We start from the raw sequence: 56,899 nt of genomic DNA, 5'->3' as shown, positions 1-56,899 counted from the left end.
GCCGCCCATCGCGACATCGATCTGCCACCGCAGGCCCCTGTCACCGAACGCGAAATCGTTTATCTGGCCGACAAGTTCGTCCACGGCAGCCGGCTGGTGTCCGTGCCCGAGCGGTTCGGCCAAAAACTGGCGCTTTTTGCCCATGATCCCGAGGCAGTGGCCGCCATCACCCGGCGCCGCAGCAACGCCCTGGCCATCCTGGCCCGGGTGGAACGGGCGCTCCCCCGCCCCCTGGCCGACATCCTGGCCACAACCGGCCTCACACCCGCGAGACAGCCATGAGCACGCTTTTTTTGCTGCGCCACGGGGCGATCTTCCAACATGCCCCGCGCCGGTTTATCGGCCAGACCGATCATCCCCTCACCGACGACGGCCGTCGGCAGGCCGCCTTGTGGTGCGATGTTTTGGCCGACATTCCCTTTACCGCCGTCGTGGCCTCGGATCTGACCCGCTGCCAGGAGACCGCCGCCCTTGTCCTGGGCGGGCGCGATGTGCCCATCCGCCTGGAACCGCGCCTGCGGGAAATCGCCCTGGGCGCGTTTGAGGGCCTCACCGTCGAGGAAGTCCGTCACCGCTTCCCCGGGGCCTACGAACGCCGGGGCTGCGACATTGCCGGATTCTGTCCCCAGGGCGGCGAGAGCTTTAGCGAGGTCCAGGACCGGGCCGTGGCTACCGTGGCCGAATTGGCCGAGCTGCCCGGCAACGTGTTGGCCGTGGCCCACGGCGGGGTCAACCGCACCATCCTGTGCCATGCCCTCGGCATCGATCTGGCCTGCCTGTTCCGCCTGGGCCAGGACTACTGCCGCCTCAATATCCTGGAGCTTGGCCCGGACTGCTGGCGGGTGGATGCCATCAATCTGGCCCCTGTTGTGCCCTGGCGCTTTCCCGGTCCCTGACGCGGCATTTCCTATTGCCAGACTGTGAAATGCGCCGGAAAACGGGCCAGGCAGCGCAAAAAAACGACGCACACCACATTGACAAGCCCGGCCTGGGATGAAATTGCATGGATCATGCGATACTTTCTTATGCCGTTGTGTCTTGTCCTGGTCTGTCTGGCCGGTTGTTCCGAAGAAAAACCGCCCGCATCCCCGGCGTCACGCGCCTCACGGACCGTTTCCGTGCCGGTGCGCCCGGTGGGGCGCAGCGAAGTGGTGGAATGCCGCTCCTTCCCGGCCCAGGTGGAGTCCGAGCAAAGCGTGGTCCTGGCCAGCAAGCTCTCGGGCACGGTGGAGGCGGTCATGGCCCGGGAAGGCGACCGGCTGGCAGCCGGCGCGCCGATTCTGCGCATCGACGACAAGGATCTGATCAGCCAGGAACGGGGCCTTATTGCCGACCGCGAACAGGTCGTGCGGGAAAAGCAGGGTCTGGCCGCCCGGGCCGGTCTGGCCCGGACCACCATGGACCGCATGTCCCGGCTGCTGGTCCAACGGGCCGTCAGCCAGGAGGATTTCGACAGGGCCAAGGCCGAGTTTGACGCCGCCTCGCGCCAGATCGACGCGTTAACGGCCAAGGAACAGGCCGTCACCGCCAAACTGGGCGAACTGGCCGCCCTTCGGGCCTACACCCGCATCACCGCCCCCTTCGACGGCATCCTGGCCCGACGCTATGTGGACCAGGGCGCTTTTGTCGCGGCTGGTGCCCAACTGGCGCTCATTGACGCCGCTTCCGGCGGCTTTGAAATAACCGCCCAGGTGGACGAATCGCTGTTGGCCGATCTGCGCCTGGGCCAGACCATCATCGCCGCCGTGCCGTCCCTGGCCGCCGCTCCCTTTGCCGTGACCGTCTCGGCCATCGTTGGCCGGGTCGATCCCCAAAATCGCACCTTCAAGCTCAAATGCGCCCTGCCGGCCACGGTGCCCGAAGCGGTGGGGCCGCCCCGGGCCGGCATGTTCGGCCGGGTGTTCGTCCCGGCCCGCACCGTCAATAAACTCCTTGTCCCGACCAACTGCCTGGCCCTTCGCGGCGATCTGCCCACGGCCTTTACCGTTGACGCGACCGGGACGCTCCATCTGCGCCTGGTCAAGACCGGCGGCACCTTTTTGGCTGTGGCCTTTGGCGGGGCCACGTATTTAACCGACTCCGAAGCCTTTGACCCGGCTGGCCGGGAACGCTTTGTCGAAGTCCTCAGTGGGTTAAACGACGGCGAAAAACTGGCCTGCGACACCGGGGCCACCCTGCGTGACGGGGATAGCCTCGCCGGAGCGCCAAAGTGACCGGCCCCGAGGCCCCCCATGGCCGCCACGGCGACTGGCTGACCCGCATAACGGCCCTTTTCGTCGATTCCAAGCTGGCCCCGCTGCTGGTCCTGGCGGCCCTTCTCACCGGCGTCATGGCCGTTTTGGCCACGCCCAGCGAAGAAGAGCCGCAGATTATCGTGCCCATGATCGATGTCCACGTCTCCATGCCCGGGGCCACGCCCAAGGAGATGGAAAACCGCGTGGTCACGCCCATGGAGCGCATCCTGTGGGAAATCCCGGGGGTGGAATACGTCTATTCCACGGCCGGCGACGGCGAGGCCCTGACCGTGGTGCGCTTTGCCGTGGGGGCCGATGTCGAGCGCAGCGTGGTGGCCGCCTATGCCAAGCTCTACCAGCACCTGGACTGGATTCCGCCCGGGTGCAGCCAGCCGATCCTCAAACCGCGCTCCATCGACGACGTGCCGGTCCTGGCCGTGACCCTGTGGGGCGGTCCCTATGACGCGCGCCAACTGCGCACCATGGCAGCAGCCATTAACGAAAACGTGCGCCGCATCCCGGGCGTGGGGGAAACCACCATCACCGGCGGGCGCAAGCGGGCGGTCATGGTGGACCTTGACGCCGACAGGCTGCGCTCCCGGGGCCTGGACGCCGTGGATGTCATAACGGCCCTTGGCGAGCAAAATGCCGCCCGTTCCGTGGGCGAGACATACGAACTCGGTGCGGCCCTGGCCGTGCGGCTGGATAATTTTTTCCGCAGCCAAAAAGAACTGTCCCGGGCGGTCCTGGCCGTGCGCGATGGCCGGCCGGTCTATTTAACCGACGTGGCCACGGTGCGCGACGCTTTTGACGACCCCCTCGACTATGTCCTTTTTGTGCCCGGCCCGGCCATGGCCGCGCCCGAGGTGCGGCCGGGCGAGGCCCATCCGGCCGTCACCCTGGCCGTGGCCAAACGGGCTGGCGAAAATGCCGCCCGCATAGCGGATGCGGCCCTGGTAAGCATTGAGGCCCTTCGCGGCACGGTCCTGCCGGGCGATGTCAGCCTCACGGTCACGCGCAACCACGGCGAGACGGCCAAGCACAAGGTGGACGAGCTGCTTATGCACCTTATCCTGGCGGCCGTGACCGTGGGTGGCGTGGTGGCTCTCTTTCTCGGGTTGCGGGCCTCCCTGGTGGTCATGGTGGCCGTGCCCGTCACCCTGGCCGTGACCTTGGCCACGTATTGGCTCATGGGCTATACGCTCAACCGCGTCACCCTGTTTGCGCTTATCTTTTGCATCGGCATCCTGGTCGATGATCCTATCGTTGACGTGGAAAACATCGTGCGCCACCTGGGTCTGCCGGGCGCGCGGCAAAAATCCCTGTCCACCGTCATCGTCGAAGCGGTTGGCGAAGTGCGTGCGCCCCTGGTCCTGGCCACCTTCACGGTCATCGCCGCCATAGCCCCCATGGCCTATGTCGGCGGGCTTATGGGACCGTACATGCGGCCCATGCCCATTGGCGCGTCGGTCGCCATGCTGCTGTCCATGCTGGTGGCCTTTTTAATCACGCCCTGGACGGCCAAGCGCACCCTGCGTCCGTCCACCACGGACCACGCCGCCATCCCCAACGACCTGGGCACGCGCCTGTATTTAAAGCTCATGGACCGGCTGCTCAAACGCCCGGTCTGGCGCTGGGGTTTTCTGGGTCTGGTGGGGATGCTTTTTCTTGGGGCCTGCGCCCTTTTTCCGGCCAAGGCCGTGCTGGTCAAGATGCTGCCCTTTGACAACAAAAGCGAATTCGCCGTCATCGTGGACATGCCGCGTGGCACGACCCTGGAAACGACCACGGCCGTGGCCCGGGAACTGGCCGACGCGGCGCTTACCCGCCCTGAGACCGTCAATGCCGTCATCTACGCCGGCACGGCCGCGCCCATGACCTTTAACGGGCTTATCCGGCATTACTATCTGCGCACCGCCCAAAACGAGGCGGAAATCGCCGTCAATCTGCGTCCCAAGGGCGAGCGCAGCCTGCAAAGCCACGCCATTGCCAAGGCCGTGCGCGAGCGGCTGGTCCCCATCGCGCAGCGCCATGGAGCCAGGATCAAGGTGGTGGAAGCCCCGCCCGGACCGCCGGTGCTGCAAACGCTGGTGGCCGAAATCTACGGCCCCACCGACGCCGGCCGCCAAAGCGTGGCCGAACAGGTCAAAGCGGTCATGACCGCCACCCCGGACGTGGTGGATGTGGACTGGTATGTGGACGATCCCCGGCCCGAGCGGGTCATCCGCATCGAGCGCGACAAGGCCTTAACGGCCGGCATCGACCCGGACCGGGCCTTGCGCGACGTGGCCGCTTCGTTTTCCGGCACCGTGGCCGGCCTGCTCCACGACGAGGCGGCCCGGGAAGACGCGCCCATTGTGGTGCGCCTGCCCAAGCGTTCCCGGCCCGATGCGGCCAGCCTGGAATCGGTGACCGTGGCCGGCACCGACGGCAAACTCGTGTCCCTGGCCCAGATCGCGGGCATCACCGCAACCGAGCAGCCCGGGCGCATCTATCACAAAAATCTTTTGCCCGTGGTCTATGTGACCGGCGATGTGGCCGGACGCGAGGAAAGCCCCATCTACGCCATCGGCAAGGTCAACGACACCCTGGCCGCCTTGGCCGCACGCGGCGAGGGGGCCTGGCAGACGGCCTCCAAAGCGCCTCTCCCCATCCTGTGGAGCGGCACGCCGGCCGATACGCTGGGCTATAGTCTCAAGTGGGACGGCGAATGGCAGATCACCTACGAAGTCTTTCGCGACATGGGCTTGGCCTTTGCCGTGGTCATGGTGCTTATCTACGTGCTGGTGGTCAGCTGGTTTGGCTCCTACACCATCCCGTTGGCGATTATGGCTCCCATTCCTCTCTCGCTCATTGGCATCATCCCGGCCCATGCCGCAGCCGGGGCGTTTTTCACGGCCACGTCCATGATCGGCTTTATCGCCGGGGCCGGCATCGTGGTGCGCAATTCCATCATCCTGGTGGATTTTATCGAGCTGCGCCGGAGCGAGGGCATCCCCCTGGCCCAGGCCGTGGAAGAGGCCGGCGCGGTGCGCTTTCGGCCCATGCTGCTCACAGCAGTCAGCGTGGTGGCCGGGGCCTTTGTGATTCTCTTTGACCCCATCTTTCAAGGCTTGGCCATCTCGCTTATGGCCGGAGAAGTGGCAGCCACCATTTTTTCGCGCATGGTGGTGCCGGTTCTGTATTTTCTCGACGCAAGACGCCACGACCCGGCGACAACGCCTGGGTAAAGGCCAGCCTGAGCTGGAAGGTGATTGAAGACAGAAGAGTGCCTCCGGCGGCCAAAGGGCTGAGCCCTTTGGAATCCCACCTGAAGGCAAGGGGTTAAGGGGAACGGGACATTCGTCGGGGCCGCCTCGCCAGCCCCAATAACCCCTTGAAAAACTTCTCCTATCAAGGGGGTCCGGGGGGGATTATCCCCCCCGGCCGCCGGAGGCATTCTTAATTCTATCAGTCGAGTTCGTATTCGCCGCGCCAGTCGCCGGTTTCGGGGTACGCGGGCTGGCCGTCTTTACAGAAGAGGCAGTCGCCGATGACAAGGTAGTCCATTTCCGTGCGCATAAAGCAGCGGTAGGCGTCCTCGGGGGTGCATACGATAGGCTCGCCGCGCACGTTAAAGCTCGTGTTGACCACCATGGGGCAGCCGTGGCGCGCGCCGAAGGTGGTGATGAGCTGGTGGTAGCGCGGGTTGGTATCGGCGTGGACGGTCTGGATGCGGGCGGAGAAGTCCACGTGGGTGATGGCCGGGAGGGTGGAGCGGTTGACATATAGCCGCTCGAACATGGGCATCTGCCAGTAGCCCTGGGGCAGGGGATGGCGCAGGGCGTCGGCCACCGGGGCCACCAGCAGCATGTAGGGCGAGGGGCGGTCCTGGATGAAATAGTCGGACACCGCCTCGGCTGCAACCGACGGGGCAAAGGGCCGAAAGCCTTCGCGGTATTTGATTTTGAGATTGAGCTTTTTCTGCATCTCCGGGTTTCGCGGATCACCCAGGATGGAGCGGCCGCCAAGGGCGCGCGGGCCGTATTCCATGCGGCCCTGGAACCAGCCAACGACCTTGCCGTCGGCCAGCAGATCGGCCACAGCGTCGCACAACGCGCCGAAATCTTCATAAAGCGTATACGGCGCATCCCGGCGGGCGGCCAGACGCAGGGCGTCGGCCCGGGTGAACTGCGGTCCGAGGTAGGAACCGGCCATGCGGTCCAGCGCCCCGGCCGGCAAGGGCGTGCGGTCGTTTTCGCCCCAGATATGCCAGGCGGCCAGGGCGGCCCCGAGGGCACCGCCGGCATCGCCGGCCGCCGGCTGAATCCACACGTCATCGAAAATGCCGGCGCGCAGCAGTTTGCCGTTGGCCACGCAGTTTAAAGCCACGCCGCCGGCCATGACGAGGTTCTTGCAACCCGTCAGTTCCCGGGCCGTTTTGGCCAGCCGCAGCACCACCTCTTCGGTGATCTGCTGGATGGCCAAGGCGAGGTCCATGTGCTCCTGGCCGAGTTCGGACTCGGCGGCCCGGCGGGGCAGGCCGAAAAGGGCCTCCCACTTGGCGTCGCGGCACATGGTCAGGCCGGTGGCGAAGTTGAAATAGGCCATGTTGAGCAGCAGCGAGCCGTCCGGGCGCAGATCCACCAGGGTTTCGAGGATCTTGGCCTTAAATTCCTCCACCCGCGCCGAGCCGTCGATGCCGTAGGGAGCCAGGCCCATGAGCTTGTATTCGCCGGAATTGACTTTAAAACCGCAGTAGTAGGTGAAGGCGGAATAGAGCAGGCCCACGGAATGGGGGAAATCCAGCTCGCGCAGGAAGGTGATATCCTTGCCGCGCCCAAGGCCGATGGTGGTGGTGGACCATTCGCCCACGCCGTCGATGGTGAGGATGGCGGCCTCGTCAAAGGGCGAGGGATAAAAGGCCGAGGCGGCGTGGGAAAGGTGGTGTTCGGGAAAAAGGATGCGCGGCCTGCCCGGGCCGAGTTCGGCCAGCTCCTCGCGCAGCATCTTTTTCATGAACAGCTTTTCCTTGATCCAGACCGGAATGGCCGACAGGAAGCTGCGAAGGCCGCGTGGGGCAAAGCCGTGGTAGGTTTCGAGCAACCGCTCGAACTTGAGATAGGGCTTGTCGTAAAAAACGACGGCCGCCAGTTCCGCCAGTTCAATGCCGGCCTCGGCCAGCACATAGGCCGCAGCCTTGCGGGGAAACCCGGCGTCGTGCTTGACGCGGGTGAAACGTTCCTCGTGGGCGGCGGCCACGACCACGCCGTCGCGCAAAAGCGCAGCGGCGGAGTCGTGGTAATAGGCGGAGATCCCCAGGATGTATTCGGGCATGGGCGGGACCGGCTAAAACAGCGTATAGATGAAGGGGGCCACGGCCGAGCCGCTGGTCAGGACAACCAGCACGCCGAACAGCAGCAGCACCAGGATGATGGGCAGCAGCCAGAATTTTTTCCGTGCGCGCAAAAAGCCCCAAAGTTCGCTTATAAATTCCATTATGCCTCCAGATGCCGTCCAGTCCGGTGGTTGCGGGCGCGGACGGCGGAAATGTCGGATATCCCGGGCGTTGCCTTAAAAGGGCTGTTCGATGTCGGCCGGGCCAAAGGCGTGGTCGCGCACCCGGAAAACCGAGTCCGTCCCCTGTTTGAACTGCCGCACGCGCATGGGGTCTTTGCCAAGCAGGCCCCGCAGCAGGCCCATGGGCGTGAGCACAACAAAAAAGACCAGGGCCAGGATCACCTTGGACATCACCGTGCCCAGAACATGGGACAGGCCAAACCAGACCTTGGCCGCCGGTTTGAACAGGGCCGGGGCGATCATGTCCAGGAGCAAAAGTCCTGTGGCAATGGTCACGTAGCGGATTTCGCGGGTGATGAAAAAGACGATGAGGCTGACCAGCACCAGGGCCATGCCGGTGTCGCGGGCCTGATCGCGGCTGGCGGAGAGCCAGAACGCGCTTTTCTGCCGTTTGTGTTCCAGTGAGGACATGTGTTGGGTGCTCCGGATCGGGCGTTGCCGTCGTACCGGCCCGAGGCCGGAAACTGGGTTCACCTAGCCCGGGGCGGTGGAGGGCGTCAAGGCGTGCCCCATTCTACGAGCGGTCTTGTGCGTCAGTGCCGGCTGCGGTGTTACGCCCTCGGGTCAATCGTCCGTGCTGACGCTGCGCTGGCGTTTGCGCGCGCCCTGGCGCTTCTTGTCATCCACCCGGCGGCGTTTGGCAGCCAGGGAGACGCGGGTTTTCTTGCGAGGGGCGACCGGGGTCAGGGCGGCGCGCAGCAAGGCGGCAAACCGCTCCAGGGCGAGTTCCTTGTTGGCGAACTGGCTGCGGGTGGACTGGGACACCACGCGCAGCACCCCGTCCTTGCCGATGCGACCTTCGAGAGCCTGGCCGATGCGGGCCTTGTCGTATTCGGTCAGGCTCGGCGAGGCCTGCACATCAAAAAGCAGCGTCACCTTGGTGCTGGTGGTGTTGACGTGCTGGCCGCCGGGACCGCCGCTGCGGGCCGCAATAAACGAAATTTCGGCCAAGGGAATGGCCACCCGGGCGGTGATGGTCAGCGTGTCCATGTCGTCCCCTTTATTGAATTGAAGAGTGCCTCCGGCGGCCAAAGGGGTGGCCCCTTTGGAATCCCTCCTGGAAGGCAAGGGGTTATAGGGGGACGGCGTTGCCGCGAGGCGGGAGGGGGGAGTCCCTCCCGGCCCCTCCCTGCCAGGGACAAAGGGGCCTGTTGCGACGAGCACAACCCCCTTAAAAACTTTTCCCGATGGGGGTCCGGGGGGATCATCCCCCCGGCCGCCGGAGGCCTCTTCTGCCTTCCCCCTCCTACACTCTCGCGGTGATGGTCAGGCGCGGGGCGGCGGTTTGGAGTCGGGCTATGAGATCGGGCGGAAAGACGGTTGGTCCGGCGGCCGAGAGGGTGGTGTCGGTGCAGCCATCGGGACGAAAGCCCTGGATGACCCAGCGTCCGGCGTCGGCTGCGGCCAGTTCGCCGGCCAGTTCCGCCAGTTCGGCTTCGGTCAAAAGGCCCGGGTGCCAGGTGGTGCGCGTTTCGCAGGGCACGCCGCTTTGCAGGAGCAGGGTGAGGCTGGCAAACGCCGCCTCGCCGCTGCGGGCCACGCCGGTGATGCGATCGTAGGCGGCGCGGGGGGCTTTGACGTCGAGGCCCACCCAGTCGCACAGCGGCAGGATTGCGGCCAGGGCGTCGGGGTACATGCCGGTGGTATGCAGGCCGACTTTGAAGCCCAGGGCGCGCACGGCGTCGAGCATGGGGCCAAGCCCGTCCTGGAGGGTGGGTTCGCCGCCGGAGAAAACGACCGCGTCCAGGAGTCCCCGTCGGCCTTTGAGCCAGGTGAGCACCGAGGCTCCGTCGCGCTCGGCCTGGTCGGTTATTTCGCGCAAGGGTTCGTTGTGGCAGTAGGGGCAGCCCCAGGGGCAGCCCTGGCAATAGACGACAGCGGCCAGGGCGTCGGGGAAATCGAGGGTGGAAAGGGGCGTTACGCCGCCGATAATCAGTCCGTTCATGGGGCGTCCCTTAGCGTTCCCGGCGACCGGGGGCAAGTGGGCGGCAGACCGCCGTCCCGATAAAGAAAAGGCCGGTATGGCACGACCCCGTGTCGTCGCCATGCCGGCCTATGCGTAAAACCCTTGAAAAGCTTCTCTCGATGGGGGGTCCGGGGGCCTCAGGCCCCCGGCCGCCGGAGGCCTCTTCGCCTTCCGTTCTTCTTACATCGCAACTGGTTCGCTAAAGCACACCCGGTCGTCGTATTCGCCCTGTTTGCCGACGTTAAAGGCCGATTTGGGCCGGTAGTAGCCCATGACGCGGGTCCAGATTTCGCAGGCCTGTTCGCGCCCTTCGGCGGCGCAGGTCGGGCAGGTGATGTGTTCACCGTCGAGGTAGCCGTGAACGTCGCAGATGGAAAACGTCGGCGTCACGGTGACGTAGGGCAGGGCAAAGCCGGACAGGGAGCGCTGGACCAGCTTTTTGCAGGCTTCGGCGCTGGTGACGCGTTCGCCCATGTAGAGGTGGAGCACCGTGCCGCCGGTGTATTTGCGCTGGAGTTCCTCCTGGCGGGAAAGGGCCTCGAAGGGGTCGTCGGTAAAACCCACCGGCAGTTGGGAGGAGTTCGTATAATACGGCTTTTCCGGCGTACCGGCCTGGAGGATGGCCGGGAAGCGTTTTTTGTCTTCGCGGGCGAAGCGGTAGGTGGTGCCTTCGGCCGGCGTTGCTTCGAGGTTATAGAGGTGGCCGGTCTCTTCCTGGAACTCGGTCATGCGTTCGCGCACGTGGTCGAGCAGCCGTACGGCCATGGCGTGGCCGTTTGCCGAAGTGATATCTTCGGTGCCGCCGGTGAAGTTGCGGATCATTTCGTTGATGCCGTTGACACCGATGGTCGAGAAGTGGTTGCGCAGCGACCCCAGATAGCGCTTGGTGTAGGGGAACAGCCCGGCGTCCATGCGGCGGGTGATCTCCTTGCGTTTGATCTCCAGGCTGGTGCGGGCGATGTCGAGCAGGGTGTCGAGCCGGGCGAGCAGACCGGCCTCGTCGCCGCGATGGGTGAAGCCCAGGCGGGCGCAGTTGATGGTGACCACGCCCACGGACCCGGTCTGTTCGGCGCTGCCGAAAAGGCCGTTGCCGCGCTTGAGCAGTTCGCGCAAATCGAGCTGCAAACGGCAGCACATGGACCGCACCATGTTGGGGGTGAGGTCGGAATTGAGGAAATTCTGGAAGTAGGGCAGCCCATATTTGGCCGTCATTTCAAACAGGATGTCCACATTGGGCGACTGCCAGGGGAAATCCTTGGTGATATTGTAGGTCGGAATGGGGAAGGTGAAAACGCGCCCCTTGGCGTCGCCGGCGGTCATAACTTCGATGTAGGCCCGGTTGATCATGTCCATTTCGACTTGCAGTTCGCCGTAGGTGAACGGCATCTCTACGCCGCCGATGAGGGGATGATCCTTGGCCAGATCCTCAGGGCAGGTCCAGTCGAAGGTCAGGTTGGTAAAGGGCGTCTGGGTGCCCCAGCGCGACGGCACATTCAGGTTGTAGATCAGTTCCTGGATGCACTGGCGCACTTCGTCATAGCCCAGATTGTCCTTGCGGATAAACGGGGCCATGTAGGTGTCAAAGGAGGAAAAGGCCTGGGCACCGGCCCATTCGTTTTGCAGCGTGCCGAGAAAATTGACGATCTGGCCCACGGCGCTGGAGAGGTGTTTGGGCGGTTTGGCTTCGACCTTGCCGGGCACGCCGTTTAAGCCTTCGGTCAACAGCATGCGCAACGACCAGCCGGCGCAGTAGCCGCACAGCATGTCGAGGTCGTGGATATGGACATCGCCGTCGCGGTGGGCAGCGCCGACTTCGGGCGGATAGACGTGGGAAAGCCAGTAGTTGGCCACCACTTTGCCCGAGACGTTCAGGATCAGGCCGCCGAGTGAATAGCCCTGGTTGGCGTTGGCCGAGACGCGCCAATCCTGGCGGTCGAGGTATTCGTTGATGGAGGCGGCCACGTCCACCACGGTTTTTTTGTCTTCGCGAAGCCGGGCGCGCTGTTCGCGGTAGACGGAATAGGCGCGCATGGTGCGGAAGTGGTTGGCCGAGACGAGCACTTGCTCCACGATGTCCTGGATGCGCTCGATATCCGGGATCTGGCCCACAAAGCGGTGGGAGAGGACTTTGACGGCCTGGGCGGTTAACAGCCAGGCTTCGTCGTCGCCGAATTCGCCGGTGACTGCACCGGCGCGGCGCATGGCGGAGAGGATTTTGTCGGCGTCGAAGGCGACGATTTCCCCGTGGCGTTTGCGGATGCGCGACGGCACGGCGGCAACGGCGGGCTGCTCGGCCGGAGTGGCGGCGGCGGCCTTGGCGGTGGGGTCGGAATCGGGATAAAGGGCCAAATTGCCGTGTTCCATCGGCTCGGACATGCGAGTTCTCCCTGGCGAGACCATTAGCGATAGTGGGAAGGGCAACGGCAGCCAAAAAACGCGCGCGGCGTCCTGGCTGGACCGGGCAACCCTCCCTCGAGGCTCCCTGGACTGACGTCGGATTGGTCCCGACGGGCGTTGGCAGGTCTTCGGACTGGCGAACATTTCGGCCGTATGCGGGCCGCGTATCTACTACCCGTCGCTTCCCGGACGCCGCGCGTCCAGTGCTTTGTTGCGGGGTTCGTTTTCGCTCACCGCTGCGGGGCAGTTCCGGACTCGCACCGGTATTCCCTCTTTCGGTTCCGCCGCCCGACGGGCTGTCGGGGGCGGACACCAACGCTTCGTGTTATATGGGAGCATGCGCGTCTTGTGTCAACTGCGGCAAAAAGAAGTGGGATCAAGGTGGTTTGGAGGAATTAGGAACGGTTTGAGGAGAATCCCGGCTGACGCATTTACGGGCAACGTGCTGGTTTTATGGGGATTTTTAATGTGTCTGGAAGTGTGCCGGGAGTGTAAGAAATTACAGCCGCAACTGTTCCGGTTCGATGCCAAAGGCGGCGGCCAGACAACTCAAAAAAGGGAGCCATGCTTCCATGGCTCCCAGGCAATCAAGGCAGTGGTTGGCGCGCTGCGCCGGCCAACTAGTCGTCGAGGCAGTTGTGGCCGTGGGCCATGCACAGTTCGTCGCGGTCGGCCAGATTGCCGGCCAGATAGGCCGCAGCAGCCTCATGGACCGGGCCGGCGGCACCGCGAATGACCGTCATGCCGGCCTGGCGCAGCTTGTTGGCCGCGCCCTGGCCCATGTTGCCGGCAATGAGCGTGGTCACGCCCATGCCGAGCAGATCGTTGACCAGATTGGACTTGCAGCCGCATTCCGCCGGCGGGGCAAAGGTCTCTTCGGCCGTCACGGTCTTGTCCGGGCCAATGGTCAGCACGGTAAAATAGCCGCAATGGCCGAAGTGTTCGTCCACCTGGCCGTCGCGGGAGGGAATGGCGATCTTGGTCATGCACCGACTCCTTGGAGAGGCCGTAGGCTCTCCGTTTGATTTACCCCCGCACCGTACCGGAAAGAGGCCGGCCTTGGAACCCCCGCCCCGATATCCCGCCGGCCGCCATGTCGCCCTGGCTCCACCGCCCCCGGCGCGCCGCCCCGACTCCTCACCCCGATACCCGGCCCCGGCGCGTCGCCCCGCAGGCTCAGCCGAGGCCGCCCGGGCAGGAGGCGGCAAAGCCGCCGTGGGCCATAAGTTCCCTGGCCGTGGTGGCCGCGTCGCGGTGGACCACGCCCCGGATGCCCAGGGTGGCTGCCACGTCCACGAACATGGCCCGGTCATCAATATAGGCGGCGTCGGCCGGATCGGTCTGGGCGATGTCCAGGGCCACCCGGAAGATATCGGCGTCGGGTTTGCGCATGTGGACAAAGCAGGAAGAGACAAAGGCGTCCACGAAACAGCCCAGGCCAAAGGCCTTGATGCGGTATTGGTTGAGTTCGCGGCCCTCGTTGTTGACGATGACGATCTTTATGCCGTGGCGGGCTTTTAAATCGCGCACATAGCCAAACATCTCGGGCAGGGGTTTGGAGCGCGACAGCATGAAGTCGCGGAAGGCGTCTTTGGTAAAGGAGCGCGGCACGTAAAAGACCGTGCGGTCGAGATAATCGTCCAGAGAGAGCTTGCCTTCCTCGTAAGCGTCGAAGGTCAGGTGGTGGCGTTCGTCGGTTTCGGCGGCGTCCAGATGAAAGACGCGGGCGGCCTCGGCCCGGGCTTGACGGTCCCAGCCGTTGGTCAAAAGGACGCCGCCGACATCGCAAAAAAGCGTGGAGATGGGACGGGTCACGGCTTAATTCCCCTTGCTAGAGGTCGTGGCCGCCTGGGGGCGAGCCTGCCTTGGGTAGACCCGTTTTGCCCCGGGCCGTCAAGACGTGGACGGACGGGCGGCGGCGGCGAAACAGGCCCGTGTCGCGCACCGGGGCCGTGCGCCAGTTGCGCGTGATGGCGAGAACGCGCAGGCAAAATGTGAAAAGGATGGTGCCAAGGGCGGCCGACAGCGGGGGAAGTCCCAGGCTTTGGCGTAAAAAGGGGTAGGTCAGGCAGCCGAGCAGGGCGGCCAGACCGTAAAACTGCCCCGGCCGAAAGACCATGGGCTCCTCACGCATGAGCACGTCGCGCAGGATGCCGCCGCCGCAGGCGTTGACCGTGCCGACCAGCACGGCTGCCGCGAAATCCAGGCCGAAAGCCAGGGACTTTTCCATGCCGACCACGGCATAGGCCCCAAGTGCTGCGGCATCGACCAGGGCCACCAGCCGTTCGGAGAGCAGCGCCCGGCGGCCGAAAACCAGGCAGGCCAGGGCCGCGCCGGCCACGGCGTACAGGTACTGCGGGTTTCGCACCACAGCCGGAACGCCGGATTGCAGGAAGATGCCGTCGCGAATGAGCGCCCCGCCCAGGCCGGTGGCCAGGGACAGGCCAAGGAGGCCCACGAGGTCGAATTTCCGGCGGATGGCCTCAATGGCCCCGGTGGCGGCCATCAAAAAGACGGCGAAGAGATCCAGGTAAAGGGGGAGTTCAAAACCCTGGTCCATGGCGGCGGACCTCCTTGGCGGCAGGCGATCCGCCCCGGGGTGATTTCCCGGGGCGGGGGCGGTTTGTAGGGCCGGGGCTCCCTGGCGTCAAGAGGCGGCGCGGCGGTGCGGGCGGATAAGGGCCACGAGTTGCGGCCCGATGCGCGGCAGCATGATGATGAAAAGGCCGACGTAGAGGAAGCTGAAAAAGAAATGGACCTGGCTGCCGGAGAGATGGCCCGGCAACAGCGCCCACACACTTTCCGGTACGGCCGGGGCCAGGAACTGGCCGAGAAACAGGCCGAACAGCAGCAACGCGCCGCGAATATCCAGGCGCAGGCCGGCCAGCAGGCCGACAGCCAAAAGCGACTGGGCGGCGGTGAGCATGATTTCGTGCATCTGCACGCCGTCCAAGGGAATGGGCACGCTGAAGCTGCCCGAAGACACGCCGTAGACGGCCGGGATCATGCCGACAAGCAGCGTCCACTGGTTGAGCTTGGAGGAGATGAGGCTGCCAAGAGCCATGCCGCCCATGCCGCGCAGGGCAAACATGACGGCCACGATGACTTCCGGGGCTTCCGAGGCGATGGGGGCCAGCCACTGCACCAGCAGGAATTCATTGACCCCGAAAATCCGGCCCGTGGCGACCAGCCCTTCGCTAAAGGCCTCGGCATTGGCCACGATGACGGCGGCGGCAAAGAGAAACAGACCCAACGTGGACAGGCGGCGCAGCCCCTTGGGCAGGGTACCGATGACGCAGGCCACGCCTTCCAGTTCCGGCTCTTCACACTCGCGCCGGGCGGCGATGACGATATAGACGACGTAGAGGCTCATAAGCACCACGCCGTCCACCCAGGTCAGCGACCCGGACAGCGGGATGGAGATGGCGTAGGCCGTGGCCAGACCGAGGAAGAGCACCTCGGTGCGGCGTTCGCCCTCCAGGATGACGGGTTTGCGGGTGCGCCACCAGACCAGGAAGGCGACCAGGGTCCAGGCCACGCCGATGAGCAGGCGATTGGCCCCGGTCATGTTGGCGATGGCGTAGTGGGCGTAGTTGGAGTCAGGCTGCTGGCCGGCCATCCAGGTGAAATACATGTCCACGGCGTATTCCGGCAAAACGGCGATAAGCGCCACCACGGCCAGGGCCAGGGCTTGCGGGATGTCGGTCTGGGCCACATCGCAGGCCCACAGGAGCAAAAAGGAGGCTCCGAGAATGGCCAGACCGGCCAGGGCGGCGGTGGCAGGTGGCGAGGGATGGACGGAGAAGAGAAAGCAAGCCAGGCCGGGCAGGGTGGCGGCCAGGGCCAGATACAGGGGAAGCAGTTTTTTCATGAGGTCTCCTGGGGGTTGTCGCGGCCAAAAAAAAAGACCTTGGCACGCGCAGAAGCATGCCAAAGGTCTCGCTGGCCGGTTCCAAGGAACCGACGACAGGGCCAGGCGGCAGACGCGCCGCAGTGATGTTGACCCTGATCCGAAACAGCTACTCCCCTTTGGGAGAGATAAAGGTAGTCGCTGGGGCGGGGGCTGTCAACTGTCGCGCTCGCTGCTGATCACTCCGTCTCCCCTGTCAGTTGCAGCTGGATCTTGTCCGAAAAGAGATAGAGTGCGTCGATGACAAAGGCGTATTCCGGCGCTTCCTCGCGCCACAAAGCCATAAGCTCTTTGATTTGTTCCCGGGCCGCAACCAGTTCGGCCAGGGTCTCGGCGTTGTTGATCGCCGCCAATGCTTCCAGATATTCGTCGCTCAAATAGGCCGTGACCATGGCCTTGGCCACGCGTTCCTTGTCGATGCCGTCCCAAACGCCCGCTGCCATAGTATTTCTCCCTATGAAATAGGATGCCTCCGGCGGCCGGGAGGGGGTAACCCCCTCCCGGACCCTCCCTGACGGGGCAAGTGGAGCTGGCGCGCCGTCCACTCGTCCCCTTATTGCCGGCCGACGCCAGGGGTGCCTTGAAAAAAACCCTCCCTTCAAGGGGGTCTGGGGGGGATTATCCCCCCCAGCCGCCGGAGGCACTCTTTATGCTTCTCTTCTTCGCATCTTCTTTTCTTCGCTGCGCCGTCTACATCCGGTTGAGCGGCACGTTGGCGTAGGCTTCGTCGAAATCCTCATCGAGTTCGGCCACGAAGCGGGCCGGATCGAAGCTGGCACCGCAGCCCTGGCAGGTGAGCATCACGGCCAGGCAGGTGCGGTCGTAGGTGAGCGGTCCGTTGCAGGTCGGGCAGACCAGCTTTTTGGCCGTGGTCGGCTCGAACCGCAGGCGCGAAAAAAAGGCCATTGCAAACTCCTTATACCATTTTGGCGTCGCTTAAAATGAGCACCAGCCGCTTGTAGGCGTCGAGATCGAAATGGTGGGTCATCTCCTCGCGCATGAGCCGCAGGGCCTGAAACGCCGGCATGGCCGGCGCGTAGGGGCGCGCGCTGGTCAGGGCGTCGTAGACGTCGGCCACGCACAGGGCGCGCACATGATCCGGGATCAGCGCCCCGGACAGGCCGCCCGGATAGCCCGAGCCGTCCATGCGCTCATGGTGCATGAGGATGCACTGGCTGGCTGTGGGCGTCAGTTCGACGTCCTGGCACAGGGCCATGCCCTTGGCCGGATGGGTGTTTATAACACACCGTTCCTCCGGGGTCAGCGGGCCGGGTTTGGACAGAATCGCGGTGGGGATGCGGGCCTTGCCGATATCGTGCAGCAGGGCACCGATGCCGGCCTGGACCTGGACGTACTCGTCGGCCTTGGCGGCTTGCAGGATGGCGGCGGTGTAGACGAACACCTGCATGCTGTGGGTTTGCACGGAGTAATCGTGGGAGGCCAAAGCGGCCAGACACCGCAACGACTCGTTGGAGGCCAAAAACTGTAAAGATTTTTCCACCAGGGTGGTTATGCGGGTATACTCGCGTTTGCCGATGCCCCGGGGGAGCTTGGTCTCAAAGACGTCGCGCACCACGGCTTCGGCCGCAATGTAGAGCACTTTGGCCCGTTGCGGTGCCGGGATGGCCGTGTCGATGAGGATTTCCGGCAAGTTCTTTTCGATGTAGCGGTCGAAATCGGGCCGTTGCTCGCCCCGGATATAGACCTCGGTCACCCCGGCGTCATGGAGCTTTTGCCGATGGCGCGGCGTGAACTGCTCGTTTTCGGCGGCATAGAGCACAAACCGTCCGGCCTGACGGATGTAGACCCGAAAGCGCCCGAAGGCTTTGGGAAAAATCATCAACGGCGAAATGGCGAAATACTGGTCTTCCTGAATCGGGGCCGTGCCCTTGCTTAACATGCCGTCCGCTCCTTGATAGCTGTCCGGTCGCGGCCCGCCTCTGGGCCGCATGAAACGCTCTCGTCTGGTCCCGGTCAGGCTGGGGACGATACAGCCGCCTGGGGCGAAGGTGTTGGGGCATCGTGCCGCAGGAGGGTCAGGCGCCCCTTGGGGTCGCGGGTGGCCTCCAAAAAGAAATCAAAGGCGTCAAGGGTCAGGCAGAGTCCGAAATCGGCCTGCGGGACAATGGCGGTGTCCCCGAAAAAGATCTCGGCGCTGGCCGTTTTTCGCAAAAACTCCGGGATGACTTGAAAGGCGTTGGGCACATCCTGGAGCAGATTGGCCAGAAACATGGCGCACATACGGTCTTCCGGGGCGGAATGCAGCCCGGCCTTGCCCATGGCTACAATGGAAATTTCGGCCGGCGCGGCGGCCGCAAGGGCGGCGGCCGTGGCCGACATGTTGGCAAAGGAACAGGTCAGCACCCGCTCGGCGCTGCCCATGGCGGCCACCAGGCCCCGGGTGCCGGCGCTGGTGGTATGGACCAGGGTGCGGCCGGCCAGATCGGCGGCCGCCACTTCGCTTGGCGAGTTGCCGAAATCAAAGCCTTCGGGTTTGAGACACTGGCGTTCCCCGGCCAGCAGATACTCGGGATGCGCGGCTTTCAGGGCCAGCGCCTCTTCAACGCTGTCCACGGGCAAAATGCGCGCCACCCCGCCGGCAAAGGCGTAGCAGGCCACAGAGCAGGCCCGAAACACGTCAATGACCACAGCCGTGCCGGTCGCCTGGGCTGCGCCGGAAAGCAGTTCCAACATCTTGATGCGCACGACATATCCTCCGCTGCCTGTGTCAGTACCAGCGCCGGGCCGGTTTGAAAAGCCGCCCTCCCCGCCGGATCGCGGTGTAGCGGCGGCAGCTCTGCCCCACCCGGCCATGCTCCCGGTCTGCGCGACGCTGGCGACACCCGCCTTGCCGCCGGGGAGGCGAGGTTGTATTCTCTTGGGACATACAAACCCGTATCGGTCGGGAGTCGTCCCATGGCCAACGCGCCCGAACAGTCGCCGCCGCTTTTGCCGGTCATCCCCGAGTACAAGCCCTGGCTTGACCGGGTGATCAAGGAAACGGCAGCCGACGCAACGGTTGCCGATGCCGGCTTTGCCGTTCGCCATGGGGCGCTGAGCGGTCCAGACGGCATTGTGGCCAGGGTTGCCGTCAGTCCTGCGGCCAGCCCGGCGGAGCACCCGCGCGGGGCCATAGCCGACGAGACCGCCTGACCGGATTCTCGCAATAAAACGCCGCAAGGCGAGGAGGAGGGCCGATGGCCCAGTGCGACTGGCGCGAAAAACGTCAGCAAGTCATGTCCCAGGCCCGCCGGGTGGTCGTCAAGGTCGGCAGCGCCGTGCTGGCCGGACCGGACGGCATCAACCCGGCCGTCATCGCCTCCCTGGCCCGCCAGATTTCCGAATTGGCCGCAGCCGGCTATCAGGTGCTGCTGGTCTCCAGCGGGGCCGTGGCCGCCGGCCGGGCCGTTTTGGGCGAACGCTACGATCCGACCTTTCTGCCCCATCGGCAGGCCGCTTCGGCCATCGGGCAAAGCCGCATCATGCACGCCTACGATCAGGAGTTCGCCCGCCACGGCCGCATTGCCGCCCAGGTGCTTTTAACCCGGGACGACCTGGACAACCGCGAGCGCTATCTCAATCTGCGCAACGCCCTGGCCACGCTTTTCGATCTCGGGGCCGTGCCGGTGGTCAACGAAAACGACTGCGTGGCCATTGCCGAACTGGTCTACGGCGATAACGACTGTCTGGCCGGCCTGCTGGTCGGCACAATCGGCGCGGAACTCTTCGTCAATCTGACCTCGGCCCGGGGCGTTTTCGCCGGGAACCCCGACGACAACCCGGCCGCCGCGCCCATGGAGTGCATCGACAACATCGGCGAGCTCGACCTGGACGCCCTGTGCGGGGCCAAGACCACCCTTGGCACCGGCGGCATGTATTCCAAGCTGCTCTCGGCCCGGCGGGTGGCCCAGCTGGGTGTGCCGACGCTGATTCTCGCCGGGCGCGAAGAAGGGGCGCTCACCCGCGCCCTGGCCGGCGAAGCCCTGGGCACCTTTGTGCTGTCGGGCTGCAAGCCCATCCCCCGGCGCAAGTTCTGGCTGGCCTACCACCACGACCCCCAAGGCACGCTGACCATAGACGACGGGGCGGTGCGGGCGCTGCGCGACGGCGGCAAAAGCCTGCTGCCGGCCGGCATCGTGGATGTTGCCGGCGATTTTCCGGTGGCGGCCATGGTCCGGGTGGCGACGGTTGCCGGCGAGGTCATTGGCGTTGGGCTTTCCAACTACGCCGCCGCCGATGTGCGCAAAATCATGGGGCTTAAAAGCTCCCGCATCGCCCAGGTGCTCGGCGAAGCCGCCTACGCCGAAGCCGTGCACCGCGACAACCTGCTGCTCGATCCGGCGATTTAGCGTCGCGTCGGGAGCGGGAGAAGCGGAGAAGAGAAGGCAGAAGATGCCTCCGGCGGCCGGGAGGGGGTAACCCCCTCCCGGACCCTCCCTGACTGGGGAAAGTTTTTTAAGGGGTATCGGTGCTGGCTGGTACTGTGGTCGGTTGTGGACCGGACAGCCCCTGTAAGCCCTTGCCTTCCAGGAGGGATTCCAAAGGGGCCACCCCTTTGGCCGCCGGAGGCAAAAAAATAAGGTCGGCCCGGGCGCGGCCAGGAGGGACGGACGTGGAAGCCGAGGCCAAATGCCGGGAATGGGATGTGTTCGAGACCGACGGCCAGTGTGCGGTGTGCGGCAAAAAGGCCGTCTTTGCGCCGATCAAGCCGGGATTCAGCCTGCGCGAAACGCGCTGTTCCGCGTGCCAGGCCAGTCGGCGCACCCGCGACGTGGCCCGGGTGCTGGCCCAGATGGCAGTTGGAACCGGCGTGCGGCATCTGCCCGAGGCGCTGGTGCCCATGGCCGGCTGGCGGGTGTTCGAGGCCCAGGCCGCCGGACCGCTGCATGACAAATTGCGCTGCCTGCCGGGCTATGTGAGTTCGGAATACGTGCCTGAACTGGCCCAACCGGGAACCTGCTCCCAGGCCGGGCTTCGCTGTGAGGATTTGGAAAGCTTGAGCTTTGCCGACGCCGCCTTCGATCTGATCGTCACCCAGGACATTTTGGAGCATGTGGCCGACCCCTGGCAGGCCTTTGACGAGGTGTGGCGCGTGCTGGCCCCGGGCGGCCGCCATATCTTTACCGTGCCCATGCACGAAGGGCACGCCACCACCGTGCGGGTCCGCTACGACAAGGGAGGCCGGCGCGACGTGCTGCCGCCGGTGCACCACGGCGATCCGGTGCGCCAGGGCGGCTCCCTGGTGGTGACGGATTTCGGCGACGATCTGCCCAAATTGCTCACCCACCGGGGGCAACCGACCATTGTGGCCAGCCACGTGGCCTTTTACAAGCCGTCCGAGATGCCGGGCATCATCGAGGGCGATCTGCACGAGCTTTATGTCAAAGCCTGGCAAGCCGGCGAAAAGGCGGGGTTTTTGCGCTACAATTCCGTGGTGTTCGTGACGGAGAAGCCGGCCTGAGAGGGCGGCAAAGCGGTGGAGGCGGGCTGGAGTGAAGCGATTAAGAGCGCTAATCGCTTCAGGATGTGAAGCGATTAGCGCCGCCTTTCATGATGCCGGTCCGGATTTCCGGCGGCGGTTTGCGGTCTGCCCGGCCAGCTCTCGGCTGGCCCTTTAAAACAGGCTCAGTCCCATCTCGCCGCCCCGGCTGGCGCACTCTTCGGCGTGGGCGGTCAAAAAGGCCTCTTCCCAGCGAAAGACGTGTTCCACCACGTTGCCGAGGATTTTGGGCAGGATGTCCGGGAAGCGCTGGGCCGTCTTGAGGAATTTTTCCTTGCCAAGGGTCAGGCACTGGGTTGGCGTCACGGCGCGCACGGTATAAAGCGCCTTGGCTGCGGCGAGTAGGCCCAGGCCGCCGAAGAAATAGCCACTCCCGCGCGTCAGCATGATGTTGGCGCACTCCCCGGCGTGGCGCACGATCTCCACGTCGCCGCACAGCACGTACACGCAGCGCTCCAGGGGGTCGCCCTGTTCGCAAAGCGCCTCGCCGGCGGCAAATGACTCCACCGAGGACAGATAGGCCAACACCTTGACCACATCCAGCGGGACGCCGTTAAAGATCGGCAGTTCGCGCAGGATCTCCAGGTGGTCGTTAAACCCGCACGCCTTGCCGCTAAGCCCTTCCCGCAGTCCCGTAGACGAGCTCATAGAGCATCCCCTTTTTTTCCATGAGGGCGGTATACGAACCGACCTCGACGATGCGGCCGGCCTTCATGACCGCCACCTTGTCGTAATTTTTGATGGTGTCCAGGCGATGCACCACGGCAATGACCGTGGAACGGCCCCGCCATTTGTTCTCCAGCAGATTCTGGATGCGGGTCTGGGACGCGTTGTCCAGGGCCGCCGTGGCCTCATCGAGAATAAGGACCGGCGGTTCCTTGAGAAACGCCCGGGCCAGGGCCACCTTTTGCCGCTGGCCGCCCGAGAGGCGGTCACCCATGGACCCGACCTGGAAGTCCAGGCCGATTTCCAAGACCCGCTCCAGCATGTCCTCTTCGATGAGCAGGCTGACAATGGTCTTTTGAATCTGGTCGATGAATTTCGGGCTGGTGGTTTTGAGCCGCCCAAAGAGAATGTTGTCCATGACGGTCATGGAATAGAGATAGTCGTCACGCCTGAAAAACGTCACGGCTCCGGGCATGTCGGCGGTCACGCGCTCGGCAAACATGGCCCGACCCTGGAGGAGCAGGCCTTCCAGGATGTGGGACAGGCCGACGATGGTGTGCCGGCCCGGGGTAAAGCGCAGGGCCAGGGTCAGCAGCAGGCGTTCGTCCTCCGGGGAGAGCTTGTGCAGCCGCACCCGGCCAAGGCGACCGGCCAGTTCCCGGTAGGTGTCGAATTCGTCCATGGTGATGGGCGTTTGCTCAAAAAAGGTGGAATCAGGGGAGGGCACGTCTTTTAAGATGTCCACGGTGCGGGCGGTCAGTTCCGCGCCGGTCTGGACCAGCAGCATTTTCAAGCCCGCGTCGTGGAGGAAGCTGACGAAGAACGGATTGGCCGGCAGGTTTTCCGGGGTCAGATCGTCGCGGCCCGGGGTGCCGAAGATGATGTTTTCCGCCACGGTGCTGTAGTAGAGGTATTGGGTGGGGTCGAAAAATTCGACCCAGTCGGCCAGGGATTCGGCGTGTCCGGCGTGGTAGGCCTCGCGCACCCGCACCACTTTTTTAACCAGATTCTCCTTGCGCCCTTCCTTAAAGACCGAATTGAGCGCAAAGCGCAGGATATCGGCGAAAAGGCCCACCTGCTGCACCACGGCGATGATCTCGTCCAAACTTGGCAACTGGTCGTCGCCGGTGAGATTGTGGGCCGCACGTCGGGCGTTTATGGAATAGAGCAGATTGTCCTTGATGGAACCTTCGAAAATAAACGGATGCTGGGAAACGATGCCCATGTTGTCGGCAATGTCGGATTTGGGCAGGGCGTCGATATCATTGCCGTCAAAGGTGGCCTTGCCGGCGTTGTATTTGAGAATCTGGCACAGACAAAGGGCCAGGGTGGACTTGCCTGAGCCGGAAAAGCCGACCAGGGCCACCAGTTCGCCGGGTGCGATGTCCAAGGACACACCTTTGAGGAGCTGGATGCCGCCCGGCACCTCCAGCACCAGATCCTTGGCCGCAAGCGCGCCGGTCAGGGCCAGGGCCGGCCGGGGATCGGCCGGCTCGGCCGTAAATTCGGGATCGCCTTGGAAGTATTCCATAATCCGTTCGTAGCTGACCGAAGCATCCTGGTAGGTCTGATAAAAATCCATCAGTTCCTTCCAGGGGTCGTAGAGCTTTTCGTTGGCCGAGAGAAAGGCCACCAGGGCACCAAGGTCGAAACGGCCGTTGATGGCCAGATAGCCGCCCACGAGAAAGAGCACGAAGGGGCCGAGATTTTGAAAGAAGTTGTTGGAAACCTTGATGGCGAACTTGTACAGGTTCCAGATCACCCGGACTTTGAAAAGCTTGTCGGCCATGACGCCGAAACGGTCGTTTTCCAGGCGGAAGCTGGCGTTGCCATGGATTTCGTGGATGCCGGAAATGGTTTCGCCGATCAGGGTCGAGAGTTTGCGCCCGGTGTCCACGCGCTGCTTGTTGGCGGCGTTGGCCCGCTTTTGCAGGGCCGGGATGACGATGATGGCAATGGGATAGAGCGCCATGCTGATCACGGCCATCAGCGGATTGAGATAGAAGAGATAGGCGGCAAAGGCGAGCAGTGTGAGCAGATTGGTGACCGGCACGGCAATGGCCTGGCCCACAAATTCGCCGGTGTTGGCCACCTCGGTCACCAGCGAGGTCACCACCATGCCGGGCGAGGCCTGGCGGAAAAACGACATGGGGAGCTTTAGGATGTGGGCGTAAAGCTGCTTGCGCAGATCGGTCAGGGACTCCTGGCCGATGTAGTTTTGCAGGGCGTTGATGGCCAGTTTTAAGCCCGAGGCCGACACCACGCAGGCCAGATAATAGCCGCAGTAGGTGAGCAGCAGATCGACGCGTTTAAGGGCGATGGCCTCGTTGATGATTTTTTTCTGCATCTCCAGCGGCAGGACGCGCACGGCCACGGTGACCACAATGATGATGAGCAGGATGCCCTGGAGTTTTAAATTGCTGGTCCAGACCCAGGAAAACAGGGACCGTTTGTAGAGGGCGTCGGGGATGTCGGGACGAAGCTTCATGCGGCGGTCCGCCTTTTCAATGAATTGGGGGCATGTTGCCGCGAACTGTCGGCAAAGGCAATCAGTCGGCCGGGCCTCGGCGTTTTTCGATAAGTTCCATGGCCATGCGGGCCAGATCGCCGAACTGGGGTTTGGAAATCTGGGCGTCGGCTCCGACGGATTGGCCCTTGTGGCGCAGTTCGTCGGTAATCAGCGACGAGAACAGCACCACCGGCAGATTGGCCAGGGCCGGGGTCTCGCGGATGCGCCGGGTCAGGGTATAGCCGTCCAGGAGTGGCATCTCAATGTCGGAAATGACGATGTCGGGCTGCTTTTGCCCGGACGCAAGCAGGGCATCCAGGGCCTGCTGGCCGTTGCCGGCCAGGGACACCTCGAAATTGGCGGCCTCCAGGCGTTCACGGATCATGTGGCGCATGACGCCGGAATCCTCCACCACCAGGGCGCTTAAGCGTCTGGTTGAGGGCGGCGGCGTATCCCCGTCCAGGGGGGTGTCGAGTTCGAAGATGATTTTTTCCAGATCCAGCAGCAAAATAAAGCGGCCTTCCTGGCGCACGAGGCCGGTGATGGAGTTGCTGGGCAGACTGGTGATGGAGCGGTGGGGCGGTTCCACGTCGCGCCAGTGGAAGCGATGGATGTTGGTGACGCCTGAGGCCAGAAAGCCGGTGGTGCGGCTGTTAAACCGCGTCACCAGGATGATCTCGTGGGGGCGGCGCACCCGGGGCAGCCCCAGCCAGACGGCCAGATCCAGCACCGGCAGCACCAATTCGCGCAAGGGGATCGTGCCCATGAAACACGGATGCGGGGCACCCGGGATGGGAACCAGCCCCGGGGACTCGATGACTTCGAGGACCTTGGCCACATTGACGCCGTAGGAGGTCAGCCCCCGCTCAGGGCCTTCGTCGATGAAAAATTCGATGATCTCGAGCTCGTTGGTCCCGGCTTCGAGCAGGATTTCCGACTGGGCCATAGGGGCTCCCGGGGCTTTACGGCAGAGGGTTTACAGAAAAGAACTGTGTGACAGTAAACGAGTCGCGGGGTGGTGTAAATGCGTTCACGTCTTTGACGGGTCAGGCGCGGACAGTTGACAGGGGCGTTTGGCATCTTATAGCCAAGGCAAGGGCTGGCAGACCTGCCGGTCCAGCCGACGAACGCCCGGACCCCCCATGCTTGAACGCGAACTCGAAATATTCGTCCACGGTCCAGGTGGCATCCGACGGCTTTTCGTCTATCGCCGCTGGATGTTCCTGTTGCCGCTGGGGGTGCTGGCTGTTCTGGCTTCCGGCGGGGCGTGGCTGTGGCGTTTTCAGTCCGGCTACGAGGAACTGGCCTTGCGGCGTCAGGCGGCGTTGGGGGAATTGGCCGGGCAGAAGGCGGCGGCCCTGCGCCTGCGCGACCGGGTGCGGCTTTTAACCGAAGAAACCGGCCGCATCACCTCATTTAATACCAAGCTCGGCGTCATGCTCGACAGCCCGGCCGCGACGGACGTTCCGGGTGGGGCAACCGCTCCCCGCCTGCCGGCAACGGCGTTGGACGGCGACCTGGGGCGGCGGCTGTTTGATTTTCTCGACGGCCTTGGCCGCAGGCTGGCTGTTGCGGAAGTGGCCCAGCAGGATCTGGCCCGCAGCCTGTTTGCGCGCAAACTGGAATTTCTGGCCAAGCCCAGCCTGTGGCCGGTGCGGGGATTTATCACCTCCGGGTTTGGTGCCCGGCCGTCGCCTTTTGGCCGGGGCGGCGATTTCCACAACGGCGTGGATATAAAGGCCCCCATCGGCAGTCCGGTCTTTGCCGCCGGGGCCGGCCGGGTCATCGAGGCCGACACGATGAGCGGGTATGGCCTGCGCGTGGTTATCAGCCACGATTATGGCCTGGAAACCGTCTACGCCCACCTCAAAAAGGCCGAGGTCAAGCCCGGCCAGCAGGTCAAACGCGGCCAGATCATCGCCCAGTCCGGCAATTCCGGGCGCACCACCGGAGCCCATCTGCACTACGAGGTGCATGCCGGCGACACGCCGGTCAATCCCCGGCAGTATATGCTTGATTAGGCCGCGTCCGTGCCCAGCCGCAGGCGCACGGCGGTCCAGGCCGTTTCCAAAGTCGTCCAGGCGGTATCCAGGTCGCGCGCGGCCGCGACTTCCATTTCGTCCCGGGAAAAAAGTCCGTCGAGTTTGGTCCTGGCCCCGAGGAGCTGGCCCACGGCGGCCTGGCTGCGGGCTTGTCCCGGGCCGGCGTGCTGGTGATGGGCCACGGCCAGGGTGCCGGCATAGACGGCCCGGCGACCGCCGATAAAATTGCTTAAATCCCGGGCCAGATCGTCGAACTGGCTGGGCGAAAAGCGGATATCAAACGGCGCGCCGCCAGTCAGCGCCCGGCTGCGCAAAAGATGGCAGCAGCCCGACACCGAGGGGCACGGCCGGTGGCTGGCCAAAAGACCCAGATCCGGCCCCGGACCGTAATTGACCAGTGGACGCACGGTATGCGCCGCGTCAGGGGGCAGCAGGCGCACATCGGCGGCCTGGACCACCCGGGCGGCTCCAGAAGCAGCGGCCAGGATGCGCGCCCCGGCCACATCGGCGTCGGCGTCGGCCAAAAGGGCTGCGGCCAGCGTTTCCAGCCAGTGCGGCGGCAGGGTCACGTCGTCGTCCACGTAGGCGGCCAGATCGTTGGGACCGAGGCCGGCGGTGCGGGCCAGCCAGTTGCGGGCGGCCGGCGCGCCCACGTTGACCGGCAGGCGGATGCTGCGCAGCCGGTCCGGGCCAAACCGCCCGGCCATGGCCTGGCACACGGCAGCGGTGTCGTCGCTGCTCCCGTTGTCCAGCACCGTGACCCGGGCCGGCCCCAAGCGGCTTGCGGCCAGACTGCGCAAGGTTTTTTGGAGCAACCCCGAACGGTTCCAGGTGTAGAGAAAGACGTGGAGCCGGCCGGGCAGCCTGTCCAGGTCCACGGCCGGCGGCGGGCAGAGCAGGGCGTGCAGGCGCTGGGTCAGGTCGGGATGCCAGTTTTCGGTGCGCCACAGTGTTGCGAGCAGGCGCAGGGCGTCGTCGGTCTGGCCGAGTTGCCCGAGGAGTTGGGCCGTAGCCAGCGCGCCAAAGCGGGGAAAACAGGCCGCGTCCACCTGGGCCAGGGCGGCCAGGGCCTCGTGGGGTCCGTCCCAGGCCAGGGCGGCCTCGGCCGCCAGACGCGCCCCGGCAGGGGCCAAAAGTGGATCGCGCCCCAGGCGCCCGACGACTTCCCGGGCCAGATCGGCCAGTCCCCGGGCCAGGGCAAAGGCAAAGGCCCGGCCGCACCAGTAAAGACCCTCCCCGGGATCGTCCATGGCCCGGCGCAGGAAGGCCGTGGCCGGGGAGGCGTCCGGGGTCTCGGCCAGGGCGGCGAAGGCTTCGGGCTGGTTGGGGCGGCGCAGGCGGCGGCCGAGTTCGCGCAGCATGGCCCGGCGGGCCGGGGCGTCGGCCAGCACGCGCCCGGCGGTGCGGGCGTCGGCGGCAAAGACCGGATCAAGGGGGACGCGCTCGAAATTCCAGGCAGCCAGCCGGGCGGCAATACCCGAAAACTTCGGCCGGGCCACGGCCAGGGCAGCCAGCCGGGTGGCCAGATGGCGGCACAGCCAGGGGCCTTCCAGGCCAAACGCCCACAACGGTAATATTTCCCGCAGGCTGGCCGGACCGGGATGGAGTGTCAGGGGTGTTTGTCGGGTCATGTCTCCAACCTGCGGTCTGACGGTCTGGACGTTTCGTAATTTGACGGGAGCCGCGTTACAGGGCATGTAACGACCACTTCCCAGCACAATATCATGCCGCGCCGCAGCGAAAAGGTGGCGTGGCCTATGAGGATTCCCATGTTCCGAGGAAAATCCGGGCTTCTCCTGGCCGTCCTGCTGATCGGGCTGGCTGTGGCGCTCGCTCCAGGGTGCAGCAAGTACGACCAGCAGGAGCGCAATGTGCAATACGTCTCCAACGATCTGGTACGCAAGGACGCCGAAATCACCTGGCGGCAGGTGAACGAGGCACACGCCGCCTGGATCAAAGCCGGGGCCAGCCACGACAAGGCCGACCCGGCCTTTATCGTGTACCAGGACGCCTACGCCCGCTACGCCGTCAGTTACAACGAACTCTGGGATCGTCAGGACAAGCCCAGTTACGCTGGGCGCCTGCGTGCCGCCACCGACGCCCTGCCGCCGCCCCCCCCGGGCATGGCCGTGCCGCTTGCCGCGCCCAAGGCCGAGCCGGCCACGCCGACGACACCCGGCGGCGATCTGCCCGGACCGGCCGGCCGCACGTTGACCGACCCGGCCAAGTCGGCCAAGCCGGCACCGGAGGCAGAACAGGCCGCCCCGGCCGGCCGCCCGGCCAAGTCAGCCAAATCGGGGGCTGTCGTTGCCGCCGGGCCCGGCAGCTACCTCGTCCAACCCGGCGACACCCTGGCGTCCATTGCCAAGCTGCATGGCCTCAGTGAAAAGCGTCTCATGGACGCCAACGGCATCACCGATCCGCGCAAACTCGCCGCCGGAAAGTCCCTGACCATCCCGGCCCCCTGACCGGGGCGTGCCACCACGTCTTTTGCCAAGGCCTTCGGCTACCCGCCGAAGGCCTTTTGCATGGCCGACAGCAGTTCGGCCAGTCGCCGCACATAGGTATGCTCGGCCAGGATGCGCTGGCGGGCTGCCTGGCTCAGGCGCGTTCGCTCGGCCGGGTGGGCCAGATAGTGGCGCACCATGTCCCCGATTTCGCCGGGATGGCTGTAAACGGCCGTCTCGCGCCCCAGATCGAAAAGCCGGCCGAGTTGCTCCCGGGCGTCGGTGAGGACAAAGCCGCCGCAGGCCGGCACGTCAAAGACCCGCTGGTTGACCGCCCCCTTCATCTGCTGGCTGGTGGTGTTGAGGCTGATATCGCTTTGCCGGTAGAAGTGGGGCAGTTCGTCGTAATAGGCCAGGGGGGGGATGCGCCGCCAGTCGCGCCCGACGCCGGGAAATACGCCATCCCAGGCCGCGTCCCCGGCAATGATCGGGGCAAACGGCAACAGCCCGGCCACACAGGCCTGACGGCTGCGCCGGGTGGCCTCCCAGGTCAGGGCCAGCTCGGCCGCGAGTTTTTCTTCCGGGGAAGCCAGGGCGGCATAGGCCGGGCCGCAGACAGCGTGGGCCAGCAGGAAGCGCCGGGCGCTTTTTTCCGGCGCGGCGGCAAAGCCGGCCGCTGCCTCGGGCAAAGCTGCCGCCAGGGCCGGGCTATGGGCCAGTCTGGCCAGGGCCTCGGCCGCCTGGGACGCCATGGACGCGCCCACAAAGGACGCCTCGGTGCGCCAGCGGTGGCCGGCAACCGGCGGGCCGGGCGTAAACCGGTCCGGGTCCGTGGCCAGGGGCAGCCAGGACACCTGGGAAAAGCCCAGTTCCTGCATCTCGGCCACGGTGTCGGCGTCGTAGGAAAAAAGCATCAGCCCCGGGGAGGCCAAACCGGCGTAATCGTGGAGCACCAGCCGCGGGCTGTCCACAAACCAGGAGGCCAGCGGCAGGCCGAGTTCGGCCAAAAGGCCGGTCAGACGGCCGTCGCGGTCCAGGCCCAGGTGGTTGACGGTCAGGGCAAAATCCGGGCGAAAGGCGGCCACGGCGGCCAGCAGCGCTTCAATCGTCGCGGTTTGGCCGCGCTGGCCCTGCCCCATGTCCAGGCGCAAAAAGGGCACCTCCAGCCGGGTCAGCGCCGCTTCAATTTCCGCATAGAGAAAGTACGGCCGCCACAGGAGCAGCACGCGGGGCTTGGCGGTGGTGAAGCGGCGGTAGCCGATGCTGCGGCGTAGGGTTTCGTAGCGGGTAAGCCCGGCCGTGGCCGGCCCGTACCAGCCCGGGTCCAGGCGCGGGTAGGCCGGGTGGGCGATGACGCACAGTTTGGCAAAGCCGGCTGCCCGGGCGGCGTCGGCCACCACGGCGGCAGCGGCCAGCGGGTCGGGAGCGTCGCAAAAGCGCACGTCCGGGTCGTTGGCAAAGCGCGCCCGCACGTTTGTCGCCGCCTCAAGGGCCGTTTCCCGGTCCAGGACGAAAACCGGGGCGAAGCCGGCCTGGCGCACGGCCTCGATGCCGGCACCAAGGCCCGCCCCCACAAAGACCGGCAGGCACGGCTGGCCTGCGCCAGTCCCCTCGGCCCGGGGAGCCGGGTGCGGACTGGCGACGCCAGTGCCCCCCGCGTCTTTCCTGTCGGCGTGGCCAGCCCTCCCGGCGAAACCGGTCCTGTCGGCCACCCCGGCCTCGGTCGCCACGCCCTCACAGGCCGCCACGGCGGCCAGGGCCTTGCCGGCCTCGGCCGCCGCCCCGCCCCGGCCGGCCAGATGGCGGACCTTGCCGGCAACCTCCAGGCGCACGTCGGCCACGGACCCATCCGGGGCCAGGATGGCCGTGGCGGCGTACTCAGGGCAGGGCGGCGTTGGCATGAAGCAGGGCCTCATCGTGTGCTGGAAAGTTTCAGTGCAGTTTTCAAAGCAACATCGAGAAAACCACTTTTTTTCTCAATAAGCCTGTTTCAATTGGTCGCCGCAGCAACGGTGACTCGCATTAAACGCCTCCTCCGGCTGCCTCAGTCTTGAGCCGACCGCAGCACCAACCCGCGCCGCAACCCCCTTAATAAACTTCTCCAGTTGGGGGGTCCGGGGGGATCATCCCCCCGGCCGCCGGAGGCCTCTTCTGTCTTCTGCCTTCTGTCTTCTCTCTTCGCCCACTCCCCTTACTGCAACGGCAGTTGCAGAATGCGGGTGACGGCTTTGCCGGGGATGCTGACGATGCCTTGGAGCACCCGATAGAGCATATCGCCGATGATGCGGCTGCGATCGATAGTGAGTTTGGGGCCGTCGAGGGGACCGATGATGGTGGCCGGCACTTGCCCACCGCCAGTGAGGGAGGCCGTCAGCGACAGGTTTATCGTCTCCTCGCGCAGATCCACCTGTCCTTTGCCGGCCACCAGCATGCGCGGGCTTTCGATGCGAAAGTCGTCGCTGTGGGCCACGCCGCCCCGGGCCGTCCAGGTGGATGAGAAAATATCGAAAGGGATGCGTTCCTCGCTGGGTTGCCCCCCGGTTTTGTGGTCGTTGTCGCGAACTTTGAGTTCGCCCCGGGTGACTTGCAGGCTGCCGTTGCCGGCCAGATTGCCGCGCAGTTCTTCTTCATTGGCCCCGCTGGTGCGCGCGGCCACGACGAAGGTGCCGGTTCCCGAGGCCAGGGTGTCGCCCTCGGCCCAGTCCTTGAGGAACCGGGCGATCTCGATGCCTTCGAGTTTGAGTTCGATGACGGTCTTGAGTGCCGTGTCCCGGACGTCGCCGCGCACTTCGGTGAAGAGACGGCCGCTGTAAAAGTGCGACGATTCCTGGCGGAAGGTAAAAAGGCCGTTTTTGGCCAGAAATGTGGCGTTGCTGGCGTCAAAGGTCACGTTGCCTTTTTTGAGCCAGCCAAAATGGATTTTGGCCTCCAGGGCCATCTCGCGAAGCGTCTTGAAATCAAGCGGTTTGCGGCGCTCGGCGGCGGCGACGGCAGGTGGTGCGGCGGCCGGTTTTTGCGGGGCATAGGCGTCGAGGTCCAGGCTGTCCACGGACAGTTCCCATTTGCCGCGCGTGGGGTCGTAGCGGTCCATGACGCCATGGCCGGTGACATGGGTGTCGTCCAGGCTGGCGGCCAGCTTTTGGATGGCGATGGCCTTGTCATCGACGGTTCCCGAGGCGGTGAGCGAAGCCTTGGCCAGCTTGTCGGCCGGCGTGTCGGCCGGCAGGGCCACGCCCCAGGCCGGCAGCACCTGGCGGGGCTGGAGGTTGGCGCAATCCAGGCTGAACTGGGTCGGCGCGGTGTCGCCGGCCTTGCGCCAGATTTTGGCCGTGGCCAGCGCGCCGCCGAGATTGCAGGCCAGATCCCCGACTGAAAAGCCGCCGGCCGGGTCGGCGCTGACCGGCCCGGACAGGCTGAGGCGGATATCCCGGGTGGTGCCCGAGGGCCGGAGCAGGGCTGTGGCGTCGAGCTTGCCTTGCAGGGCGTCTTTGAGCCGGCCGGCAAGGTCCAGCGAAACCGGCGCGGCCAGATTGAGCCGGATATCGCGCAGGCCAAAGGTTCCCACGCCGCCGTCGGCCCCGGCTGTGGCCAGGGTCAGGACGGCGTCGCCGTCAAAGCCGTCGGCGTTGTCCAGGCCTTTGACGGTCAGGATGGCCTTGGGCGCAGCCACGGGCAACCGCTTCCCGTTTCGGGTCAGGAAAAGCTGGGAGGATTCGGCCTCCAGGCTGGCGGCCACGTTCCCGAGCCGGCCCGTAGCCGCGCCGCCGGCCTCCAGGCTCGCCTTGGCCGTGACCGGGCCGGCCAGGGGCAGGCCGGTTTTGGCAAAGAGCTTGCTCGCCTCGGCCCCGGCCAGTTGCAGGGCGGCCGTCAGCCGGCCGGCGTTCTGGCGTTCCACCGTGCCGGTCAGTTTGCCGCCGAAAAGCTCGGCAGCGTCGATGACGGCGGCCATGTTTCCGTGGCCAAGGGTCAATTCCAGGACAGCGTTTCGGACCTCCAGGCCGCGCCCGGCGATCTGGTCCAGGCGCAGCCGGCCGCGAGCCTGGGGCGTTCCAGCGCTTGCGGTTTGCGGCTCGGGGGCTGGCGGCGTTGGCGGGAAGCGGTCGAAGTCCAGGCTGTCGGCGCTCAGATCAAAGGACAGGCCGGCCGGCTGGAGCGTGTTGTAGCCGAGCTGGCCGCGAAGGACGGTCTCGGCGACCTTGGCCTCAAGGCCAGTCACGGCCCATTTGCCGGGGGGGCCGGGCAGCCAGGTGACCTGCCCCTTGGCCTGGGTCGCCAACCCCGGGGGCAGGCCGGGCAGCCCCAGCGCCTTGGCGGCCGCGCCAGGGTCGGGACTGGCCAGGGACACGGTGCCGGCGGCTCCGGTGGCGTCCAGGCGGCCGGAAAAACGCAGCGTGGCCCCGGCCGGCTCCACCGCAGCAGTGATGTCGCAGTCCGGGCCGCCGTCCTGGCCGCCTGGGGCGGTCAGCCGGGCGTCCAGGCTGGCCACACTCCCGCCGGGCAGGGTGGCCGTAGCGGGATAGAGCCGCACCAACCCGCCCGCACCGCGCAGGCTGGCGGCGGCTTCGGCGATGACGAGCCCGCCCAGGCTGCACCGGTGCAGGACGGCCTGCACGTCGAGCGTTGGCTTAAAAAGCCACGCTCCGGGCGCGGCCCAGCCGCCGTTCCCCACCGGTCGCGGCAGGCGGGCAAAGGGGATGTCTGCGGCGGTGACAGCGGCAACGATGGTCGGCGCGTCGCCAAAGGTCGCCCGGCCCGTGGCCTGCACGGTTCCTTCGGGCAGCCGCAGATCCAGGCGCTCAAGGGTGCAGCCGGCGGCGTCGGCCGTGACCGTTACGGCGGCCGTGGCCTGTCCCGGTTCCGGCGGGGCCGGGCGCAGGCTGGCCGAGGCCGGGAGGCTGGATGGGCGCGGGTTTCCGGCATCGGGCGGGGCCACGAGGCTTTCCGGCGTATCCGGGCGCACAAGGCCCAGCATATCCAGCCAGTTGCCGGCCATGTCGGCGGACAGGGCCAATTCGGACTGGAGCTTCGGTGCATCGGGCAGATCGGCCACCGTGGCCCGGCCGGTCAGGCGCAGGCCCGGTGCCCGGGAGTCGATGTCGGTGAGCGTCAGCACGGCTCCGGCCGGGTCGTAGTCGAGGAAAAACCGCGACACCAGCCGGGCCGGGGTTGCGCCGCCGGGCCGCAGCGGGGTGTTCGTCACCAGCCCGGATTCGACCGTGGTCCGGTGCAGCCCCAGGCGTCCGGTTGCGGCGTCGAAGGAGGCCTGGCCTTGGAGATGGCACTCCAGGGAGGTGTCCGGCAGCACCCCGGCGGCGGTAAAGCTGGCGGAAAAAGCAAACGGCTGACCAAGGCCGGTGCGCAGGCGCGCGCCAGTGACGGCCAGGGTCCGGCCGGTGGTCGCGTCGGTGAGGCGTGCGGCAATGTTTTCCAGACGGATGTCCCGGGGTTGCGGGGCCACGGTCCAGCCCGAGCCGGTGGTCGAATCCTGGAGGGCAGTGAGATCGCCCCAGTTGGTGCGTCCGTCGGCGGTCCGGACCAGCTGCACGACCAGATCGTTGACCCGCACCGAACCCGGCGAAACCACCTTGGCCAAGAGCGGCAGCATCCGAATGGTCATTTCCAGCCGGCCGGCGGTCAGCATGGGCTCGTCGTCAAAACCCGGGGCATTGGCCACGCTCACCGGTCCCATGGCCAGCCCGAGCCAGGGAGTCAGCGTGATGGATACGCCGCCGGAAACCGTCACCTGCCGGCCCAGGGCGTCAGTGAGGGCCTGTTCGGTGAGGGCCTTGAGCCGGGTCGGGCCGATGATCTGCCGGGCGGCCAGGGGCAGGGCCACGGCCAGGATGATGACCAGCCCGAGCAGGAGGGCGGCCAGTCGCGGCAGGCGGGACCGGCGTGGGGCCGGGGCGGCGTCGGGTGGTGGCGTCGGCATAGGTGTAGGGATAGGGGCGAGCTAGAGGCTGACGTTTAAGCCCGTGCGTCCGGGCAGGCCGCGCTGGGCTTCGATAATGGCCCGGCGGCCGTTTTTGACGACCAGCAGATAGGAGGCGGCGTCGGTGACGTCGTTGACTTCGATTGTCCAGCCCCGGGCGACCATGTCCTTGGCGTAAAAGGCGCTGACCTCGGCCGGGCTGGCCCCGGTCTCAAACAGCACAGCCGTGGCCTTGGGAAAACGGATCACGCGCTTGAACTCGGCTCCGGGAAACACCCCGGCCTCGTTGCCTAAAACGGCCCGGTAGTCGTCCTGGGACAAGGCCGGGGCGGCAACCAGCAGGCAGCACAGAGCCAAAAGCAACACGCGCGCCACAACGGTCGTCGGCACGGCAGACCTCCTTTGGAATCGGGGGTTGTTGTGCTACGAGAGCGGCCCGAAGTCAAAGGCGGCCAGGGTTGCCGTTTTCGGCAATCCGTGGAAGAAACGGGGAAAAACAACTCCCATGGAGCGCGCATGCGAAGCTCGATCTTCTTGTCCCTGGTCCTGGCTCTTCTTTTGGCTAGCGTTGCCGGCTGTACCCGGGAAACCGGCGGCGGTGAAGCCAAGTATCTGCATCTGTTCAACACGGCCTGGGCCGCATGTCCCAACCGGGGGCTGTACGAGGTCCGGGTGGAGTCTGTTGCGCCCCGGCCCGATGGCCTGAAAACAGTGACCGTGCGCTACCTCTATAACAACGGCATGGTGCCGGACCAGGGCCGGGCGGCCATGCTCGTCACCCCGGAAAACCGGCTGGCCGACAGCTGTGTGGTGGATCTTGCCATCAACCGCTGCCTGTGTGGCGACGCGGCCCCGGGCTGGCGCGTCGGGCCGTAATCCCGCGACCGGAGGCAGCCTCCCCCTTGTAACGGCGGCCGTTCCCCGGTATGCCGCTTGACCGAACCGACACAGCCAACCACCCAAAGGCGAATCCATGTCCAAAGTGTATCTCATCGGGGCCGGTCCCGGCGATCCGGGGCTTTTAACCCTTCGCGGCAAGGAGCTCCTGTCGCGCGCCGACGTCGTGGTCTACGACTATCTGGCCAACAAGGCTTTTCTCGATTTCTGCCGCAAAGACGCGCAAATATACTATGTCGGCAAAAAGGGCGGCGACCACACCCTGCCCCAGGACAAGATCAACGATCTGCTGGTGGACATGGCCAAGTCCGGCAAGATGGTGGCCCGCTTAAAGGGCGGCGATCCGTTCGTCTTCGGGCGCGGCGGCGAGGAAGCCGAAGAGCTCATTGCCGCGGGCTGCGATTTCGAGGTTGTCCCCGGCGTGACCTCGGCCGTGGCCGCGCCGGCCTATGCCGGCATCCCCATCACCCATCGCTCGTTTACCTCGTCGGTGTCGTTTATCACCGGCCACGAAGACCCGACCAAGGCCGAAAGCTCGCTCAACTGGGCCGCCTTTGCCCAGTCCGGCTCCACCTTGGTCTTTTTCATGGGGGTCAAAAACCTCCCGCACATCACCGAAAATCTCATGAAGGCCGGCATGTCCGGCGACACCCCGGCCGCCCTGGTGCGCTGGGGCACCACCTGCCGCCATAAAAGCCTCATTGCCACCGTGGCCACCATGCCCGAGGAAGCCCAAAAGCACGGCTTTGCCCCGCCGTCGCTCTTTGTGGTCGGCGGCGTGGTCGGACTGCACGAAACCCTTTCCTGGTATGAAAAGCGCCCGCTGCTCGGCAAGGGCGTGGTTGTCACCCGCAGCCGCGAGCAGGCCAGCGACTTAACGCGCCTGCTGGCGGAAGAAGGGGCCTGCTGCTTCGAATTCCCGGCCATCGAAATCGCCCCCCTGGCCGATACCGCCCCGGTGCGCGCCGCCATCGAGACGCTTTATGAAAATGACTGGGTGATTTTCACCTCGGCCAACGGCGTGGACTGCTTTTTTGAGCAGTTGGACGCCGTCAATCTCGACGCCCGGGCCTTTGCCGGCATCCAGGTGGCGGCCATCGGACCGGCCACGGCCCAGAAACTGGCCGAGCGCGGGCTGCGGGCCGATTTCCTGCCCGAACGTTTTGTGGCCGAATCCGTGGTCGAGGGCCTTTTAGCCCGCGATGTGCAAGGCAAAAAAGTGCTCATCCCCCGCGCCCGGGAAGCCCGGGACGTGCTGCCGGAAAAGCTCGCCGCCGCCGGTTGCGCCGTGACCGTGCTGCCTGTCTACGACACCCGGCCCGTGGACCAGGACCCCGAGGAACTGATCGAGGCCATCAAAGCCGGCGACATCCACTACGTGACCTTTACGAGTTCCTCCACGGTCAAAAACTTCTTCGCCCAGATTCCGGCGGAGGTGCTCAAGGCTTCCCAGGTCAAAACCGCCTGCATCGGCCCCATCACCGCCGCCACCCTGGCCGAATACGGCTTTACCCCGGACGTCAACGCCGCCACCTACACCGTGCCGGCCCTGGCCGAAGCCGTCATCGCCGACGCGAGAACGACGTCATGACCCTGCCCATCGCCGTGCTCGTCTCCGGGACAGGTTCCAACCTGCAAGCCCTCATCGATCACATCGAAGACGGCACCCTCCCGGCCCGCATCACGGCGGTGGTGGCCAACAAACCCGAGGCCTATGGCCTGACCCGCGCCCGAAAGCACGGTCTGGCCGCCGTGGGCCTGCCCCACGCCGCCTTCCCGGACCGGGCCGCCTACGACGCGGCCCTGCTGGCCGCCGTGCGCGACTCCGGGGCCGAAGCCGTGGTGCTGGCCGGTTTCATGCGTCTGCTTGGTCCCGAGTTCGTGGCCGCCTACCGGGGGCGCATCCTCAATATCCACCCGGCCCTGCTGCCCAGCTTTCCGGGCCTGCACGGCCAGGGCGCGGCTGCCGACTATGGCGTGACCATCGCCGGGGCCACGGTCCATTTCGTGGACGAAATAATGGACAACGGCCCCATCGTTATCCAGGCCGCCGTGCCGGCCCGACCCGATGACGACGCGAAAAGCCTGGGCGAGCGCATCATGACCCTTGAACACCGCATCTACCCCCAGGCCGTCAACTGGCTGGCCACCGGCCGCCTCACCATCCATGGGCGCAAAACCCGCCTCGCCCCGGCCGATACACCCCTTGCCGACATTGGCGACGTCATGCCCTGTCTGGTCAATCCGCCCCTTGAGGCCGGTTTTTGACGCAGTACGGCGAAGGTGCCCGGCCTACTCGTCGCGCAGCACGCTGAGCACCTCCACGTTGGCCGCCTGCCAGGCCGGATAGGCGCCGGCCAGGATGCCGAGTGCCGTCGAGCCGATCAGCGCGCCGCCGATCAACACCGGGCTGAAAACGTTTGGGAACTGGGCGATGCGATAGACCAAAGCCAGCACCAGCAGGGACACAAGCGTTCCGGCCGCGCCGCCGACCGTGGCCATGAGGCCCGATTCGATCAGAAACTGGCGGATGATGTCGCCGCGCCTGGCCCCGACCGCCCGGCGGATGCCGATTTCCAGGCGTCTGGCCCGCACCAGCAAAATCATGATCGACAGGATGCCCAGCCCGCCGATGCCAAACGACAGCGATGAGCTGATAAATCCCAGCGTTTGCACCAGATCCAGCGCCTGCTGTTTGACGTCCATGGTGTCCTTGGCGGTGAGCACCTTGAAGTCGTCGGCCTGCCCGGCCTCGGTCTTTATTTCGTGGCGACGGCGCAGAATCTGGACCGCCGCCTCCCGGGAGGCGTCAAAATCCGCGCCGTCGGCCAGACGCACGTACACGCCGTGGATGTAGTTTTTGTTCGACATGCGCCGCATGTAGGTGGAAAGCGGCACGAACACCTGTTCGTCCTGGTTGGCACCAGAAATGTCCGAGCCTTTTTCCTCCATGACGCCAACCACTTGCAGCCGCGCCCGAAAGATAAAGACCGACTGGCCCAGGGCGGCCTCGGCCGAGCCGAACAGCCGGGTGGCGATGGCCGGTCCCAGGGCGCACACCAGCGCTTTGTCGTCCTCCTCGGTCTGGTCGATAAAGCGTCCGAATTGGGCCGTGTTGCCGCGAATGGACGGATAGTCGGGCCAGGTGGCCACGACCTGGCACATGATTTTTTTGTCCCCCACCCGGATGGGCATGGGAAAACTTAAATACGGCACGCCGCCAACGGCCGAGGGCAGGCCGCGCAGCAGGGCTACGGCGTCGGGAAGCTTCAAATTGGTGTTGCCGGCATCGGGCCGGATATCGCCCCGGCGGAAGCGGATGTTGCCGGTCATGGCCATGAGCAGATTGGGGCCGAGCTTTTCCGTTTCGAGAACGGCCTTGCGTTCCATGGCCAGGGAGATATGCAGGACGCCGGTCAGGGCAAACGTCCCCAGAAACACGCCCAGCATGGCCAGCACCGTACGCATCTTGTGCGTGGCCAGGGCTTTGAGCGCAATGCGAAGGCTGAGTAACACGGCAGATGCCTAGGCGGACGAGGAAATTTTGGCTTTCCCCTCGACATACGGCTCCGTGGCCCAGGGGAAGATGTCTTTGGCCCGGCTGACGGCGTAGGCTTCCACTTCCTTGTGCCAGGTGCGAAACATGCTGACGATGTCATGGCCAAGCGGCGTCAGGCGAAAGCCCTTTTTCGGCCCCGAGCGCTCGACCAGCGGCTGGCCAATGACGGTTTCGGTCTGTTTCATGCGCCCCCAGGCGGCGCGATAGGACATGCCCATGGCCGAGGCGGCCTTATTGAGCGATCCAAGTTCCTCGACCAGCTCCAGCAGTTGAATCCGGCCCAGCCCGAGCATCATGCCGTCTTCGGTTTCCAGCCACATGTGCAGCCGTTGTACGGCCCTGATGTTACGCATTTCCCCTCCCTGTGCAGCCCGACCCCTGGCGTCCGGGTGGCAATGTCTTATCCTTTGCAGGCCGCAAATGCCAAGGGGGAGTTGACCGTTGCCCCGGCGTCCCGTATCGCCAGACGCTTTGCCTGCGGCCGTGGAGGATGGATGCACAAACAAAACGGACTGCTGGCCACCGGGGTGGGATTTCGCGAAATCTGGTCCCTGTCCTGGCCGCAGATCCTTATGATGTTTCTGACATTTTTGATCGGGTTCGTGGACGTGTGGGTCGGCGGTCGCATTGATCGGGAAACGCAAGCCGCCATTGGCGTTTTGGCCCAGGCCATGTTTTTTTTCCAGGTGGTGGCGTCAGCCGTGGCCAATGGGGCCGTGGCCGCCGTCAGCCAGTCCGAAGGCGCGGGCCGCCATTCCCGGGCCAACCGCTATGTCTGGCTGTGTCTGCTGGCCGGCGTGGCGGCCTCGGTGGCCATCCTGCTCTTTGGCCTGCTCACCCGGGATCTTTTTTTGCGTCTGCTCCAGGTGCCTGAATCCATTGTGCCCATGGCCCGGTATTTTCTGACGGTGCTGCTGCTGCTGCTGCCCATCCAGTCCTTTTTCATCATTGCCAACGCACTTTTTCGCGCCCGCCGGCTGGTGATGGTGCCGCTTTTGGCCTGGGGGTTGGCGGCAATCCTTAATACCGTGGGCGATTTCGGTTTTGGCCTGGGGCTTTGGGGCCTGCCGGACTATGGCTATGCCGGGGTGGCCTGGAGCACGTTTGTTTCGGTGACGGCCGGCATGCTTTTTAATTTTGCGGCCCTCCTCCGGGTCGGCATGCTGGATCGCAAGCAGTTTCCGCGCTGGCGCTGGGTGCGCTGCGCCAGTTCGTATCTGATCAAGGTGGCCTGGCCGTCGGGACTCATGCAGATCGTGTGGCATACCGGCTATCTGGTGTTGTTTGCCATCACCGGTTCGCTGCCAAGCGGCAGTGTGGCCGCCCTGGCCGGCATGTCGGCGGGTATGCGCCTGGAATCGATTCTTTTTCTGCCGCCCATGGCCTTTAATTTTACGGCCTCGATCCTGGTAGGCAACCTGATCGGGGCTGGCCAGCCCGAGGCGGCCCGGCGCGTGGGCTACCGCATCGCGGCCGTGGGCGTGGCGGCCATAACGCTTATGGGGCTGGCCTTGTGGCCGTTTTTGCCGCAGGCGGCGGCCTTTTTGTCGCCGGACCCGGAAACGGCGGCCCAGGCGGTCTCCTATCTGCGCTATAACGTGGCAGCCATTCCCTTTACCGTATCCGGCCTTATACTCATCGGGGCCATGACCGGGGCCGGGGCGACGCTGTACACCATGTTCGTCACAGGCGGTTCTATCTGGCTCGTGCGGTTGCCCTTGGCGCTCTATCTGGGGCATAGCCTCCTGGGGCGGGCCGAGGGCGTGTGGATTTCCATGTTCGTTTCCCAGGCCGTGCAGGCGTTGGTATGCCTTGGGGTGTACCGGTACGCCGATTGGGCACGTTTCGGCATGGGCGGCGGCAAGACGAGGAAGGAAGATGCGAGACGGATTTGAGGCGATTTCACTGGCCCGGCGCGACGAATATCTGGAGCGCCTCGCCAAATGCCCGCAGAAAGTGTCAGACTACAGCTTCGGCAATCTCTGGGGTTGGGCCGAAGAATACGGCTTGTCCTGGCGTTTTGGCGAAAGCCATGTGTGGATTTTGCAAACCAAACCCTTTGAAGTGTTCTGGGCACCGGTTGGGCCGTGGACCGATGTGGACTGGAGTGCGTGCCCGTGTCTGGCCCAGGGTTTGGATTTTATCCGGGTGCCGGAGAAGCTGTGCGAAATCCTGTCCGCGGCCATGCCCGACCGGGTACGCACCGAAGAGGCCCGGGATCATGACGACTACGTCTACAGCGTGCCCGAACTGGTGGAGCTTCGCGGCAACAAGTTTCACAAGAAAAAAAATCTGCTCAGCCAGTTCCTGCGTTCCTACAACGCCGAATACAAGACCCTGACCCCGGACTGCGTGGAAGAGACCCTGGAACTCCAGCGCCAATGGTTCGCCTGGCGCGATCCCGAGGATTCCGGGGCACTACTCGCCGAAAACAAGGCCATCGTGCGGGTGTTGCAGTCCTGGGACCGCATGCCGGGGCTGGTTGGCGGCACCATCCGGGTGGACGGCGAAATGATCGCCTATACCGTGGCCGAGGAACTGACCCCGGAAATGCTGGTCATCCATTTCGAGAAGGGCCGTCCGGGCTTTAAGGGCGTCTATCAGGCCATCAACCAACAGTTTTTGGCCGACGCCGGCACACCCTACGCCCTGGTCAACCGCGAGCAGGATTTGGGCGACGAGGGGCTGCGCAAAGCCAAACTGTCGTACAATCCGTGCCAGTATCTCAAAAAATGCAAGGTCTCAGTGGCCCCGGCCGGGTGAGTCCGAAGACGTCTGGAGCACGGCCTGCAGTGCCCGGCCTCCCACCAGGGCCGGCACTGCGGTGCGGCTGGGGCTTGCCTTTTTCAATAAAAAAAACAATGGTGCTCGGTGTTGTTACCACGGCAATTAAAAGAAGGCGGACGCGGCGACAGGCATGGACAACCGACTCAAGGTTCTGGTCGTTGACGACTCCAAAGTCATGCGGGGTATCATCCGCAAGATGCTCGGTTCCGGCGGAACCGAGGTTGTGGAGGCGTGCGACGGCAGGCAGGCCCTTGATGTGTTGGCCGGTCAGTCGGTGGACTGCATCATTTCCGATTGGAACATGCCACGCATGAAAGGCATCGACCTCCTGCGTCGGGTGCGCAGCGACGCCGCCCTGGCCCACACCCCGTTTATCATGGTCACAGCCGAGGCCATGGCCTCCAATCTGGCCGAGGCCGATGCCGCCAACGTCAGTTCCTATCTCACCAAGCCCTTTACCGCTGATGACCTCTGGAGCACCCTGCGCCGCGTTCTGCCCGACCGTCTGGCCGTTGCGCGCACTGCCTGATAGCCCTTCGCCAAGGTTTTTCCCATGTCGTACCGCCTCTCGCCAAAGACGCTGTCGCGTCTGCCCCAATGGTTTTTCTTTCTGGCCACCGTGATCATCGGCGTGGCCTTCGTGCGCTTCTGCCTGGCTGTCGCCGCCGGCCGCGCCGAGGCTGTCGCCCGGCCGGCCGGGGTGGAAGGCTTTTTGCCTATTAGCGCCCTGCTTGGCCTGCGCCGTTTTCTGGCCACCGGCACCTTTGATCCGGTGCATCCGGCCGGGCTGTGGATTCTGCTGGCCGCTATGGCCATGGGCCTTGCCCTTCGCAAGGGCTTTTGCGGCCACATCTGCCCTGTCGGCTTTGTGACCGTGCGCCTGGGCCGGCTGGGGCAGCGCCTGGGTCTGGCCCGCAGCCTGCCCCCGCGCCTGGATGCCGTCCTGGGCCTGCCCAAGTATCTGCTCCTGGCCTTTTTCCTCGTGACGACCTTTTTCGGTATGGGCCTTGCCGACATCGAAGCCTTTCAGCGCTCGGCCTACAACATCACCGCCGACGCCCGGATGCTGCGGTTTTTCACCAACCCCAGCGCCACGGCCGTCACTGTCCTGGCCGTCCTGGCTCTGCTCGGCCTCGTCTTTCGCGGCTCGTTTTGCCGCTGGCTGTGCCCCTACGGCGCGTTGCTCGGCCTTTTGGCCAAAATCGGCCCGACTGCCCTTGTCCGCGACGCCGACGGCTGCACCGGCTGCGGCCGCTGCCGCAAAGCCTGTCCCATGGACATCCCCCTCACGGCCAGCCCCAGACCCATGGACTGCACCGGCTGCGCCTCCTGCGTCGTGGCCTGCCCGCGCCCCACAAGTGCCGTGCGCTTCACCTTCGCCGGCCGCCCCGTGCCCTGGTGGACCACGGCTGTCGGTGCCTGCAGCCTCTTCTTCCTGGCCTGGCTGGCCGCCCACGCCCTGGGGCTGTGGCATTCCTCCCTGCCGCCGGCCATGCTGGCCCGCCTCTACGCCCTGGCCCTGGGCGGTTGACGCCCCCCCCCGCCTGCACCTCTTTTCACTTGCGCCCTATGCTCTTCAAGGATATAGCGAAAACAGTCCTATATTTAAAAAAATCCAAGAGAGAGGGCGCAATGAGCAAGCTCATCAAAGAAGCACAGGAAGCCGGACGGCTGCATATCGACTCGCCGCTGATGGGTGAATCCCTGGTCAGCCGGGCACTGCTCGCCACCCAGGGCCAGCGGGAAGTTTTTCGGATGCATCCCGACGTCAATGTGCTCAAAATCGGCGGCCAGTCCATCATGGACCGGGGTGCCAAGGCGTTGCTGCCGATCCTCGACGAACTGCTCAAGGCCAAGGAAGAACACAAAATCATCCTCATGACCGGCGGCGGCACCCGCGCCCGGCATATCTATAACATCGGCCTGGAACTCGGCATGCCGACCGGCGTTTTGTCCAAACTCGGCGACAAGGTGGCCTCGCAAAACGCCGAAATCCTGTCCGTGCTCCTGGCCAAACACGGCGGCGTGCGCATCGGCCACGGCGATCACCTCGAACAACTCACCATGTTCTGCCAGCTCGGCTATCTGCCCATCACCCCGGGCATCCCGCCCTACGGCTTTTTCGAACACCCGGCCGAAGAAGGCATGATCCCGCCGCACCGCACCGACTCCGGCGCATTCCTGTTGGCCGAAAACATCGGTGCCAAATCGCTGATCTATTTGAAAGACGAAAAAGGCCTCTACAGCGGCGATCCCAAAAAGGCCAAAGATCACGAGAAACTCGAATTTTACGGCCGCCTCTCCGTCTCCGAACTGACAGCCCTTGATCTCGACGACCTCATCGTCGAACGGCCCGTGCTGCGCTTCCTCAAACACAGCAAGTCCATCAAACAGTTCCAGGTCATCGACGCCCTGCGTCATCCCGAGCACATCCTGGCGGCGCTTAACGGCGAACACGTCGGCACGATTATCTACCAGGACGCGTAGGGGAGAAGGTGAGAAGAGAAGAGGCGGAGAAGGGTAGAGAAGCGTAGAGAAGAGAAGGCAGAAGAGGCCTCCGGCGGCCGGGGGGATGATCCCCCCGGACCCCCCAGCGGGAAGGCGGGGCGAGCGGGGAGCGGGGTGGTCGGCGGCGGGAGGCTGTCGAAGATGGGGGCGGCATTTTCGGGCATCGGACTGCCGTCAAAGCCCGGCAACCCGATGCCCGAAAATGCCGCCCCCAAGCTGCCCTCGGCCCCGGAGACGGGGCCGAACAGGTTTGCGAAAGAGCGACAGGACAGGGTGGACGATGGCGTCTGGGCCTGCGCGTTGGGCCGAACAGGCGGGAAGACAGAAGCGGCAGGGCAAGCACTTGGGAGCTTTACCCTCTTCGCCAGCCCATCAAAAATGAATCATTTGCCTGTCCCCTTAGTGCAACGGCGCATTTTCCGGCCAAGCAGAGCGTGGCCGGAAAATGCGCCGTCCCGAAAGGGAGGGTCCGGGAGGGGGTTACCCCCTCCCGGCCGCCGGAGGCATTCTTTTCTTTTCGTCTCTTCTTGTCGCGTCTCTTCTCGCCTTGTCGTCTCTAACCTTACGCGGTCTTCCCGCCGCCGGTGCCGGCCGGGTCGGTGGGCAGATAGACGATATCCGCGCCGATTTCCTTGGCAATGGCTTCCAGTTCGCGCTTGCGGATATGCTCGGCAAAAAACTTGATGTCGCCTGTGGCGGCCACCACGCGGAACCGAGGCTTTTTTTCACCCTGTTCGATCTTGCGGCGCTCACGCGCAAAAATCTTCGCCATGTCGTCCTCCGATGGGCCGATTGCCCTGTTGGGATGTTGAGATTAACATATGTGCTTGTAGTATCTATGTCAAGGAGTGGGAACGATGTCCGAGAAAATTGGCGGCGGCAAGCAGGAGCGCTACATGCAGCCCTCGATTCTGATGGCGCTTTTAGATGGCCGGTCGCACGGCTATGAGCTGTTGCAACATATCGGAGAGTATGGATTTTTAAAGGGCGATGCGCCGCCGGGCATGATCTACCGGCATTTGCGCCAGATGGAAGACGAGGGGCTGGTGGCGTCCGAGTGGGACGCGACGGGGTCAGGCCCGGCCAAGCGGGTGTATGTCGTGACCGACGCGGGCCGCGAGGTGCTCGACGCCTGGGTGGGGTATATGGAGCGTCAGGCTAAAGGGTTGTTGGCCTTTGTGGAGCGGTATCGCAGCCGCGGCTAACGGACTTGGACTCGCGCACTTGAAAAACTTTTCCCATCAAGGGGGTCCGGGGGGGATTATCCCCCCCGGCCGCCGGAGGCATCTTCTGCCTTCCCCCCAGGGGAGCGGGGCAGCGCCCCGCTTCTCGCTATGCCGCTTTGTCGCCGCGTTTGCCGAGGGCGGCGATCCAGCGGCCGTCGCCGTTGGCGCGCACTTGCAGCACGGCCTGGCCGGCCAGCAGCGAGGGCCGCAGCCAGCCGCCGGTGGCGATCAGGTCGTTTGGCAGCGGAGTCAGCGGATCGCGGTCCACCGAGGCCACCTGGATGCCGCGCGTCAGCAACTCACCCACGGTCACGGTGGCCGGCAAGGATCGCATGTCGCCCAGCTCGATAAACCGGCCGCACCAGCCATGGCGGGTCAGCCCCACGGCCGCGGCCGCGCCGATAAGCCCGTCGTTGGTGCCGCCGACGCCGGCGAGCAGGATACCCGACGCGGCGGCCATGGCCTGATCCTGGCGCACGACGCCGCCGTTGCAGGCCAGGGCAAAGGCCACCAGTTCATCGGCAACGGCCCGGCGTTCGGCCAGGCACACGCCCGGATCGCTGCCTTGGGGCGCGAACTGGACCAGATAGTTGCAGGCGGCCTCGAACAGCGGCCGGCCGAGGGCCGGGTCATCGGTTTCGATGACGGCGCAGGCCGAACTGTTGTTGCTGGTAAAGGGGATTTCCGGCCGTTTGGGCAGTTGGTGGCGCAGCACAGCCTGCAAGCGGTAGGTTTCGGGCAGGGTGGCGCAGAAATCGCGGATGGTGCGACCTGTGCCCTTGGGCGAAGTTTTGGTGTCGGTGTCGTCGAAGCCGAGATAGAAGACAAAGCCTGCATCGTGTAGGGTCATGGCCCCTCCTTTGACGAGCCGCACGCTCTCGCCGGGTGGAGGGGCCTTGTACCACGCTGCTGTCTGTAGCGGCAATCTTAACCGTTAATAATAACTTGTATTATTTATGGCACAAGAACTAGCGCGGCTTCTGGCCGGTGCTGGACAGCGTTTCCTTGCCAGTAATGTGGTTCATGGAAAAGCCGCCCTGGTAGATGACGCCGGTCACCGTATCCATGATGTATTCCTGTTCGCCGTTGGCGATGTACTGGAAGCGGCCGACGCTGCGGCCTTCGGCGTAGAGGAAGAGAAAGCAGGCGACGGCGGCCAGCACGGCCAGTTTGAAGGCGATGTCGATAAAATCCTTAAGGCTTTGGGGCATAAAAGGCACTCCTCTCAGGTCAGGACGCTGGGGCGTCCTCGTCGCGGGCCAGGCCGTATTTGCGGATGCGGTAGCCGATCTGGCGCAAGGTCAGGCCCAACTCCCGGGCCGCCCGGGACTGCACCCAGCCATGGCGTTCCAGGGCGTTTAAGACCTGCTGGCGTTCCATGTCGCGCAGCTCGGCCGCGTCCTCGGGCAGGACCGGCGGGCGTTCGCCTTCGGTCAGCGCTTCGGGCGGAATGTCGGCAATGTCGATGCGATCTTCCGGCGCGGTCACAGCCAGGCGGGCCAGCATGCGTTGCATTTCGCTGATGTTGCCGGGCCAGTCGTAGGTTTCCAGCGCCCGCAGGGCCTTGGAGGTCAGGGTCATACGCCGCCCGCCCCGGGCTGCTTCCTGGGACAGCAGTTGGTCAAGCAGGGCCGGGATGTCTTCGCGCCGCTCGCGCAGGCTTGGCGTGCGGATGGCCAGCGGCACAGCCGCCAGGGCCAACTCCGGGGGCAAACCGCTGGCCGGGGCCTGGAAAGCCAGTCGCGTGGTGCAATGGCGCAGCCGGCCGCCGCCTAAGCGCGTGAACGTCCCGGTGCGCAGATACCCGGCGAGGCGTTCGGCGATATCCGGGTGCAGCCGTTGCGCGTCCTCGATAAGCAGCATGCCGCCGTCGGTTTCTTCCAAAAGGCCCGGCCCTGTGCCTCCGGCAAAACCCTGGGCGCCGCCGAAAAGCCGCTGCCCGGCAGCGAGAGGTGTTTCTTCCCCGGCCGCAGCAAACACGGCAAAGGGATGCACCGCCCGGGGTGAGAGTTCGTGGATGAGCCGGGCCAGGACCGCCCGCCCCGATCCAGGCTCGCCGATAAGCAGCACCGGCGCATCGGACAGGGCTGCCCGGTCCGCCTCGGCCCGAAGTTGGCGCATGGCAGGCCCTTGGCCGTCGGAAAAGACATGGCGGTAGCGCAGCGAAACCTTGGAGCGCAGAAAAACCAGCTCCCGGGTCAGTTCGGCGCTCTGGGCCAGGGCTGTGCCGGCCAGATCGGTCATGCCGCCGATCAAGCCGGCGATCAGCACCGCTGTCTGCAACTCCTGGGTCAGCGTCGCCTCGCCGCCGAGCAGCGCATCGGCAAAAAACCAGCCGCAACCGCTCCCCCCGACCACCACCGGCGCGGCCAACATGGCCGCCTGCTCCCTGGAAGCGTCGATGACGCCGTCGGCATCGGCCACAATCGCCGCCGCCCCCCGCCGCAAGACCCGTGCCCGCAAGGCATGACGACCGCGCTCCAGCGAGGCCGATAGAATAAGGCTCATATCCGGGGTACCCAGGCTGGCCCGGATGGCCGGCCGGTCATTGGCATCGATGAGCACCACGGCGGCATGCTGCAAGGCCGGCGTTTCGGCCAGGGCGGCCAAAAGCCCGGCCAGCAAGGCGTCCAGACTGCGTCCGGTGTCCTCGGCCAGGGCCAGGCCGTCCACAGCCCGACGCAGCACAGCGAAACTCACGGCATCCATGGCGATAATTCTCCCTTCTGCAACGCCGCGCGAGCAGCGCAGCACAGTCGCGTTGTCGGGGCCTTTGTTCCAGCTTTGCCGCCGGGAAGTCAATGCCGGCAAGCTCCCCCGGGATGCTGGCCCGGAGCCTGCCAGGGTTTTGCCCTGGACCAAACGGTTCCCGGGTCCAGGACAGAACCCTGGCGGAGAGGCCAAGGCAGTGCCTCTCTTGGCAGGGTCTGGGGCAAAGCCCCAAGCCCAACTATTTTGCCACAGCGATGCGGCCGTCCAGTTCCAGGTGCAGCGGGCTGTGGGTGCCGAGCCATGAGGCCACGAGATCGACGGTGGCCGGGCCGTCGTTTTCGACGTCGCGGCCGTTTTTGTGAAACATTGTGTAGCCGTCGCCGCCGCGAAAGAGGAAGTCGCTGATGGCTAGGCGGTAGTCGGCGGCGGGGTTTAACGGAGAGAAGGTGCCGTTGGCGTCGGCGGTGGCGATGGCGACGATACGGCTGCCGGCGGGGTTGGCCGGATTATAGGTATAAGTCAAGCCGGCGACTTGCGGGAAGCGGCCGGTGCCGTCGGTGGCACCGACGTTGGCAACGCCGTGTTCCAGGGCGGCTTTGAGCTCGGCCCCGGTCAGGGTGAGGACGATGAGGGTATTGGCGAAGGGGTAGGCGGTGAGCGCGTCGCCCAGGGTTATTGTGCCGGGGGCGATGCCGGCGCGGATGCTGCCGCCGTTGGCCAGGGCGATGGTTGCGCCGAAACGGCGGCCGCCGGCCAGCAGGGCTTCGGCCAGCACATCGCCGGCGGCGCATTCTTCCTGGCGGCACATGGCGGCACCCAGCGGGGTGTCGGTCTGGCCGATGACGGTGGCCCGGAACGCGTCCAGGGGTTTGGCGAAGCGGTCCACCTCGGCCAACGTGGCGGGATCTTCGGGCATGGCGGCGTCAAGGCGCACGGGGTTGCCGTCAAAGGAGGCGATCTGGCCGTCGGCGTCGAAGGAGGCGTGGGCCACGCCCAGGTAGCGGCCCCAGGAGCCGGCGGTGACGATGCGTGTTTTGCCGCCGTCCGGGCCGTCGATAACGAGAGGGCAGGGGCCGACGGCTTCGGGGGCGTCATTGGCCAGAAGCACGTGGCTGTGGCCGCCGACGATGATATCGATGCCGGGCACGGCGGCGGCGAGTTTTTTATCTCCCGTAAGGCCCAGGTGGCTCAGGACAATGATGCTGGAGACGCCCTGGGCTTTGAGCGCGGCCAGGGCTTTTTTGACCGGCCCGGCCGCAGCGGCAAAGGTCACGTTTGGGCCAGGGCTGGACATCTGGGCGGTTTTGGGCTGGCCCAGGCCGATGATCCCGACTTTTTTCCCGTCGAATTCGCGAACGTTATACGGCGCGATCAAGCCTTTGAGGTCAGGCGAGGCCGTGACATCGACGTTTGCCCCGAGCATGGGGAACTTGAGGGACCGAATAAAATTCGCCAAAGTGGCCGGGCCGTCGTCGAATTCGTGATTACCCAGGGTCATGGCATCGTAGCCCAGGCGGTTCATGAAAAAGGCCGAGGCTTCGCCTTTGTATTTGGTGAAAAAAAGCGTCCCCTGGAACTGGTCGCCGGCGTCGAGCAGCAGGATGTTGCCGCCCTTGGCCCGCTGCCGGGCCACTGCCGTGGCCAGCCGGGCCGCGCCGCCCTGGCATTTGCCGGCCGCGTCTTTGGCCTTGTCGCAAAACGCCCCGAATTCGTCGAAGGAGGCCAGATGGGCGTGGATGTCGTTGGTGTGCAGGATGGTCAGGGTCAGGTCGTCCCCGGCCAGGGCGGTTGCAGCCACCAGGAGCAGCATCCCGACAAACGGTCCAACGCGCTTAAATAGCAGCATGTTTTCCTCTCCGAAGGTTGTTCGGTTTTTGACCGGGCCAAACAGAAGAAACCACTTGACAAGATGGACAAAATCGAATTTTTAACTCGATATCAGGAGATAACAAGAATGATCGACGAAATCGACCGCCGGATTCTGATGATCCTTCAGGACAATGCGCGCACGTCCAACGCCGACATTGCCCGGGCTGTGGCCATGGCCCCTTCGGCGGTGCTGGAGCGGGTGCGCAAGCTGGAGCGCAAGGGCGTCATCACCGGCTACGAGGCCCGCATCGATCCGTCCAAAGTCGAATTGGACCTGACCGCCTTCACTTTCGTCAAGACCGACGAGCCGGTGGGGGCCATCGACACCGGCCAGCAATTGGCCGGCGTGCCCGGGGTCCAGGAAGTCCATTATGTGGCCGGGACGGCTGCTTACCTGATCAAGGTGCGCGCCCCGGACACCAGGTCGCTGGCCGATCTGCTCAAGGTTATTGGCCGGCTTTCCACCGTGCGCGACACCAATACCACGGTGGTGCTGCAAACCGTCAAGGAAACAGGTGCGCTGCCGCTCGGCGCGCTGCCGCAACCGGGAGAATAATGATGCAATCGCAGCTCGACGAGGCCATCCGCCAGCGCGGCAAGGCCTTTTTCGCCAGCATCCGGGGTGAGTCGCCTTCCATTTTCAACAAGGGCTTCTGGACCGGCAAGGTCATGGACTGGGCCATGCAGAACGAGGCCTTTAAGGTCCAGCTGTTCCGGTTCGTGGATGTTTTGCCCTATCTGACCACCTCGGACAACCTTTCGCGGCACATCGAGGAATATTTTTCCGGCGGCGACGCCGGGGATATTCCGCCGGTGCTCAAGTGGGGGGCGGAAAAGTCGGGCATGTTCGGGGGGGTGGCGGCCAAGCTCATGGGCAAGGCCATCCGCTCCAATATCGAGGGCATGGCGCGCCAGTTTATCGTGGGCGAAAAGACCAAGGAAGCCGTTAAAAATATTGCCAAGATCCGCAAGGACGGTTTTGCCTTCACCGTCGATCTGCTGGGCGAAGCGACCGTGTCCGAGGGCGAATCCGACGCCTACCGCGACGGCTATCTGGAAGTACTGGACGGCATTGCCGCCGAGCAAGGCTCCTGGAAGCCCTTTGGCACGGGTGGTGGGGGCCTCGACTGGGGCAGCGCCCCCCGGGTCAATGCGTCGATCAAGCCTTCGGCACTCTTTTCCCAGGCCAAGCCCATGGATTTCGAGGGGTCTGTCGAGGGTATCCTGGCCCGCATGCGGCCGGTCTACCGCAAGATTGTGGCCCTTGGCGGCGCGTTTTGCATCGACATGGAGCAGGTCAAATACAAAGACATCACCATTGAGCTGTTTAAGCGCCTGCGCAGCGAACCGGAATTTCGCGACTATCCGCATCTGTCCATCGTGTTGCAGGCCTATCTGCGCGACACCGAGCATGATTTAAACGGGCTGATCGAGTGGGGCCGCGCCCAGGGGCTGCCCTTTGGCATTCGCCTCGTCAAGGGCGCGTACTGGGACTACGAGACAGTGGTGGCCAAGCAAATGGGCTGGCCCGTGCCGGTGTGGACCAAAAAGCCCGAGTCCGACATCGCCTATGAAAAGCTCTCGCGCATTATCCTGGAAAACAGCGATCTGATTTATTTTCAGTGCGCCTCCCACAACATCCGCACCATTGCCAGCGTCATGGAGACGGCTTCGGAACTGGGCGTGGCCGATGCGCGCTTTGAGTTCCAGGCGCTTTACGGCATGGCCGAGCCGGTGCGCAAAGGGCTGCTCAAAGTCGCTGGCCGGGTGCGTCTCTATTGCCCCTACGGCGAACTGCTGCCGGGCATGGCCTATCTGGTGCGGCGGCTGCTGGAAAACACGGCCAACGAATCGTTTTTGCGCCTGAGCTTTGCCGACGGCGAAGCCGAGGACGTGCTGCTGGAAAATCCGGAAAAGACCCTGGCGCGCGAACTGACCCGCCAGTCCATGCGCGAACCGGCCACGCCGGCGGCCATCGACGGTCTGACCGCCTTTCGGGGCGAGCCGCTGGCCGATTTCACCCTGGCCGATCTGCGCTCGGCCTTTCCGGCGGCCATTGCCGCCGTGCGGGCCAAGGCCGGCCAGACCATCCCGCTCGCCATCGGCGGCAAACTGATCGAGACGAGCGACCGCATCCCCACCGTCAATCCGGCCGACCCGGACGAAGTGCTGGCCAATGTTTGTCAGGCCGGCATTGCCGAAGTGGACGCCGCCATTGCCGCGGCCAAGGCCGCTCATGGTCCCTGGCGCGACAAGACGCCGCGTGAGCGCGCCGACGTGCTGCTCAAAGCCGCCGCCATCGCCCGGCGCGAGATCGTGGCTTTGTCTGCCGTCCAGGTCCTGGAAGTCGGCAAGCAGTGGGATCAGGCTTATAATGACGTGGGCGAGGCCATTGATTTCCTGGAATACTATGCCCGCGAGGCCATCCGTCTGGGCACGCCGCGCCGCATGGGCCGGGAGCCGGGCGAGAAGAACCACCTGTTCTACGAAGCCAAGGGCGTGGCCGCTGTCATCGCGCCCTGGAATTTCCCGCTGGCCATTTCGCTCGGCATGACCTCGGCGGCCATCGTCACCGGCAATACCGTTGTTTTCAAGCCCTCAAGTCTGGCCTCGCTCATCGGCCACGGCATGGTGGCCATTTTCAAGGAAGCGGGCCTGCCGGACGGGGTGTTCAACTTCTGCCCCGGTCGCGGCTCGGTCATGGGCGACTATCTGGTCGAGCATCCGGCGATCAGCACCATTGCCTTCACCGGCTCCATGGACGTGGGCCTTCGCATCATCGAGAAGGCGGCCAAGGTGCAGCCCGGCCAGGAGTATTGCAAGCGGGTCATCGCCGAGATGGGCGGCAAGAACGCCATCATCGTGGATGATGACGCCGACCTCGACGAAGCGGTCCTGGGCGTTGCCTATTCGGCCTTTGGCTTCCAGGGCCAGAAGTGCTCGGCCTGCTCAAGGGTCATCGTGGTCGATTCCATCTATGAGCGCTTCACGGCGCGCCTCAAAGAGGCCTGCGAGTGCTTGAAGATCGGGCCGTCCGAAGACCCGCAAAACGCCATGGGACCGGTGGTGGACGCTTCGCAGCAGGCCAAGGTGCGCGAATATGCGGCGCTGGCCCGCCAGGAAGGCAAAGTGCTGGTCGAGCGTACGGTGGACGGCAAGGGCTATTTCGCGCCGCTGGTGGTGGTGGAGGGCATCCGCCCGGAACACCGGCTGGCCCAGGAAGAGATTTTCGGGCCGGTGCTGTCGGTCATGCGGGCCAAGGACTTTGACGAGGCCATCGCCTGGGCGGTTGGCACGCGCTATGCGCTGACCGGCGGCGTCTACAGCCGCAGCCCGCGCCATCTGGAAAAGGCGCGCAAAGAGTTTCGCGTTGGCAACCTGTATCTCAACCGCAACAGCGTCGGGGCCATGGTCGGCCGCCAGCCCTTTGGCGGCTCCAAGATGTCGGGCGTGGGTTCCAAGGCCGGCGGCCCGGATTATCTGCTGCAATTCGTCGATCCGCGCGTGGTGACGGAAAATACTATCCGTCGCGGCTTTACGCCCATTGATGCGGATGACGAGTGGGTGGAGTAGGGCGCGACGCGCGGCGCGAAGCCGTGAAGCTGCGATAATGAGACAATGAAAAGCCGGGGGCGGAGGACCGCTCCCGGCTTTTTTTATTTGGGGGAGGGGGAGCGGCCAGCGCCTTGACTTTCCTGTCGGCCTTGGCCCAATGTGAAGCACAATCCATCCTCAGGAGTCGCCGCATGAAACGCCTGCCTGTCCTGTGTCTGCTGTTCTCGCTGTGTCTGCTGCCGGGCTGTTCGCTGTTCGGCCCATCCGACGCCGACGTGGAACTGGCCTTTCGCAGCGCCGTGCAGCGCAACGACATTCTTGGTCTTTTGAGCAACGCCGTGCCCATCGAGCGCTTCATTGTGGACAAGAAAGAGAGCAAGGGCGACGGCGTCTACGAAGCCACGGTGACCATCGTCGCCTCCGCCAACCTCGGCCCGGTATCCGTGGGCGGGACCAGACAGACGGTGCTGCGGCTTAAAAAAGTGGACGACCGCTGGGTGGTGTTGCAGTAGGGGGCGGCGGGTGATTGTCTTTGATGAAAGGTTTCTGTATATTGGCGGGCATGAAACGCGAAGACGAAACCGGCTTGCCGGAAATGCGTGACCGAACGCCTCGCTCAAGGAAATAGGTTCTGAAATTATTGTTGCTCAATGTAAGGGAAAGTTAAATACCACATTTTCAATAGAACAAAAATCAGGCGAGACAAATAATTTTATTATGCTATAGTTTGAGATAGCTTATCGTGGTTTTGATTGTTTTCCAAGGCTGGACGCCGGATAATTCGCCAACAGCAAGTGATACAATGATTACGCCAATGCCAAAGAGGAACCGGAAAAAGAATTTTTTTGCCTGCACAAATCCGACTACTCCTTGCCACGCATTTGAATTCGAGGATGTGTCAACAACTGACAAATATCTGTACACTGTAAGTCCAGCATACCCCCATCCGCCGAAAAATATTAACCAATAACATATCAAAAGGGCTCGTTTCGTTTTGCTGTAGTCGCTTTCGAGTGTATTATTTTTTTGTTCTAATTTTTCATTTTGTTCACGTAGTTGCTTGTTCAGCGTAAACAAGGCCTCTTTTTCAAAGGGTGTGCCAAAATGAGGACTCATGGGATTTGCAGGCGGTTTCCTTGATTCCTCGGAGATGCTGTTAAAAGAACCGTTGTCGCCAAGCGCTAGCGGGAGCTTTGAAACAGGCAGAGTCTTTATATCATCTTTTAAATAGTCAATATCGGCAAAATAGCTTTGTTCTATTTCTGAAAAGCATCCGAATAGATTGAACCTGTTTAAATATTCCCAAGGAAATAATTTAGGAGAACAATGGAAGAAGAATACAATCTGGTCAGCTGCGTTTTCTCCAAGCTTAGCTATTTCTGCAACTAATCCAATCTCATGTGGTGATGTTAAGTTTATAAGGACTAGGTCATTGTCAGCAATTTTTGCTTGTATTAACTTTTTTATGGTGGTTAGAGGCTGCTGCATGCGCACTTCTGTGATGAAAGAAACTTCCTTGCCAACTAGCTCTTTGCGATAAAAAGTTTCAATACTATTCTTTCTTGCCGGAGGAACCCAACTGTCAATAAAATTTACAACGCATATCTTCTTTGCCATTTTATATCTAGATTTTATGTCGCTTGTTTCATGAATTTTTGTCATTGCTGTGCGTGTTATTTCTTTGTAAAAATTGTCTATGCTTTCGTAATTTTCTTCAACAAGAAACTGGGGCATAAAAAAGTCAGGATCATAATTTGAGGTAAATGCTTTTGGAAACAGGGAGTGTTTGCCCCCTTCGTGAAACAATTCAGCTTTCAGTTTTATTATGCGTTTTACAGAGTCTCTAAGTTGAGATACAGGTGCGCCCTTTTCCTTAAAGGCTGAAACTAATGTGTTGTATACTTTATCAATATCGTCAAAGTGTAGCGAAGAATCTTTTTTGTTTCCACTTACCGAGCACAGTAAGATCATATCATGCCCAGCGAGAAGTGAACGATAAACTAAATCAGAAAGGTTTGGAATTTTTTCCTGGCGCATATAGTCAGAAATAGCCGTCATAGAACTCAAGTCATCTGTCATAACGACATGATCATCAAAACCAAGCGCCTGATAGCTGTCGTCGCCTATAGAAACAGTATTTGCGCCGCGCAGAGTATCATGGACTAGCAGTTTTGATGTTGTAACGAATCGATGGGCAGCGTTTTTTATTATAGGAAATACAATGTGCGCGGTCATGATACCATCTAGATAATCTTTCAAGCTGGGGTACGGAATAATTTCTTTGATTAATTCGCTGTAGCCTTTATAGCTAACTGGTAGGCCGTAGTGAGGGCTGATAGATATGCCGATATGGCCAGGGAAGTGCTTTCCGATCACAGCCACTTTCCCATGGCGTAATCCATTTATATAATGTGATGAATTCGATAGGATAGAGCACGCATCTCCTCCAAAAACTCTATTGAAAGTGATGCCTCGCTTTTCACAGCTATATTGTTGATCATTACTGTCCGGCTAAGAAAAGGCTTGACGCCTGAAAGCGACAACTGGTGCAAGCTCATGATGCCTTTCCACTTAGGCGATCAATTTTGAAAAAATGGCATAAATTGCCATGACATCAAGTTCAA

50 protein-coding genes and 1 riboswitch (1 of these 51 cut by a window edge) are annotated in these 56,899 nt (G+C 64.0%); of the genes, 21 read left to right on the top strand and 29 right to left on the bottom strand.

From position 1 onward, the window contains the following. The 4 genes from GTA51_RS11230 to GTA51_RS11215 all read left to right on the top strand — a co-directional run. On the top strand, positions 1-282 hold the 3' end of the coding sequence (locus GTA51_RS11230; protein ID WP_160961145.1) for a DVU_1551 family NTP transferase. It extends 897 nt beyond the left edge of the window; the window shows 282 of its 1,179 coding nt (coding positions 898-1,179); its start codon lies beyond the left edge, outside the window; its stop codon occupies positions 280-282. After that, positions 279-896, top strand: coding sequence for a histidine phosphatase family protein (locus tag GTA51_RS11225; protein ID WP_160961144.1), 618 nt, complete (start codon positions 279-281; stop codon positions 894-896). Before GTA51_RS11230 ends, GTA51_RS11225 begins: the two co-directional genes overlap by 4 nt. A 114-nt stretch (positions 897-1,010) precedes the next feature. Beyond that, entirely contained in the window at positions 1,011-2,213 is a 1,203-nt protein-coding gene (locus GTA51_RS11220) for an efflux RND transporter periplasmic adaptor subunit (protein WP_160961142.1), read from the top strand. Continuing rightward, positions 2,210-5,464: an efflux RND transporter permease subunit gene (locus tag GTA51_RS11215; protein WP_160961140.1), complete on the top strand. Its 3,255-nt coding sequence runs from the start codon at positions 2,210-2,212 to the stop codon at positions 5,462-5,464. Before GTA51_RS11220 ends, GTA51_RS11215 begins: the two co-directional genes overlap by 4 nt. A gap of 220 nt (positions 5,465-5,684) precedes the next feature. Here the strand turns inward: GTA51_RS11215 and GTA51_RS11210 are convergent, their stop codons facing one another. From GTA51_RS11210 to GTA51_RS11150, 14 genes are all read right to left on the bottom strand, one after another. Beyond that, positions 5,685-7,550 carry a carbamoyltransferase family protein gene (locus GTA51_RS11210; protein ID WP_160961139.1) on the bottom strand — a complete coding sequence of 622 codons (1,866 nt, stop codon included), beginning with the start codon at positions 7,548-7,550 and terminating at the stop codon, positions 5,685-5,687. 12 nt (positions 7,551-7,562) lie between these two features. Further along, on the bottom strand, positions 7,563-7,712 hold the full coding sequence (locus GTA51_RS20615; protein WP_170300334.1) for a DUF5989 family protein: 150 nt from the start codon (positions 7,710-7,712) through the stop codon (positions 7,563-7,565). Positions 7,713-7,787: 75 nt separating this feature from the next. Next, a complete protein-coding gene (locus GTA51_RS11205) occupies positions 7,788-8,204 on the bottom strand; it encodes an SxtJ family membrane protein (RefSeq protein ID WP_160961137.1) in 417 nt (138 codons plus the stop codon). 153 nt (positions 8,205-8,357) lie between these two features. After that, entirely contained in the window at positions 8,358-8,783 is a 426-nt protein-coding gene (gene arfB / locus GTA51_RS11200; RefSeq protein WP_160961135.1) for an alternative ribosome rescue aminoacyl-tRNA hydrolase ArfB, read from the bottom strand. Positions 8,784-9,039: 256 nt separating this feature from the next. Next, positions 9,040-9,738 carry an anaerobic ribonucleoside-triphosphate reductase activating protein gene (locus GTA51_RS11195; RefSeq protein WP_160961134.1) on the bottom strand — a complete coding sequence of 233 codons (699 nt, stop codon included), beginning with the start codon at positions 9,736-9,738 and terminating at the stop codon, positions 9,040-9,042. Positions 9,739-9,939: 201 nt separating this feature from the next. Further along, positions 9,940-12,135 carry a ribonucleoside triphosphate reductase gene (locus tag GTA51_RS11190; RefSeq protein WP_211922535.1) on the bottom strand — a complete coding sequence of 732 codons (2,196 nt, stop codon included), beginning with the start codon at positions 12,133-12,135 and terminating at the stop codon, positions 9,940-9,942. Positions 12,136-12,258: 123 nt separating this feature from the next. Next, positions 12,259-12,488: riboswitch (cobalamin riboswitch) on the bottom strand. A gap of 288 nt (positions 12,489-12,776) precedes the next feature. After that, on the bottom strand, positions 12,777-13,142 hold the full coding sequence (locus GTA51_RS11185; protein ID WP_160961132.1) for a NifB/NifX family molybdenum-iron cluster-binding protein: 366 nt from the start codon (positions 13,140-13,142) through the stop codon (positions 12,777-12,779). Between the two features lie 190 nt (positions 13,143-13,332). Then, entirely contained in the window at positions 13,333-13,971 is a 639-nt protein-coding gene (locus GTA51_RS11180; RefSeq protein WP_160961131.1) for an HAD family hydrolase, read from the bottom strand. Positions 13,972-13,987: 16 nt separating this feature from the next. Next, positions 13,988-14,716: a trimeric intracellular cation channel family protein gene (locus GTA51_RS11175; protein ID WP_160961129.1), complete on the bottom strand. Its 729-nt coding sequence runs from the start codon at positions 14,714-14,716 to the stop codon at positions 13,988-13,990. An 87-nt stretch (positions 14,717-14,803) separates the two neighbouring features. Further along, complete coding sequence (locus GTA51_RS11170; protein ID WP_160961127.1) at positions 14,804-16,027, bottom strand: calcium:cation antiporter family protein; 1,224 nt, start codon at positions 16,025-16,027, stop codon at positions 14,804-14,806. A gap of 218 nt (positions 16,028-16,245) precedes the next feature. Then, on the bottom strand, positions 16,246-16,509 hold the full coding sequence (locus GTA51_RS11165) for a hypothetical protein (RefSeq protein ID WP_160961126.1): 264 nt from the start codon (positions 16,507-16,509) through the stop codon (positions 16,246-16,248). Positions 16,510-16,756: 247 nt separating this feature from the next. Next, positions 16,757-16,972, bottom strand: coding sequence for a dual CXXC motif small (seleno)protein (locus GTA51_RS11160; RefSeq protein WP_160961124.1), 216 nt, complete (start codon positions 16,970-16,972; stop codon positions 16,757-16,759). Positions 16,973-16,982: 10 nt separating this feature from the next. After that, positions 16,983-17,966 (bottom strand): HD-GYP domain-containing protein, encoded by a 984-nt coding sequence (locus GTA51_RS11155; protein ID WP_160961113.1) that lies wholly within the window; start codon positions 17,964-17,966, stop codon positions 16,983-16,985. A gap of 74 nt (positions 17,967-18,040) precedes the next feature. After that, a complete protein-coding gene (locus tag GTA51_RS11150; protein WP_160961111.1) occupies positions 18,041-18,772 on the bottom strand; it encodes a 2-phosphosulfolactate phosphatase in 732 nt (243 codons plus the stop codon). A gap of 210 nt (positions 18,773-18,982) precedes the next feature. On the opposite strand from GTA51_RS11150, the gene GTA51_RS11145 reads away from it, so the two are divergent. The 3 genes from GTA51_RS11145 to GTA51_RS11135 all read left to right on the top strand — a co-directional run bounded on the left by GTA51_RS11145 (position 18,983) and on the right by GTA51_RS11135 (position 21,527). Continuing rightward, positions 18,983-19,219 carry a hypothetical protein gene (locus GTA51_RS11145; RefSeq protein WP_160961109.1) on the top strand — a complete coding sequence of 79 codons (237 nt, stop codon included), beginning with the start codon at positions 18,983-18,985 and terminating at the stop codon, positions 19,217-19,219. Between the two features lie 44 nt (positions 19,220-19,263). Next, positions 19,264-20,415, top strand: coding sequence for a glutamate 5-kinase (gene proB, locus GTA51_RS11140; RefSeq protein ID WP_160961108.1), 1,152 nt, complete (start codon positions 19,264-19,266; stop codon positions 20,413-20,415). 263 nt (positions 20,416-20,678) lie between these two features. After that, complete coding sequence (locus GTA51_RS11135) at positions 20,679-21,527, top strand: methyltransferase domain-containing protein (RefSeq protein WP_160961106.1); 849 nt, start codon at positions 20,679-20,681, stop codon at positions 21,525-21,527. 153 nt (positions 21,528-21,680) lie between these two features. On the opposite strand, the gene GTA51_RS11130 is transcribed toward GTA51_RS11135, so the two are convergent. The 3 genes from GTA51_RS11130 to GTA51_RS11120 form a co-directional block, all read right to left on the bottom strand. Continuing rightward, entirely contained in the window at positions 21,681-22,214 is a 534-nt protein-coding gene (locus tag GTA51_RS11130; protein ID WP_160961104.1) for a cyclic nucleotide-binding domain-containing protein, read from the bottom strand. Beyond that, complete coding sequence (locus GTA51_RS11125; protein ID WP_160961103.1) at positions 22,180-24,720, bottom strand: ABC transporter ATP-binding protein/permease; 2,541 nt, start codon at positions 24,718-24,720, stop codon at positions 22,180-22,182. The genes GTA51_RS11130 and GTA51_RS11125 overlap by 35 nt, the downstream gene beginning before the upstream one ends. Before the next feature lie 61 nt (positions 24,721-24,781). Next, a complete protein-coding gene (locus GTA51_RS11120; protein WP_160961101.1) occupies positions 24,782-25,687 on the bottom strand; it encodes a chemotaxis protein in 906 nt (301 codons plus the stop codon). Between the two features lie 196 nt (positions 25,688-25,883). On the opposite strand from GTA51_RS11120, the gene GTA51_RS11115 reads away from it, so the two are divergent. Then, complete coding sequence (locus GTA51_RS11115; RefSeq protein WP_160961100.1) at positions 25,884-26,762, top strand: M23 family metallopeptidase; 879 nt, start codon at positions 25,884-25,886, stop codon at positions 26,760-26,762. Here the strand turns inward: GTA51_RS11115 and GTA51_RS11110 are convergent. Then, positions 26,759-28,414 carry a glycosyltransferase family 2 protein gene (locus tag GTA51_RS11110; protein WP_160961098.1) on the bottom strand — a complete coding sequence of 552 codons (1,656 nt, stop codon included), beginning with the start codon at positions 28,412-28,414 and terminating at the stop codon, positions 26,759-26,761. The genes GTA51_RS11115 and GTA51_RS11110 overlap by 4 nt on opposite strands. Before the next feature lie 138 nt (positions 28,415-28,552). Between GTA51_RS11110 and GTA51_RS11105 the strand changes: the two genes are divergently transcribed. Beyond that, positions 28,553-29,251 carry a LysM peptidoglycan-binding domain-containing protein gene (locus tag GTA51_RS11105; RefSeq protein ID WP_160961096.1) on the top strand — a complete coding sequence of 233 codons (699 nt, stop codon included), beginning with the start codon at positions 28,553-28,555 and terminating at the stop codon, positions 29,249-29,251. Positions 29,252-29,289: 38 nt separating this feature from the next. On the opposite strand, the gene GTA51_RS11100 is transcribed toward GTA51_RS11105, so the two are convergent. The 3 genes from GTA51_RS11100 to GTA51_RS11090 all read right to left on the bottom strand — a co-directional run bounded on the left by GTA51_RS11100 (position 29,290) and on the right by GTA51_RS11090 (position 35,552). Continuing rightward, positions 29,290-31,131, bottom strand: a complete 1,842-nt coding sequence (locus tag GTA51_RS11100) for a CgeB family protein (RefSeq protein WP_160961095.1) — start codon at positions 31,129-31,131, stop codon at positions 29,290-29,292. 290 nt (positions 31,132-31,421) lie between these two features. Beyond that, a complete protein-coding gene (locus tag GTA51_RS11095) occupies positions 31,422-35,162 on the bottom strand; it encodes an AsmA family protein (protein ID WP_160961093.1) in 3,741 nt (1,246 codons plus the stop codon). A gap of 21 nt (positions 35,163-35,183) precedes the next feature. Continuing rightward, positions 35,184-35,552, bottom strand: a complete 369-nt coding sequence (locus tag GTA51_RS11090; RefSeq protein WP_160961092.1) for a hypothetical protein — start codon at positions 35,550-35,552, stop codon at positions 35,184-35,186. A gap of 126 nt (positions 35,553-35,678) precedes the next feature. On the opposite strand from GTA51_RS11090, the gene GTA51_RS11085 reads away from it, so the two are divergent. From GTA51_RS11085 to purN, 3 genes are all read left to right on the top strand, one after another. Further along, complete coding sequence (locus GTA51_RS11085) at positions 35,679-36,038, top strand: hypothetical protein (protein WP_160961090.1); 360 nt, start codon at positions 35,679-35,681, stop codon at positions 36,036-36,038. Positions 36,039-36,135: 97 nt separating this feature from the next. Continuing rightward, positions 36,136-37,650, top strand: a complete 1,515-nt coding sequence (cobA, locus tag GTA51_RS11080; RefSeq protein ID WP_160961089.1) for a uroporphyrinogen-III C-methyltransferase — start codon at positions 36,136-36,138, stop codon at positions 37,648-37,650. Beyond that, positions 37,647-38,327 (top strand): phosphoribosylglycinamide formyltransferase, encoded by a 681-nt coding sequence (gene purN, locus GTA51_RS11075; RefSeq protein WP_160961087.1) that lies wholly within the window; start codon positions 37,647-37,649, stop codon positions 38,325-38,327. Before cobA ends, purN begins: the two co-directional genes overlap by 4 nt. Before the next feature lie 24 nt (positions 38,328-38,351). Here purN and GTA51_RS11070 read toward each other — a convergent pair whose 3' ends face one another. Further along, on the bottom strand, positions 38,352-39,575 hold the full coding sequence (locus tag GTA51_RS11070; RefSeq protein ID WP_343039507.1) for an ABC transporter permease: 1,224 nt from the start codon (positions 39,573-39,575) through the stop codon (positions 38,352-38,354). A 9-nt stretch (positions 39,576-39,584) separates the two neighbouring features. After that, a complete protein-coding gene (locus tag GTA51_RS11065; protein ID WP_160961085.1) occupies positions 39,585-39,971 on the bottom strand; it encodes a winged helix-turn-helix domain-containing protein in 387 nt (128 codons plus the stop codon). A gap of 141 nt (positions 39,972-40,112) precedes the next feature. Between GTA51_RS11065 and GTA51_RS11060 the strand changes: the two genes are divergently transcribed. From GTA51_RS11060 to GTA51_RS11040, 5 genes are all read left to right on the top strand, one after another. Next, on the top strand, positions 40,113-41,513 hold the full coding sequence (locus tag GTA51_RS11060) for an MATE family efflux transporter (RefSeq protein WP_160961084.1): 1,401 nt from the start codon (positions 40,113-40,115) through the stop codon (positions 41,511-41,513). Further along, positions 41,497-42,381 carry a DUF2156 domain-containing protein gene (locus tag GTA51_RS11055; RefSeq protein ID WP_160961082.1) on the top strand — a complete coding sequence of 295 codons (885 nt, stop codon included), beginning with the start codon at positions 41,497-41,499 and terminating at the stop codon, positions 42,379-42,381. The genes GTA51_RS11060 and GTA51_RS11055 overlap by 17 nt, the downstream gene beginning before the upstream one ends. Before the next feature lie 154 nt (positions 42,382-42,535). Next, a complete protein-coding gene (locus tag GTA51_RS11050; protein WP_160961081.1) occupies positions 42,536-42,934 on the top strand; it encodes a response regulator in 399 nt (132 codons plus the stop codon). A 24-nt stretch (positions 42,935-42,958) separates the two neighbouring features. Beyond that, positions 42,959-43,936: a 4Fe-4S binding protein gene (locus tag GTA51_RS11045; RefSeq protein ID WP_160961079.1), complete on the top strand. Its 978-nt coding sequence runs from the start codon at positions 42,959-42,961 to the stop codon at positions 43,934-43,936. 101 nt (positions 43,937-44,037) lie between these two features. Continuing rightward, on the top strand, positions 44,038-44,892 hold the full coding sequence (locus GTA51_RS11040; RefSeq protein WP_160961077.1) for an amino acid kinase family protein: 855 nt from the start codon (positions 44,038-44,040) through the stop codon (positions 44,890-44,892). 583 nt (positions 44,893-45,475) lie between these two features. Here GTA51_RS11040 and GTA51_RS11035 read toward each other — a convergent pair. Continuing rightward, complete coding sequence (locus tag GTA51_RS11035) at positions 45,476-45,685, bottom strand: hypothetical protein (RefSeq protein ID WP_024824322.1); 210 nt, start codon at positions 45,683-45,685, stop codon at positions 45,476-45,478. Between the two features lie 85 nt (positions 45,686-45,770). On the opposite strand from GTA51_RS11035, the gene GTA51_RS11030 reads away from it, so the two are divergent. Further along, positions 45,771-46,118, top strand: a complete 348-nt coding sequence (locus GTA51_RS11030; protein WP_160961076.1) for a helix-turn-helix transcriptional regulator — start codon at positions 45,771-45,773, stop codon at positions 46,116-46,118. A 127-nt stretch (positions 46,119-46,245) separates the two neighbouring features. On the opposite strand, the gene GTA51_RS11025 is transcribed toward GTA51_RS11030, so the two are convergent. The 4 genes from GTA51_RS11025 to GTA51_RS11010 form a co-directional block, all read right to left on the bottom strand. Further along, positions 46,246-46,989, bottom strand: a complete 744-nt coding sequence (locus GTA51_RS11025) for a hypothetical protein (protein WP_160961074.1) — start codon at positions 46,987-46,989, stop codon at positions 46,246-46,248. Positions 46,990-47,107: 118 nt separating this feature from the next. Further along, positions 47,108-47,350, bottom strand: a complete 243-nt coding sequence (locus GTA51_RS11020) for a hypothetical protein (RefSeq protein ID WP_160961073.1) — start codon at positions 47,348-47,350, stop codon at positions 47,108-47,110. A gap of 19 nt (positions 47,351-47,369) precedes the next feature. Beyond that, complete coding sequence (locus tag GTA51_RS11015; protein ID WP_160961071.1) at positions 47,370-48,848, bottom strand: AAA-type ATPase lid domain-containing protein; 1,479 nt, start codon at positions 48,846-48,848, stop codon at positions 47,370-47,372. Positions 48,849-49,089: 241 nt separating this feature from the next. Continuing rightward, positions 49,090-50,697, bottom strand: a complete 1,608-nt coding sequence (locus tag GTA51_RS11010; RefSeq protein ID WP_160961070.1) for a bifunctional metallophosphatase/5'-nucleotidase — start codon at positions 50,695-50,697, stop codon at positions 49,090-49,092. A 108-nt stretch (positions 50,698-50,805) separates the two neighbouring features. Between GTA51_RS11010 and GTA51_RS11005 the strand changes: the two genes are divergently transcribed. The 3 genes from GTA51_RS11005 to GTA51_RS10995 all read left to right on the top strand — a co-directional run bounded on the left by GTA51_RS11005 (position 50,806) and on the right by GTA51_RS10995 (position 54,787). Continuing rightward, the gene (locus GTA51_RS11005) at positions 50,806-51,276 is read left to right on the top strand and encodes an Lrp/AsnC family transcriptional regulator (protein WP_160961068.1); all 471 of its coding nucleotides are present in this window, start codon (positions 50,806-50,808) and stop codon (positions 51,274-51,276) included. Positions 51,277-51,278: 2 nt separating this feature from the next. Beyond that, the gene (locus GTA51_RS11000; protein ID WP_160961178.1) at positions 51,279-54,293 is read left to right on the top strand and encodes a proline dehydrogenase family protein; all 3,015 of its coding nucleotides are present in this window, start codon (positions 51,279-51,281) and stop codon (positions 54,291-54,293) included. A gap of 173 nt (positions 54,294-54,466) precedes the next feature. Beyond that, a complete protein-coding gene (locus GTA51_RS10995; RefSeq protein WP_160961067.1) occupies positions 54,467-54,787 on the top strand; it encodes a hypothetical protein in 321 nt (106 codons plus the stop codon). Between the two features lie 208 nt (positions 54,788-54,995). Here GTA51_RS10995 and GTA51_RS10990 read toward each other — a convergent pair whose 3' ends face one another. Next, the gene (locus GTA51_RS10990) at positions 54,996-56,744 is read right to left on the bottom strand and encodes a glycoside hydrolase family 3 N-terminal domain-containing protein (RefSeq protein WP_160961177.1); all 1,749 of its coding nucleotides are present in this window, start codon (positions 56,742-56,744) and stop codon (positions 54,996-54,998) included. Positions 56,745-56,899: the final 155 nt, after the last annotated feature.

This window comes from Solidesulfovibrio aerotolerans, from assembly GCF_009856865.1.
In the GTDB taxonomy this organism is placed as follows: domain Bacteria; phylum Desulfobacterota; class Desulfovibrionia; order Desulfovibrionales; family Desulfovibrionaceae; genus Solidesulfovibrio; species Solidesulfovibrio aerotolerans.
The sequence above is the reverse complement of the archived record's forward strand: the minus strand, read 5'-3'. Positions and strand labels throughout refer to the sequence as shown.

Bases quoted from the DNA above. Each gene is read 5' to 3' on its own strand.
- purN (WP_160961087.1), top strand. From the start codon at position 37,647: ATGACCCTGCCCATCGCCGTGCTCGTCTCCGGGACAGGTTCCAACCTG.
- GTA51_RS11035 (WP_024824322.1), bottom strand. From the start codon at position 45,685: ATGGCGAAGATTTTTGCGCGTGAGCGCCGCAAGATCGAACAGGGTGAA.
- GTA51_RS11105 (WP_160961096.1), top strand. From the start codon at position 28,553: ATGTTCCGAGGAAAATCCGGGCTTCTCCTGGCCGTCCTGCTGATCGGG.
- cobA (WP_160961089.1), top strand. From the start codon at position 36,136: ATGTCCAAAGTGTATCTCATCGGGGCCGGTCCCGGCGATCCGGGGCTT.
- GTA51_RS11055 (WP_160961082.1), top strand. From the start codon at position 41,497: ATGCGAGACGGATTTGAGGCGATTTCACTGGCCCGGCGCGACGAATAT.
- GTA51_RS11030 (WP_160961076.1), top strand. From the start codon at position 45,771: ATGTCCGAGAAAATTGGCGGCGGCAAGCAGGAGCGCTACATGCAGCCC.
- GTA51_RS11195 (WP_160961134.1), bottom strand. From the start codon at position 9,738: ATGAACGGACTGATTATCGGCGGCGTAACGCCCCTTTCCACCCTCGAT.
- GTA51_RS11225 (WP_160961144.1), top strand. From the start codon at position 279: ATGAGCACGCTTTTTTTGCTGCGCCACGGGGCGATCTTCCAACATGCC.
- GTA51_RS10995 (WP_160961067.1), top strand. From the start codon at position 54,467: ATGAAACGCCTGCCTGTCCTGTGTCTGCTGTTCTCGCTGTGTCTGCTG.
- GTA51_RS11210 (WP_160961139.1), bottom strand. From the start codon at position 7,550: ATGCCCGAATACATCCTGGGGATCTCCGCCTATTACCACGACTCCGCC.
- GTA51_RS11000 (WP_160961178.1), top strand. From the start codon at position 51,279: ATGCAATCGCAGCTCGACGAGGCCATCCGCCAGCGCGGCAAGGCCTTT.
- GTA51_RS11190 (WP_211922535.1), bottom strand. From the start codon at position 12,135: ATGTCCGAGCCGATGGAACACGGCAATTTGGCCCTTTATCCCGATTCC.
- GTA51_RS11130 (WP_160961104.1), bottom strand. From the start codon at position 22,214: ATGAGCTCGTCTACGGGACTGCGGGAAGGGCTTAGCGGCAAGGCGTGC.
- GTA51_RS11165 (WP_160961126.1), bottom strand. From the start codon at position 16,509: ATGGCAGCGGGCGTTTGGGACGGCATCGACAAGGAACGCGTGGCCAAG.
- GTA51_RS11145 (WP_160961109.1), top strand. From the start codon at position 18,983: ATGGCCAACGCGCCCGAACAGTCGCCGCCGCTTTTGCCGGTCATCCCC.
- arfB (WP_160961135.1), bottom strand. From the start codon at position 8,783: ATGGACACGCTGACCATCACCGCCCGGGTGGCCATTCCCTTGGCCGAA.
- GTA51_RS11125 (WP_160961103.1), bottom strand. From the start codon at position 24,720: ATGAAGCTTCGTCCCGACATCCCCGACGCCCTCTACAAACGGTCCCTG.
- GTA51_RS11220 (WP_160961142.1), top strand. From the start codon at position 1,011: ATGCGATACTTTCTTATGCCGTTGTGTCTTGTCCTGGTCTGTCTGGCC.
- GTA51_RS11120 (WP_160961101.1), bottom strand. From the start codon at position 25,687: ATGGCCCAGTCGGAAATCCTGCTCGAAGCCGGGACCAACGAGCTCGAG.
- GTA51_RS11020 (WP_160961073.1), bottom strand. From the start codon at position 47,350: ATGCCCCAAAGCCTTAAGGATTTTATCGACATCGCCTTCAAACTGGCC.
- GTA51_RS11040 (WP_160961077.1), top strand. From the start codon at position 44,038: ATGAGCAAGCTCATCAAAGAAGCACAGGAAGCCGGACGGCTGCATATC.
- GTA51_RS11175 (WP_160961129.1), bottom strand. From the start codon at position 14,716: ATGGACCAGGGTTTTGAACTCCCCCTTTACCTGGATCTCTTCGCCGTC.
- GTA51_RS11110 (WP_160961098.1), bottom strand. From the start codon at position 28,414: ATGACCCGACAAACACCCCTGACACTCCATCCCGGTCCGGCCAGCCTG.
- GTA51_RS11205 (WP_160961137.1), bottom strand. From the start codon at position 8,204: ATGTCCTCACTGGAACACAAACGGCAGAAAAGCGCGTTCTGGCTCTCC.
- GTA51_RS11085 (WP_160961090.1), top strand. From the start codon at position 35,679: ATGCGAAGCTCGATCTTCTTGTCCCTGGTCCTGGCTCTTCTTTTGGCT.
- GTA51_RS11045 (WP_160961079.1), top strand. From the start codon at position 42,959: ATGTCGTACCGCCTCTCGCCAAAGACGCTGTCGCGTCTGCCCCAATGG.
- GTA51_RS11100 (WP_160961095.1), bottom strand. From the start codon at position 31,131: ATGCCAACGCCGCCCTGCCCTGAGTACGCCGCCACGGCCATCCTGGCC.
- GTA51_RS11015 (WP_160961071.1), bottom strand. From the start codon at position 48,848: ATGGATGCCGTGAGTTTCGCTGTGCTGCGTCGGGCTGTGGACGGCCTG.
- proB (WP_160961108.1), top strand. From the start codon at position 19,264: ATGGCCCAGTGCGACTGGCGCGAAAAACGTCAGCAAGTCATGTCCCAG.
- GTA51_RS11155 (WP_160961113.1), bottom strand. From the start codon at position 17,966: ATGTTAAGCAAGGGCACGGCCCCGATTCAGGAAGACCAGTATTTCGCC.
- GTA51_RS11025 (WP_160961074.1), bottom strand. From the start codon at position 46,989: ATGACCCTACACGATGCAGGCTTTGTCTTCTATCTCGGCTTCGACGAC.
- GTA51_RS11185 (WP_160961132.1), bottom strand. From the start codon at position 13,142: ATGACCAAGATCGCCATTCCCTCCCGCGACGGCCAGGTGGACGAACAC.
- GTA51_RS11010 (WP_160961070.1), bottom strand. From the start codon at position 50,697: ATGCTGCTATTTAAGCGCGTTGGACCGTTTGTCGGGATGCTGCTCCTG.
- GTA51_RS11095 (WP_160961093.1), bottom strand. From the start codon at position 35,162: ATGCCGACGCCACCACCCGACGCCGCCCCGGCCCCACGCCGGTCCCGC.
- GTA51_RS11060 (WP_160961084.1), top strand. From the start codon at position 40,113: ATGCACAAACAAAACGGACTGCTGGCCACCGGGGTGGGATTTCGCGAA.
- GTA51_RS11160 (WP_160961124.1), bottom strand. From the start codon at position 16,972: ATGGCCTTTTTTTCGCGCCTGCGGTTCGAGCCGACCACGGCCAAAAAG.
- GTA51_RS20615 (WP_170300334.1), bottom strand. From the start codon at position 7,712: ATGGAATTTATAAGCGAACTTTGGGGCTTTTTGCGCGCACGGAAAAAA.
- GTA51_RS11005 (WP_160961068.1), top strand. From the start codon at position 50,806: ATGATCGACGAAATCGACCGCCGGATTCTGATGATCCTTCAGGACAAT.
- GTA51_RS11170 (WP_160961127.1), bottom strand. From the start codon at position 16,027: ATGAAAAAACTGCTTCCCCTGTATCTGGCCCTGGCCGCCACCCTGCCC.
- GTA51_RS11115 (WP_160961100.1), top strand. From the start codon at position 25,884: ATGCTTGAACGCGAACTCGAAATATTCGTCCACGGTCCAGGTGGCATC.
- GTA51_RS11050 (WP_160961081.1), top strand. From the start codon at position 42,536: ATGGACAACCGACTCAAGGTTCTGGTCGTTGACGACTCCAAAGTCATG.
- GTA51_RS11065 (WP_160961085.1), bottom strand. From the start codon at position 39,971: ATGCGTAACATCAGGGCCGTACAACGGCTGCACATGTGGCTGGAAACC.